Origin of the sequence: Nostoc foliaceum FACHB-393 (genome assembly GCF_014698505.1) — a bacterium.
Lineage (GTDB): Bacteria > Cyanobacteriota > Cyanobacteriia > Cyanobacteriales > Nostocaceae > Nostoc > Nostoc foliaceum_A.
Genome location: NZ_JACJTD010000001.1, coordinates 57,672 through 115,342 on the forward strand (window position 1 = coordinate 57,672; position 57,671 = coordinate 115,342).

Here is a 57,671-nt window from a genome sequence, read left to right on the forward strand (position 1 = left end):
ATTTTGCTTCTCGTTGGCGTTCTGCCCAAAAGCTGATATCCCAGTGTTTTAAATCCTCAGCTTCTGCTGCTCCCTGTGTTGCTGCAAAAGCTTTGAGTTCTTCCAAGTCTTTGACAGCAGCATCATAACTAGCGCGGCGTAGTTCTTCTAATAGGGCGTTGACTGCCTCAACGTTGGGAGCCATTTTACTAGCGAGGCTCAATTGGGCAAAACTTTTAAAGCCTAGTATATCTGCGAGTTCTTGGCGCAACTTCAAAATGCGCTCAATTAAGGGGTTGTTATCCAAATCGCCACCAGAAGCGCGGGTGATATGAGCTTTGTAGAGCTTTTCACGCAAATCTCGACGGGTGCTGTGTTGCATGAAAGGGCCATAGCTGGGGAAGTCCAAAGTAATCCGCCAGGGGCCATTTTCTGGCGTGGCATTGCTTTCGCCAGCTGCACGAGCACCTTGGGCTGCTAAACTCAGTAAGCTTGGTGGTAAACCGTCAATTTCCGCTTGTGTTGTTAGGGTTAAGCTAAAGGCTTTAGTGGCATCAAGTACATGGTTAGAGAATTTGGTAGAAAGTTCTGCTAACTCCATTTGTATAGCGTTGAAACGTTCTCTTGACTCCCCTTCTAAGCCAACACCAGAAAGTTCTGCATCTCGAATGGCGGCTTCTACAATGCGCTGTTGGGCTAATTCTAAAGTTGCCCAACCATCACTGGTACGGAGTGCCTTAAAAGCATTGTAGATGGGTTGGCTTTGACCGAGCTTATTGATAAATTGTACTACTAGTGGCTGTACGATTTCATGAGCTTCGCGCAGTTCTGGGCTATTTTTAACACCCATTAAATGATTTACCACCCCCCAACTCCAGGTAAGCCGTTCTGTCAGCTTTTCTAAGGGTTCTACTAAACCACTCCAAGTAGGCTCTACACTAGCCTCTAAGGTGGTAAGCTGCTGATCAAGTTCTGCCAACAACTGATTAAAGGCTGGTACTACTCGTTCTGGTTTAATCTCTGCAAAGGGAGGTAAACTAGTGCCTTGGAGTAAGGGATTGTCGGAAATAATGGTACTTGCACTCATGGTTTTGTATGAACTGCGAACGAATAAAAATCAATAATGATTTTTATTTATATATCTTCTAATGTAGCGATCGCTGTGCTCAATAATCTTGCCATTCTGACAAAAAGGTAAAAAAAGCAAGAATTACTCAGAAAATTATCCTGATACAGCTATTTTGTTTGGCTTGTGAACAATATCTGGCGGCGTGACAGTTCCAGAAATATCAGCGAAAGTCATCGTATACATTTGCGATCGCCTATGGTGGGTGCTTCACACCATCACAGAGTGCAATTACTTACTTGAACCTGACTAAAGGCGATCGCTAAAAGACATCATCATGTACTATGTCAAACAGGTAGCTCGTCCGCCAGCATGGGGGTTACCCTGAAAGCGCAGTTTAATCTCAAGAAGCCCGCGCTTTCAAGGCGTGAGAGTGTCCAATTAACTTAGCGTGATCGAGCGTCCTTGCCGAACCGAAAAAGTAGGCTGTATATTTATGATTTTATTTGGCAACTCATCTTTTTACTCGTAAAATCGAAGACAAGATCAAGGTCAGTAGAAAAGAGTCCCTAAATTAATGAATACGTTAATCAGTCAGGATGGAAGAGCTATCACTAAATTTCAGATGGTAGACCGGATAAATGATATCGTTTGGCAAGCTCACCAAGGTAGCGTTGCTGCGATTATTCAGCTATTGAATGAAAAGCTAGCCAAGTCTGGTGTCAGAACTAGAGCCATTTTTTCTGATGGTGTCTTACAACTTCTGTGTGAGGCGGCTAGGGTAGAGCAACTTGAGCAATCTCCCCTCGTAGAACAAATCCAGCAAATTCTTGATTCCATCGCCCCGCGTCACATTCGCCGAGTCAATATCAACAGTCGGATTGTTCGGGAACAACAATTACTTTGGTTAAAAGAAATAGATAGCGATCGCGAAAATCAATTGCTTTGGTCACAGGAAATTACATTAATTCAGCCTAATATTGTCAAGCAACTCATTAAAGATTTCACAGAAGCTCAAGCTGAACTAGGAAAACCAAGTTTTCCTAAAACTCCAGTTTCTCGTCCTTTAGTACTTATTAATCAAGAAAAACACAAAAATAAGCCTAAAACCAAGATATTAGCAGCGGCTGGTTTATGTTCACTGTTGTTGCTTAGTTGGGTTGTTTATGCCCAGTTAGGTAATAAAGTGAAAAACCTAATGCAACTAGAAACTTCTAAATCTTTAACTACAGAAAATACTAAAGAGAAGAAAGCCCAAACACCATCCCATGCTCCTAACAATAGCCTTTCTGAAGCATCTGATGACCCATTTGCAATATCTGTGAGAATTGCCAACCAAGCTTCTGCATCTGGTAAAACAGCCACAACCTCAACTCAGTGGTTAGAGATCGCCGCTAAGTGGCAACGGGCTTCAGATTTAATGGGCACGGTGCCACAAAACCACAGCCGTTATCAGGAAGCTAAGATTCGTACTCAACTATATAAGAAATACAGTGAGGCGGCACAAAATGAAGCCGATAAGAGTAAATCTTAGATTTTTATTATTGGAAAAAAATCGACCTTATTAACAATAAGACCGATTTAATCAAGCGGATAAATTTGTAGGGCCAATCTAAAATCCAAAATATATATGTCCCCTAATTCAGGAGTTCTCCTGTTTCTTGCAGGGAGTGCAAGCGGCGGTAAATGCCCTCATGACGCAAGAGTTCATCGTGGCTACCCACTTCTACAATCTTTCCTTGCTCCAGAACCACAATTTTATCGGCTTCTCGCACTGTGCTTAAACGATGGGCAATCACGATGGTTGTACAAGTGCCCTGAATCGATCGCATTGCTAACTGAATTGAACGTTCAGATTCATAATCTAAACTAGAGGTGGCTTCGTCAAAAATCAGCACGTCTGGTTCCACTAGCAACGCCCTAGCAATTCCTAACCGTTGTCTTTGTCCTCCAGATAACCTGACACCTCGTTCCCCGACGACGGTATAATAACCTTTTGGTAAATGCTGCACGACTTCATCAACTCTGGCAATTCTACAGGCTTCCTGAACCTGCTCCAAACTAGCATTCGGTCTGCCGTAGGTCAGGTTATCTAATATGGTACCGTTGAAAACGTCTACTTCTTGGTGAACGATCGCTAATCGCCGTCTATACTTACCCACATTCAAAGTCCGAATATCTTGACCATCAATGAGAATTTGACCTTCTTGAGGTTCAAAATATCGCAACAGCAATTTCACTAAAGTAGACTTACCAGAACCGGAACGCCCCACTAATGCCACTGTTTGGTATGGCTCAATCAACAAGTTAATATCTTGCAAAACTTGACGCTTGGCATCATATCCAAAACTCAGGTGCGACAACTCAACTTTTCCAGTAAATTTATAAGGTGATTCTGTCTGGTTGTTCTCTTCTAAAAGACTAGCTGAATCAGATGCCGTAGGCTCTTGCAGAAATTCGTGAAACCGCAGCATGGAAGAATAACGACGGGCAAAAACTTCTGCCAAGCTACTAATAGGTTCTAATTCGGCATATGCCATGCTAGAAAGAGTTAAGGTCATGACAAAGTGACCGAGAGAAATTCTCCCATTTACTGTTGCTGCTAGAGTCAAACCCAGAATTGTAAACACACAAAACTGAATTACAGTTCTTTGCCAAGTACCCAGTATCGTATAACCTTTGTGGATGCGATAATCAAGTACTGTTAGTTCACGATCTAAACGTTGCTTTTGCCGTTTCAGTTCCCTTCCTTCTGTAGCAAATGCTTTCACCGTTTTGATATTAGTGATCAATTCGGAAGTGCGGCTTTCGGTGTCTTCTCCATATTTATCCAGACGACTTTCATACCCAATTAGCTTTTGTAAATTCTTCAAGCTGAAGCTGAGAATAATTACAAAGGAAATTAGATATAAAATTGCAATCCGCCACTCAATGAACAAGATAAACACAAAAATCCCCAATACACGAGCCAGTTTAGGAATCAACTGTCCGGCGATTTCGGGATACACCCAAGTGTGGTTAGCAACACCTCTAGCTACTCTTCCAGCAATCCGTCCAGGGTTATTTTCATCATAAAATTCTAGTGGGAGAGTGAGAACTTTAGCGATCGCTGTTTCGTTGTTATCTCGACGCGATCTGAAAGCTATATCCCAATGAAACCAATTGGTTAACCAGGGTTGTGTTGGTGCTTTCACTACGGTGACAACGAATATTAAACCCAGTAACACGCCTAAAGATAGAGCTTTATTAACTGGGTAATTGGTGATGTCAGAAAAAGTTGCGATCGCACTTTGAAGTGGTTTATCCAAAGGTTGATCAGACAAAACGTTTAAAATCTGCCCGATCGCGTAAGGTACAACTAAATCAATAACTTCGTAAATGCTAGATGCTGTAATACTGAAAACACTCAGCTTCCAGTAAGAGCGAAAGTAATTGACAATATCTCGAAATTTTGCCATGATGCACACCGTCCAAGAGCGCGATCGTAAACTTGGAATTTATATACTACAGTTGTATTACAAAGTAGTCAAGAGCTATAGATTTAAATCACTCCTTTGGAGTAGTAGGTATTTGTGTGGGGACAAATTCTAGGCGATAGCGATAGAGAGCAACTGGTCGAGAACCAGCTTTAAAGTAATCTGGATCTTGTGGTGAAAGATAGACAGCAGTAACTTGATCTGCCTCAATTGCCGGATTGGCTGTTGGAAGTTTATGATAAGCAGTGGTAGATTCTACAGAGTTTAAATAGGGGCGTGAACCGCCTTTGAATATTTGTTGAAATAGTTCTGTAGTGATGAATATGTTATCAGAGGTAGTTTCTGTACCCCGTGCAGTCACAATGGAAACTAGTTGGCGACTGCTACGCAAAAATGTAATCTGACGATTAGGTGAATCTGGATCTACTTTGACTAATAATACTGCTTCATCCCCTAAATAAGCCCTTGCCAAATTCAAGCTATTAAACGCTCTATCTGCTACTAAAATTGAGGGTTTGTTATCTATCTTAGGTAATATATTTAACCCAGAAACATGTGGTTGCTCTTTCACAAATCTTACTACAAAACTCACAGGCTGATTTAATTGTCGGCGATTACCTTCAAAACCTGGAGTTACAATTTCTGGTGCTAAAGGCGCAACTAAATCTACCAATGTACTTGTAACTTGCCAAGAACCAGCCATCCATTCAGGGTAAATCAAATCACCCGAAGCGGGTTGCACTGAAGTTAATTTTTCCCATTGGGGAAAATTTGCTAACCGTTCAGACAACTCTCCTGCAAGAGCTTCACCATCCCACAGGAAGAATAAAAGCAGCAAGCAAAAACTCCAAATTCCCTTCATTGTAAGCATTAGTAGTTTTATATTTAACGTTTATTATTTATCGATAAAAAATTAAGTAAGTTTGTGTAAAAAATTAAAAGTTTGTAGTAATCGCTTACCAACAGATAATCATAGAGTTTTATTTTTATTTGTATAGTTCACTTTAGTTGCACCATTTTAAATCTATGGGATAATGATACACTTAATTTATTGCGTATTATCCTGCTAGCTATTCACTTATAGAATATCGTTTATTCATTAATTTACCATCACAACAAATCAATGTAGTTAAAGTTACTTAACCCTACAATCCTAAATTATGGTGACAGCATGACATTGGCACTAGGCATGATTGAAGTTTATGGCATTCCCACAGCAGTGGAAGTGGGAGATGCGATGTGTAAAGCTGCCCGTGTCACTCTTGTTGGTTATGAAAATACTGATTTGGGAAGAATTACCGTGTTAATTCGGGGGGTTATAGGGGAGGTGAATGTGGCGGTGACAGCAGGACTAAAAGCGGTGCTAACAGTTAACGGTGGCGAGGTGCTTTCTTCTCATATTATTCCTCGCCCCCACGAAAATTTAGAATATGTTTTACCGATTCATCGCAGCGTTAATATGGAGCAGTTCAGTGCAGATATCCGATTTCCTCCACCCTTATCAGTTTAGCTGTATTAAATTTCTGCTGGTAAAGGTTGCCAAAGATCCCCATACTTTTCTCGTAGAAACTGCCAAGCTTCCACCTGCCCTGGTTCATATTCTCCCGGTTTACCCCATTGCAAAAATAAGCTTAAAGCAGGCTCCTGTTTATCATCTAAAAACCGAATAGCATAGGTTGTAAAGTTACCCCTCTTCGCTTCACCAGTTTCAAATTTCACCTGAGTAATTTTGTCCATATTCAAGTGAAACTCAAAGCCTTCGGTGTGCATATTCGCATACCTACCTTTGGGCAATTCTGCATAAAATAACTTTTCTACTTTGCCTCGTGCTTCTAATACAGCAGCGCTGCTAGTCACAATTAAACGCAAAGTTCCCAAAGTCTCGCAAGCTGCTAAAAATTCTTTCAAAGTAGTACTCATAAATTGTTATCCTTGTTAGTTTTTTGACTAATGACTAATCGCTATTTTTCGTATTGTTCATAAGCAGCGACAATGCGCTGAACTAGAGGATGGCGTACAACATCTTTTTGGGAAAATTCACAAAAGGCAATGCCTTCAACGTGTTTTAAAATTTGTAAAGCCACTCCTAAACCTGATTGTTGGTAAAGCGGCAAATCCGTTTGTGTCATGTCGCCTGTAATCACCATCCGAGAACGGAAGCCCAAACGAGTCAAAACCATTTTCATCTGAGCTGGTGTAGTATTTTGAGCTTCATCCACAATTACAAAGGCGTTATTGAGGGTACGTCCCCGCATATAGGCGAGTGGTGCGACTTCAATCACACCGCGTTCCATTAAACTGGGTACTTTTTCTGGATCGATGAATTCATAAATAGCATCATAAAGTGGGCGAAGATAGGGGTTAACTTTCTGCTGTAAGTCTCCTGGCAAAAAACCGAGTTTTTCACCGGCTTCGACCGCAGGGCGAGTTAAAATTAGCTTTTCAAACTGGTTGGCAAGGAGTGCTTGCACGGCGACAACAACAGCGAGATAAGTCTTGCCGGTACCAGCTGGCCCAATGCCAAAAGTCAGGTCACGCCTACGGAGTGCGTCGATATATTGACGCTGGCGGAAGGTTTTGGCACGGACTTCTTCGCCCCGGCGACTTTTAGCAAGGACATCTCGTTGTAAATCTTGCAGTTCTCCTTGCCGATCGCTATCTATGGCTTGACGAGCTGTTAAAATATCGGCACTGGAAATAGTATTGCCTTTAATCCAGAGGTCTTCAAGCGATCGCACTAATCTAGAAGCCAGATCAATTTGCCCTTCAGTCCCAGAAATTAGTAATTCCTGCCCACGTAGCACTAAGGTGGCTCCTGTTTGCCGAGATAGGATTTTGAGATTTTCTTCTCCATCTCCCGCAAGAGCGATCGCACTGGGAATATTGGGCAGCTGAATTGTTAAGGCACCTGCCATAGTATTTCTTAATTGGTGAGGATCTGTTTTTGACAAAGGTTAATATTTTCTCGCCAAGGGCGAAATTACGCTTTTATTACTTACATTTTGAAAAAATATTTGCAACAAAAGAATCGGTTGTAGGGGCGTACAGCGGTACGCCCCTATCGGTGAAGAGTCCAAAAAAAGATCCAAAAATCCTTTTGCTACTTTCCATCTTTACAAAAATTCTGAGCGGAGGTGACTACAACCGCTCAGACTTGCTCTCTACTTTTAACCTAGCGGAGACGGGGTTTAACAATGGGTTTAGGCCCATCATTTCCACGCGGTTCTCTCCTAGTCGGCGGTGGCGATCGTTCTTCTGTCTCTTCATCAAAAGACATACCTTCGCGGCCCGGAGTGGTGCTCCCGTAGATATCCAGGTATATTGATTGTCCAGCTGCGGCTGCGGCTGCGGCAATTACTGTACGAATCGCCTGAATATTGCGTCCCCCTCGACCAAAAACTTTCCCTTTATCTGTGCTTTCAAAAGCGATACGAACCCAAACCCGGTTAAGGGCCTGAGAAATTTCACAATCGACGCTTAAAGTCTCTGGAGATTCCAAAAACGGCTGCACCAAAAACCGAACCAGCCCAACATAGTTGGGACTAGCTGTTGGGAATTTTGTTCCGAAATTATGATGCGGCTGTTGCACTGACCTGTTCAAAAACATTAGCTTTTACTAGAATGCGACGGACGGTGTCAGTGGGTTGAGCGCCTTGTTGTAGTCGCTTGACGATACCGGGAACGTCTAATCGCACTTCATCGGTTCTGGGGTTATAAAATCCCAACTCTTCTAGGGGACGGCCATCGCGGCGAGCGAGGTTGTTAATGGCGACAATGCGGTAACTTGCTTCCCGCTTTTTACCGAATCGCTTCAAGCGCAGTTTGATCATGGTTGAAGAATCATTCTCCTAATTGGTAAGTATGCCGAAATGCTAATTTTAGCACTCGTCTAGCATTTGGTGCTATTAGTCATTAGCAATGCCCCATGCCCCATGCCCAAAAACTAAAGATTGCCAAAGCCTTTTTTCTTTTTATCTTTAGGTTTTTTCTTTTTCGTGGCTGGGGCACCACCATCGTAACCCCGCCATCCGGGGGCTGGGGGACGATTGCCTGCGCCTGCGAAGGCGTTGCCCATACCGCCACCGCCAAACATTCCCGGCATTCCAGGGAAGCCACCTTGACCCATTTGCTGCATGAGCGATCGCATTTTTTGGAAATCACCCACCAGTTTAGTCACATCTGACTCTCTATAGCCGGAGCCAGCAGCAATCCGCCGTCGCCGACTGGGAGAACTGGCTAATAAATCGGGGTCATGGCGTTCTTGGCGAGTCATGGAGTTAATCATCGCCTCACAGCGTTTTAGCTGGGTTTCTCCCTGCTTCAGCTGATCATCTGAGAGCTTGTTCATCCCTGGAATCATCTTGATGAATCCTCCCAGAGAACCCATATTCTTCAGCATCCGCAACTGCTTGAGAAAGTCAGTAAAGTCAAACTTCGCTGACAGGATTTTCTCCTGCATTTTCTCAGCATCGGCTAAATCAAACTCTTCTTGGGCTTTTTCTACCAGGGTCAGCACATCGCCCATACCGAGAATCCGCGATGCCATGCGATCGGGATAAAACGGTTGCAGTGCCTCGACTTTCTCACCCACGCCCACAAATTTAATCGGCGCTCCCGAAATCTTTCGCACTGACAGCGCTGCACCGCCACGGCTATCACCATCCAACTTGGTGAGAATCGCCCCAGTAATTCCTATCTGCTCATGGAAGGTGCGGGTAAGATTAGCTGCCTCTTGACCGGTCATCGCGTCCACCACCAACAAAGTTTCATGGGGTTGGACAGTTGCTTTGATGCGGGCTAACTCCGCCATCATATCTTCGTCAATTTGCAGACGACCGGCAGTATCAATAATTACTGTGTTTACACCTTCTGCCCTAGCGCGTTCTACACCTTGCCTTGCAATTTCTACGGGATCTGCATCGCTTCCTAGTTCAAATACTGGTACGTCAATTTGCTTACCCAACGTCAGTAACTGGTCGATCGCTGCTGGGCGATATACGTCTGTCGCCACCAACAAACAGCTACGCTCTAATTTTCTCAGATGTAAGGCTAACTTAGCTGTAGCTGTGGTTTTACCAGTACCTTGCAACCCAGCCATCAACACAATAGTAGGCTGTTCTTGGGCTTCTGCTATGGGAACATTTTCTTCTCCCATCACCTGCACCAGTTCATCGTGAACAATTTTGATGAACTGTTGGTCAGGTCGCACGCCGGTAATCACCTCGGCTCCCTGTGCCTTGGCTTCGACTTCGCTAATAAAATCTTTGACTACCTGGAGATTGACATCTGCCTCCAACAAGGCGCGGCGCACTTCGCGCAAAGCATCTTGAATGTTGGATTGAGAAATTTTGTCCTGTCCCCGCAGTTTTTTCCAGGCGGCTTCTAAACGGTCAGATAAAGCATCAAACATAATGTAATTACAGGTAGTTCGCCAATTGGAAATTTTGAACCGCTGATGAATGCGATTCCGAATTTCCGCTAAAATTTAAACGTGCTATTTACCAGCTTAGTATTTTTCACCGCGACTGTAGCAACCAAATACCTACCTTTATTGAATTGGCAAATTGTCCTTTGGTTGTAAATTTTGATTTTTTCAAAGGGAAAAATGCCAGCACTACAGATGATGAGGAAAGTTATCTGGGTCACTGAAAAGTTAAAACCATTATGTAATACTACCGTGATCAAAGCAGTACTGAGGGCTGAGTGATAATTTTTCAGGTGAGTTCGCAAAAATCATCACTTTGCCTCTTTGTTTATACTTGGTCTAACACATTAACTTTAGATACTGATTTTCTAGCTGTGACCTGACGAATTGGCAACTCAACCACAAACTCTGTACCTTTGCCAAGTTCAGATTGGCAGTATATCTTGCCGTTGTGTTTTTCTGTAACTATCTGATAGCTGATAGACAATCCCAGTCCTGTACCTTTACCGACAACCTTGGTAGTAAAAAATGGATCGAACAGTCGAGAAAGGACTTTTTCATCCATGCCAAGTCCGTTGTCGGCTATGCGAATTACAATCCAATCTTTATTGAGCAGGGAGGTAGAAATTCGGATTTTGCTGGGGTTTTTTGCGATTGCTTCGGAAGATTGTTGCGTGGTTCGTTCTTCTAGGGCATCAATGGCATTGGACAGCAAATTCATAAATACCTGATTCAACTGACCGGGATAGCATTCTATTAGAGGTAATGTATTGTAATCTTTGCTCACATCAATGGTGAAGCTATCGGCTGAGGGCTTCAAACGGTTTTGCAAAATCATCAATGTACTGTCGATGCCTTCGTGAATATTTGCTGGTTTGAAGTCAGCTTCATCTAGGCGCGAGAAGTTCCGCAAAGAGGTGACAATTTCGCAAATGCGCTCAGTGCCGACCTGCATGGACTGGAATAATTTAGGTAAGTCCTCAAATAAATACTCTATTTCAGCTTTATTGAAAAACTCTTGGATCTCTGGTACGGCATTGGGATAATGATGCCAAAAAAGCTCCACATAGCGAAGTAATTCTTGCGTGTATTGGTGGGCATGTTCCAAGTTGCCGTGGATGAAATTAATGGGATTATTAATTTCATGGGCAACTCCCGCCACTAGTTGACCCAAACTAGCCATTTTTTCAGCGTGGATAATTTGCATCTGGGCTTTACGCAGCTCATTTAGTGTCTGGGCGAGTTGATTCGCTTCTTCACGAGTTTGACCCAGCAAACTGGATTGTTGAAACAAGTTGGCTTGATGCAGCGCTACGCTGAGTTGAGCTGCCACTTGGGTGACAAATTCCAATTCAGCCTCTTCCCAATTACGTGTATGGGTGCATTGGTGAATGCAGAACAAGCCCCATAGTTCATCGCCTTCCATCAACGGCACAATAATCTGTGCTTTGACTTGAAATTGCTCAATCACATCAAGATGAGGTACTTTGGAGCCAACGCTGTTGACATCAGATATCACTTGCACTTGCCCTTGGCGATATTGCGGTGCGTATTGATCACCGAAGCAATAATCTTGCACCTTTACGGCGAGGGCAGAATCAAACTTGGGTAACACATCCTCAGCAATGAATTCACCGCTGCAAAAACCGACATTAGGATCAAAGCGGAAGATGCCGACTCGATCTGTACTTAGCGATCGCCGCACTTCCTGTACTGTGGTTTTAAGGATCGTCTCCAAATCCAACGATTCCCGAATTTTGACAACCAAATCAAATAAAATTCGGCGCTGTTCAGCCGATTTGTGCAGTTCATCAGCGCGAGTTTGAATTTGAGTCACCATTTGCGAACTTTGCAGCGCTACTCCAAGTTGGCTGGCAACCTGTCCCAAAAACTCCACTTCCACACTATCCCACTGGCGCGGTGCAGAATGTTGATAGGCAGCCAGCAATCCCCACAGATTCCGTCCTACAAAAATTGGGGTTAACGCATAGGCGCGAATCTTGAATTGCTCCAAAATATCTAAGTGACAACGTGAGTGTCCGGCTTGGTAGATGTCATTTACAGCAAAATTTTCGTTGTTGCGGTAGCGTCCGCCTTTGGTTTCTTGGAGGTGGGTATCTTCCCAAACGAGATTTTTGCCAAAGGGATTGATGCTGTCCCACTGGGCCTCAACCATGCCGAAATGACTGACGAATTCACCACTCCAGTCTGGATTAAAGCGATAAACTCCGACTCGCTCAACTCGCAGCAGTTTACACACTTCCTGGCAAGTGGTTTTTAGGATTAATTCAATATCTAGGGAGGAGCGAATTTTTCCGACAACTTCAGTTAATCCCCGTTGCCGAGCGATCGCATCTTGTAGGGCGATCGCGTGTTGTTTTGACTGAGTTAAATTCTCGGCTTGCTGAATTGCAACCCCTAATTGTGCCCCCACCTGTCCAAGGAACTCAACTTCGTAATTTGCCCATTGCCGCGGCCCAGAGTGTTGATAAGCCGATATCAGTCCCCACAGTTTTGGCCCGATGAAGATGGGCGCTAACATATACGCCCGAATCTTGAATTGCTCTAGAATGTCAATGTGACAACGCGAGTGACCGACCTGATAAATGTCGTTGACGGTAAAACTTTCGTTATTGCGGTAGCGCCCGCCTTTTGTCTCTTGGAGGTGGGTATCTTCCCAAACGAGATTTCTGCCAAATGGATTGATTCGCTCCCACTGCGCCTCTACCATACCGAATTGGCTCACAAATTCACCGCTCCAGTCTTCATTGAAGCGATAAACCGCCGCCCGCTCTAGCTTCAGAAGTTTGCAAAGTTCCTGACAGGCGGTATTTAAAATAATTTCGGTGTTCACAGACGAGCGAATATTCCCTACCACTTCCGTCAAGGCGCGTTGCCGCGCGATCGCATCTTGCAGTTCTGCTGTGCGTTGTTTGGTTTGTTCTAGGTTTTCTGCCTGCTGCATTGCCACACCGAGATGGCTGGCAGCTTGCACTAAGAATTCGACTTCGTTACGATGCCATTGTCTAGGAGCGGAGTGTTGATATGCTGCAAGCATCCCCCATAGTTTTGCACCAATGAAAATAGGTGCGATCGCATAGGCCCGAATTTGAAACTGTTCTAATACCTCAAGATGACACCGAGAATGTCCGGCATCGTAAATATCAGCCACGGCAAATGGCTCATTTTTGCGATATCGCCCTCCCTGAGTTTCTTGCAAATGTGAATCTTCCCACACTAAGCCCTGCCCAAAGGCGGTCAGTCTATCCCAAGGAGGTTCTGCAAAGCCAAAATGATTGATGAAACTACCGCTCCAATCTGGATTGAAGCGATAAATTGCAACTCGCTCAATCTTCAATTGCCGACAAATATCTTGACAAGAAGTCGAGCATAGAGATTCTAGGTTTACAGATGAGCGAATCTTAGCCAGAATTCTCCCCAAGATTTTTTGGTACTGAACCGTTAGCTGTAGCTGTTTATGGCAATCTTGCAGGTCTAATAGGTTCGACTCATAACCGTTTATCGTCATAAAGTATAGAGAAAATGAAATACCTCCTTTTAGTATTCCCTTGTTGATTTTTTAGATCACAGAATGAAACTAGATTGCCAATATTAAGTAAGTCGGTGCAATAAAACCAAACTATGTAAATAAAAGTAAATAAAGCTCAAACTCTTTCTCTCCCTGCTCCCTGCCCCCTGCCTTATTGCAACAATAATTATTTACGCCGACTTACTTATCGGGTCATATCATTTAAAAACTCCTGTAATTGCCCTTTTATGGTTGAGTTGCTGTTGGTTTTGAACGCTGTTGTTGGTAAAAGCGGACAACTTTTTGCACATACTCAGCAGTGAAGCCTTTGTCACAACCTGTATAGCTACCAGTCATCCACCAACAAGCTGCGCCGCGCACAGATGCAATTTCATTATTGTTGGTGGCGCTCAACTGATTGGTTAACTCACGGCGGGTAATACAAGAGACAACTTGACGAGCGATCGCAGGGCTGTTTTCAAACTGTGTCGGTGTCAGTTCTCGTTTAAGACAAGTTTTTGTCCAGCCTTTGAGGGTTTCTGGTTTAACTTGCCATTCGCTGTAATATCCATCGTTGGGATTTTTTGTCTGCGGTGCAGCCTGTCGCAACGCCTCTACCATCGCTGCAACTTGGGTATCAGAAACCGGCTGCTGTGCTTGAGCTAATAATGGCAAGAGTCCGAAGCTAACAATAACTCCGTTGAGTAATAATCCTATGGGGTTTTTGATCATGAATTTGGAATTATTTTTAGATATCACGAGGTGAAATACTATGTCTTCACGATACTAATCAGCAGGGCTTAAAGTAGTGGATATTTTTTAACAACCCACTAAATCTTCTATAGCACTGGCACTATTCGGTAATGCGGCTGTTAAAACTTCGCTACCTTCTGCGGTAACTAAAACATCATCTTCGATGCGGATTCCGCGCACATCAGCAAATTCAGATAAACGCTGCCAATTCACTACATTCTGATATTTTGAGCGAACATTTGCATCATTTAAAATTGCTGGTACTTGATAAAAGCCAGGTTCAATTGTGACTAACATTCCTGGACGCAGAGGACGATTTAAACGGAGGTAGCCTAAGCCAAAGCGATCGCTCCTTTCACGTCCCTCTTCATACCCTGCTAAATCACCCAAATCTTCCATATCATGGACATCTAAACCCAGTAGATGACCGATACCATGAGGGAAAAACAGCGCATGGGCATCCATTTCTACTAAATCTTCAGGATTTCCTTGTAAAATGCCTAACTCTACTAAACCTTCAGCTATCACCGTGGCAGCTAGCAAATGAATATCCCCATACTCTGCACCAGGGTGTATTTTGGCAATGCAAACATCATGGGCTGCCAGCACAACATTATATATATCTCTTTGGGTAGATGAAAACTTACCAGAAACTGGCCAAGTGCGAGTGACATCACCTGCCCAACCCATCTCAGTTTCAGCACCAACATCGGCAAGTAATAAGTCGCCTGTTTGTAGGGGATGGTGATACTCTTCGTTATGCAGAACTTCACCGTGAACGGTGACAATACTGTTGTAGGAAGTGGTCATATTGTGGGCAATAATTACCCCTTCCATTGCTGCACGAACTTCTGCTTCCAGCTTGGCTTTAGGTGTTGCTGCCATACCAGCTTTGTGCGCTTCAACAGTGACAGCCGCAGCTTTTCGCAACTGGGTTAATGCAGCTTCATCATGAGTGAGGCGGAGAGAAACGATCGCTTTAGCTAACTCCAAGTCAATTCCTTGGGGAGGACTTTGTGGTAAAACCCATCTACTTAATAGCTGCGTCTGCTGCGTCCAAGTAGCTGCATCTTGTACAGCAAGTGTGGCGGCATCTTCTATCCAAGACTCTAATTCTGCCATTGGTCGAGCCACATCCGCCCCAATCTTCTGAGCTATTTCCTCACGGGTTGGCATTTCTCCATGCCAAAGGGCGCTGCTAGGTGATGGATCATCGATAAATAGTTCTAGCTTGCCGGCTTCTAGACGAATTGCCGCCTTTGATAATGGCAGTCCGGCAAAATAGAGGAAATGACTGCTAGCGCGAAACGGAAAGGGATTTGCTGCAAAGTTGCGTGGAGTGTTGCTACCTGACCACAAAATTACTGGAAAATCAATGAGATTGGCTAGTTGTTGCCGACGGTGGCGTAAAGTATCGATGAGGGAAGTAGAAGTTTGTTGAATCAGCATAAATGGAAACTCAAAGAGAAGGATAAAGGTTATAGCTTTGCCTTTATTTAGTCGTTATCGTCTTTATCGTCATCGTCATCATCATCCTTGCGATCATTATTCTTGCGATCGCTATCTTTGTCGTCGTCATCTTCGTCGTTCTGGTTAGGTTGTACGACTGGTTTTTGTTGCTCAGTTGGAGCAAATGGCTGCGGTACTTCAACAGCACAACTAACTAATCCTCCAGAAATTAGCGCCAAGTTGACAGCAGCAAAGATGCTTCTAAAGATTTTTATCGTCATGTTTCCGTTTTGCTTTGACATTTATCCTAGTTTTTGGAAATTCTATTCCTAATTTATCAGGTACTGTAGGCGCGTTTAGATGTAACACAGCTATACGCCTCTAGAGCATCGATTCAGTAATCAAAAACCAACCCCCCAGCCCCCTTCCCTAGCAGGGAAGGGGGAGCCAAATTCCCCTCTCTGCTATGCCTAACGGCAGGCTGACGCCAACGGAGAGGGGTTGGGGGAGAGGTTCTTCCAGGATTACTGAATTGGTGTTCTAGGAATGATCCGCAGTCTTAGAAGAATTGCAACGGTCGGCATAAATCTTTAACGCACTGCTGATAAATATATTGCTGTCTAACTTTCAAGGTGACTCTAATGGGACAAACCATTACCCAGGTGGATGCTTTTACCAATACACCTTTTACAGGTAATCCTGCTGCTGTTTGTGTTTTGCCTACTCCCCAAGACGAACGCTGGATGCAGAATGTGGCGCAGGAAATGAATTTATCTGAGACGGCTTTTCTAGTTAGACAGGATGATGGCTTCAATCTGCGCTGGTTTACGCCCACGGTAGAAGTACCGCTTTGTGGTCATGCAACTTTAGCTAGTGCCCATGTGCTTTGGTCAGAGGGGCATTTGCCACGGAATGAAGTTGCGCGTTTTTACACCAAAAGCGGAGTGCTAATTGCTAACTTGCAAGGTGAGTGGATTGAGTTAGATTTTCCTGTGAATCATTCACAAGAAACTGTCGCCCCGCGAGAACTTAAGGCTGCTTTGGGTGTACCGTACAAATCTGTTTTCTTGAATTCCTTTGGCTATTTAGTGGAATTGGCATCTGAAGATTTGGTACGGCAAATTCAGCCAAATTTCCAAATACTGAAAACGTTGCCTATTTCTGAGATCATTGTCACCAGCCTCACTAACCCTGATTCTCAATATGATTTCGTTTCTCGCTTATTTGCACCGGGTTTAGGAATTGATGAAGACCCTGTAACTGGGGCGACTCATTGCTGTCTTGCTCCCTTCTGGCGCGATCGCTTGCACAAAAATGAGTTATTGGCTTATCAGGCATCCAGTCGTGGTGGCGTGGTGAAGGTGTATTATGACGGAGGCGATCGCGTCTTTCTCAGCGGACAAGCGGTAACTGTTATGCGAGGTGAGTTAATTACCGGATAAACTTAATATTACAAATCAATGGCATCTGGCAAAAACTCACCCGCATTGTCAGCCGACACAATGGCATTGCAAGAGGTTGGATGGCATAGAAATACAAATAAACTGCAAGAGCGTATTTCTGCATAGAAGCAACTGTCACAATATTTAAAGAAGCCTATATTTAATTTCAAAAATGTCTGCTAAAAATACAAATAATCGGAGTCGTATCCAATCTCGTGACTGGCCAATTGAGCAATTGCCTGGACTGAGCCACGAGGAACAATCTCAACTGCAAAATTGTGGAATTCCTAGCACAGTAGCGCTAATTAAACAAGGGAAAACTCTAGAGGCAAGACTAGCATTAGCAAATAAACTACAAATCCATCTTCAGTATGTAAATAAATGGATGGCTTTAGCTGACTTGGCGCGTATTCCCAGTGTAGGCATACAATATTGTGGTTTATTGCTCCATGCGGGTATTGGCTCTGTGGCGCAGTTGGCTCAAACTCCCACTCACAGATTGCACCAACAAATTATGCGTTTGCAAGTAGCAACAATGCAGCGACGAGATTTGTGTCCAGCTATTGAGCTAGTACAACAGTGGAGTCAGCAAGCGCAAGCAATCATTAGTTAGGAGTTAAAACTCATAATTCATCATTCATAACTCCTAACTCATAATTCTTTACTCTTTGGCTAAAACACCATTAAGGAAGATATCAGCGAGTCCTTCTGCCATTTCCTGCATTTGTTGGGGAGAAGCGTCAGGTTCTATGAGAGTGTTGTTAGAAAAACCTGCGATCGCAAACATTCCCAAGAAAACTTTGGCAACTAGCTTGGCATCCATTTTGCGATAAATGCCTTTATCCATAGCTGTTTGAAAGAATGCTTCGCCCACATCAGTCATTTTGGTAATGACTTCTAACTGGATGCGATCGCGCAAGTCAGGATGAAACTGCACCTCCATAAAACAAACGCGCATTAAATCGGCATTTTTTTGGAAGTTCCACATCCGGCGACGCATCACCTGAGCTACGGCTTTATAGCTGCCCATCTCACTTAATTCTGTCAACAAATCTGTGAGAATCTCTACCCATCCACTCGTGGCTACTTCCACCAAAATTGCCTTTTTATTGGGAAAATGACGAAAGAGAGTGCCTTCAGCTACACCTGCTGCTTGTGCCAAGTCGCGGGTGGTAGTGCCGTCAAATCCTTGAGAGGCAAACAAGCGTTGTGCTGCCTGTAAAATCCGGGTGCGTGTCTGAGCCTCTGAGGGTGGGGAAGAATTAAAAACTCGCATAACAGTTATGGTGAGATTTGCGGAACAGGATTTGTAGCATTATTGTCTAACGTCAAGAACAAAAAGCCTAACATGCTTAATACAACATTAACGCCCTTTTGCTAAGTATCCTGTTTTTTAGGTAGTGTAACTTTATCTTAATTTGCGCTTATGAACCAGATGAGTCGGTCAATTTTGGATTTTAGATTGGGGATTTTGCATTGGTCAGATAAAGTATCTCAGGGCTTACGCACTCAAAACCTGAAACCTCAATCCCCCCTAACCCCCCTTTTTAAGGGTGGGATCTCAAAAGCCCCCTTTTTAAGGGGGTTGGGGGATCTCTTATCCGTAAGTTCTATATCTGTCATATTGCGGCGGTTGTTTGTCGCTTTGTTGGCTTTGATCATTTTCTGGTGGGGATTGCTGCCAGAAATTGCTCTGGCTCAAACTCAGACGTTACCTTTTCCCCAAAGAGTTCTGCAACCTACAAAAACTCAAACTCCACCAGTTCAAAGTTCGATCCAACCTTATCTGGATCGAGTCATCAAGGAGTTAACGGAATTCCGCCTCGACAATGGTCTAAAATTCATTGTCTTGGAACGACATCAAGCGCCTGTAGTTTCTTTTCTTACCTATGCAAATGTCGGTGGAGTGGATGAGCCAGATGGCAAAACTGGTGTAGCTCACTTTCTGGAACATTTGGCGTTTAAAGGGACGACGCGTATTGGTACAGAAGACTACAAAAAAGAAAAACCTCTATTAGAAACCTTAGAACGGTTGGATGGCCAAATTAAAACAGCAAAAGCCGATGGCAAAAAAGATGAGGTTGCTCGGTTAGAAGCTGAGTTTAAGCAAGTGGAATTGCAAGCAGCCAAGCTTGTCAAGCAAAACGAATTGGGGCAAATTGTCGAACAAGCGGGAGGCGTGGGTTTAAATGCCAATACTTCAACTGAAGCTACCCGTTATTTGTACAGCTTTCCTGCCAATAAGCTGGAACTTTGGATGTCGCTGGAGTCGGAACGGTTTCTCGATCCTGTAATTCGTCGTGAGTTTTATAAAGAGAAAGATGTAATTTTAGAAGAGCGACGGATGCGGGTAGATAATTCACCTATTGGACAGATGGTGGAAAAGTTTATCGATACTGCTTACAAAGCCCATCCATATAGGCGGCCGGTGATTGGTTATGACCAAGATATCCGTAATCTGACCCCAGAAGATGTCCAAAAGTTTTTTGATACTCACTACGTACCAAGTAATTTGACCATTGCCATTGTCGGAGATGTTAACCCGGCTGAGGTGAAAAAACTGGCGCAAACTTATTTTGGCCGCTTTCAAGCAAAAACCAAAGCTGTTGAACAAATCCCGGTGGAACCGCCACAAAAACAAACGCGGGAAGTTACTTTACAGCTACCTTCTCAGCCCTGGTATTTAGAAGGTTATCATCGTCCGGCAATTACCCATCCAGATAATGCAGTTTATGAAATCATTGGCAGTTTATTAAGTGATGGGCGCACGTCGCGGTTGTATAAATCTTTGGTAGAAAAGCAGCGTTTGGCGCTAAATGCCCAAGGTTTTAGCGGATTTCCTGGAGATAAGTATCCAAACCTGATGTTGTTCTATGCTCTCACGGCTCCTGGTCATACAGTTGATGAGTTGGCGGTGGCTTTGCGTCAAGAAATTGACAAATTAAAAACTGAGCCTGTAGCGGTGGCTGATTTGGAACGGGTGAAAACCCAAGCACGGGCGGGTTTGTTACGTACCCTCGATTCAAATATGGGGATGGCTCAACAATTGTTGGAATATGAAGTGAAAACTGGCTCTTGGCGGAATTTGTTTAAGCAGTTGGATGATATTTCGGCGGTGACGACGGCTGATATTGTGCGCGTGGCAAAGGAGACATTTACACCGAAAAATCGCACGATTGGTAAGTTGTTGTCGAAAGAAGCTTAAGAGAAACGTAGACGCAAAGGTAGAGAGAAATGCAGAGGTACAAGGTGAAGGGTAAAAGGCGGATGGTGTTCAAAATGCAAAATGGGAAAGGGCTGATTTATGCTTTGGTTGCTGTTTTTGCATGTTTACTTTTAACTTGTAATTTTTCTCTGGCGGCGACGGCACAAGCAAAGCATTATACAGAGTTACAGTTGCCACCGCTACCTGAGATCAAGTTACCCAAGTATGAGCGGTTTGTTCTCCAAAACGGCTTGGTTGTCTATTTAATGGAGGATCACGAGTTACCGTTGGTGAATGGGACAGCGTTTGTGCGGACAGGAAATCGCTTGGAACCACTGGAAAAAGTCGGCTTGGCTGGTTTTACAGGGGCGGTGATGCGAACTGGGGGAACTAAGAAGCATTCGGCTGATGAACTCAACGAGATGTTGGAACAACGCGCGGCATCTGTGGAAGTTAGTATTGCTGAAGCTTCTGGTAGTGCTAGCTTTGACGCACTCAGTGAAGATTTAGAAACGGTGTTTGGGCTGTTTGCTGAGGTGTTGCGATCGCCAGTATTTGCTCAAGAAAAGCTAGACTTGGCTAAGACACAGGCTAAGGGTGGCATTGCCCGTCGCAATGATGATCCAGATGGGATTGCAAGTCGAGAATTTAAGAAATTGATCTATGGGAAAGATAGCCCCTATGCTCGCACCATAGAGTATGCAACGGTGGATCAGGTTGAGCGTGAGGATTTGCTCAAGTTTTATCAGCAATACTTTCACCCCAATAATATGATTTTGGGGATTGTGGGGGATTTTGACTCTAAGAAAATGCGATCGCTTATTCAAGCTAAGTTTGGTGACTGGAAGCGCAACCCAGGTATTGCTAAACCCAAATTACCAAATGTTTCGCCAGCTAATACAGGTGGAGTCTTTTTTGTCAATCAGCCACAACTAACGCAAAGTAGTGTGCTTCTGGGACATTTAGGCGGACGGTTCGACAATCCCGATTATGCAGCGCTGGATGTATTGAATGGGGTGTTGAATGGATTTGGTGGACGCTTATTTAATGAATTGCGATCGCGTCAAGGTTTAGCTTACTCTGTCTATGGCCACTGGAGTCCCCGTTTTGACTATCCTGGCATGTTTATTGCTGGTGGGCAAACGCGATCGGATGCTACCGTGCAGTTTGTCAAAGCCTTACAAGATGAAATCAAGCGCATCCAAACTCAAAGAGTGACTGCAAAAGAACTCGCTTTTGCAAAAGAGTCTACACTCAACTCTTTTGTATTCAACTTTCAAGACCCCAGCCAAACCTTATCACGGTTGATGCGATACGAATATTATGGCTATCCTGCTGATTTCCTCTTTCGCTATCAAAAAGCCGTCGCCGCCACCACCGCCGCTGATGTGCAACGGGTAGCACGAGAATACCTGAAGCCAGAAAAGCTTGTGACTCTAGTGGTGGGCAATCAAACCGCCATTCAACCACCATTAACGCAGCTAGCAGCACAGGTGACACCAATAGATGTAACCATTCCTGGTTCGCAGCCACAGGCGAAGAATTAATCACAAATTGCAATCTAAATGAGTAGAGACGCGATCAATCGTGTCTCTACTCATTTAGAAAGACAAGCAATATCAGAATATTATAAAATCATTTCTTTTACAGACGAAACTCCTTTAGTTATGTCTTGAAAATTAAGCCTAAAAATTTAAATCTTTAAAATTAGATTGCAAAATAAAAGTGATGGAGTCTGGATTTGTAGCTTAATCTTATCTAAGGCTAAATCAAGTAATATCACTAGATTTTGTGAGGTACATCAATAGTCATGATAATAATATCCGACCTGCATTCTAGTAGTGGCGAAAGTCTGCTTACTGAAGTAACTGCTTGGGAAATGAGAACTATAGAGGGTGGAAGAAGAAGAAGAAGATCAAGAACAGAGGAAGTAGATACTTCTAATATACTTTCAACAGAAAATATGGAAGAGACTGTTACTGCTTGGTTAACTAGGCTAGATCAACAGATAGTGGATTTACGACTTCAGCTTAGTGGTGCACAATCATAACAATTTGATAGTCATTAGGATCGTGCGCTCTTAGATTAATTAAGAGCGCACGATTTTTATTCAGATATTTTTCCAACTGATTGAACAGATAACTCCAAATATAGCGGTTCTCGTTTACGTGAGGTACACCCGTAGGGGCACGGCACTGCCGTGTCCCTACACCTGGCTTTATTAGCTTCAACTCGAATAGGTTGCTAAATATAGCAGTCGTAAATCATTCGTCAAAAGTTAGATTCTCCAATTCTCAATAATTCGGGAATCTGGACAGTGATAATTTTCATAGATTACATAAATACATAATTATGAAAAACCAAAAACACCTTATTGTTAAGAAAGCGTATAAATAAACCTAATGCTACCCTTTATAAAACATTTTTTGAATAAAAATAGAGCCATAAAGAAAGACTTAACCCATTTATTTATGTCTTACGAATCAGGTTTACAAGCTTGATTTTTCTAAAAATTACGAATAAAAATGGAATCAGCAGTTAAGCAATACACAGCTTAATAGCCGCTAAATCTGCTCAACTGTGACACTTATTTCAGGAGAAAATTATGGCGAGTATCGCTCTTTCGCAACTAAATACCACTGGTTCTGAACTGTTCCAAGATTCTGAAAGCTTCCTCAACGACCTGAACAATGTTGATTCCATCACTATTTATGGTGGTGGTGATTATGGTGATGTTTCTGATGTTTCCGAGGGCATAGAGCCACTTTTAGGTTACGGCATTAAGGGACAAGAGTTCGGATTGTTAGCCTTTGGAGCTAGCTTGACTGCACACATCGTCAAGTCATATAGCGACACTGATACTTTCTTGTAATTGACTACTGAGCCTAGATTGCTCTGTAGAACTTTTGGAATTAGCGATTAAGCAATACACAGCTTAATCGCTGCCAAATCTGCTCAACTGTGATAATTATTTTAGGAGAAAATTATGGCGAGTATCGCTCTTTCGCAACTAAATACCACTGGTTCTGAACTGTTCCAAGATTCTGAAAGCTTCCTCAACGACCTGAACAATGTAGATTCCATCACTATTTATGGTGGTGGTGATTATGGTGATGTTTCCGATGTTGCTGATGGACTAGAGCCAGTTTTAGGTTATGCCATTAAGGGACAAGAGTTCGGATTGTTAGCCTTTGGAGCTAGCTTGACTGCACACATCCTCAAGTCATATAGCGACACTGATACTTTCTTGTAATTTACTACTGAGCTAGATTGCTCTGTGGAACTTTTGAAATTAGCGATTAAGCAATACACAGCTTAATCGCTGCCAAATCTGCTCAACTGTGATAATTATTTCAGGAGAAAATTATGGCGAGTATCGCTCTTTCGCAACTAAATACCACTGGTTCTGAACTGTTCCAAGATTCTGAAAGCTTCCTCAACGACCTGAACAATGTTGATTCCATCACTATTTATGGTGGTGGTGATTATGGTGATGTTTCTGATGTTTCCGAGGGCATAGAGCCACTATTAGCTTACGGCATTAAGGGACAAGAGTTCGGATTGTTAGCCTTTGGAGCTAGCTTGACTGCACACATCATCAAGTCATTCAGCGACACTGATACTTTCTTGTAATTTACTACTGAGCTACATTGCTCTGTGGAACTTTTGGAATTAGCGATTAAGCAATACACAGCTTAATCGCGACCAAATCTGCTCAAATGTGATAATTATTTTAGGAGAAAATTATGGCAAGTATCGCTCTTTCGCAACTAAATACCACTGGTTCTGAACTGTTCCAAGATTCTGAAAGCTTCCTCAACGACCTGAACAATGTAGACTCCATTACTATTTATGGTGGTAATGCTGATGTTTCCAGTGTTTCCGATGGACTAGAGCCACTATTAGCTTACGGCATTAAGGGACAAGAGTTCGGATTGTTAGCCTTTGGAGCTAGCTTGACTGCACACATCGTTAAGTCATTCAGCGACACTGATACTTTCTTGTAATTTACTACTGAGCTACATTGCTCTGTGGAACTTTTAGAATTAGCGATTAAGCAATACACAGCTTAATCGCTGCCAAATCTGCTCAACTGTGATAATTATTTTAGGAGAAAATTATGGCAAGTATCGCTCTTTCGCAACTAAATACCACTGGTTCTGAACTGTTCCAAGATTCTGAAAGCTTCCTCAACGACCTGAACAATGTAGACTCCATTACTATTTATGGTGGTAATGCTGATGTTTCCAGTGTTTCCGATGGACTAGAGCCACTATTAGCTTACGGCATTAAGGGACAAGAGTTCGGATTGTTAGCCTTTGGAGCTAGCTTGACTGCACACATCGTTAAGTCATTCAGCGACACTGATACTTTCTTGTAATTTACTACTGAGCTACATCGCTCTGTGGAACTTTTAGAATTAGCGATTAAGCAATACACAGCTTAATCGCTGCCAAATCTGCTCAACTGTGATAATTATTTTAGGAGAAAATTATGTCAAGTATCGCTCTTTCGCAACTAAATACCACTGGTTCTGAACTGTTTCAAGATTCTGAAAGCTTCCTCAACGACCTGAACAATGTTGATTCCATCACTATTTATGGTGGTGGTGATTATGGTGATGTTTCTGATGTTTCCGAGGGCATAGAGCCACTATTAGCTTACGGCATTAAGGGACAAGAGTTCGGATTGTTAGCCTTTGGAGCTAGCTTGACTGCACACATCATCAAGTCATTCAGCGACACTGATACTTTCTTGTAATTTACTACTGAGCTACATCGCTCTGTGGAACTTTTGGGATTAGCGATTAAGCAATATACAGCTTAATCGCTGCCAAATAAATTTGCTCAACAGTAACAATTATTTTAGGAGAAAATTATGGCGAGTATCGCTCTTTCACAACTAAATACCACTGGTTCTGAACTGTTCCAAGATTCTGAAAGCTTCCTCAACGACCTGAACAATGTAGATTCCATTACTATTTATGGTGGTGGTAGTGAAGTTTCCAATGTTGCTGACGGACTAGAGCCACTTTTAGCTTACGGCATTAAGGGACAAGAGTTCGGATTGTTAGCCTTTGGAGCTAGTTTGACTGCACACATCATCAAGTCATTCAGCGAATCTGATACTTTCTTGTAATTTACTACTGAGCTACATTGCTCTTTGGGACTTTTTTAATTAGCGATTAAGCTATGTATGTATTGCTTAATCGCTACCAAATCTTTTCAACTGTGACAATTATTTTAGGACAACATTTCAAGAATCAGCTTTCTTGATTACCAAAAACCAGGATAGCCGATTAGATTAAGCAATTTACAGCTTCATCAAGCTCAATTAGAGCAGTTGATCAATTTTATTAGTTTTTTTCCTGACTACCGAGCGAGATGATTAAGTAATTAATACTTAACTTGGCTCACCTTGACTAATTGATCAATGTCTTCTGGGAATCGAAATCCATGTCAAGAATCACCATTTCTGATCTGCATACATCTAATTCAGAAAGTTTTTTCATAAGCGTGAGCAACGTAGATTATATATCTATATATGCTGGTGCAGATGACGCTCTTTCTCAAATTCTTAACTATGGTGTGAAAAATCTTCAGTTTGCGCTGTTGGCATTTACTATCTATGGAGTTACAGAGTTAGCAAAATCATTCAATAGTACATCCAGTTAAAAGTTTAAACATCTCTAGACTTGTTTTAACATTCTCTTGATTATTTATTCATACAACCGAAGATAATAGTAGGACTTGTATGATTATTGTAGACATAATTAGGTGGGCATAATAGTTTTTAATCTATTACCAATGTCTTCTAAATGTGTGTACAAAATTTTTTAGTTGTTAATCTTGACCCCGATGTGAAGCTATGGCATCATTTCTATTGAGTTCTCAAAATGCTTTTGATTACCTAATTCTTCATGGATTATGTACTCAAGATGAAAAATCTTTAAGCAAAATCGAGCTAAAACCTGCTAAAAACTTTAACTTATTAATCAGCTTGCCAGATGAGCGGAAACTCTTAATTAAGCAAGAGCCTTATAAAAGAGAGGGAAATACTGCTGGTGAGTTTTTGAAAGAATGGCGAGTTCACAATTTTTTGCGAACCTTCCCAGAACTAAGCGATATTCGTTCATATTTTTCGGAGGCAGTACATTTTGATGCCAAGAATTCCATCATTGTTTTCAATTATCTAACTAACTATCGGGATTTGATGGATTTTTATATCGAAAAGAATTTGAAATTCTTTCCTATAGAAATTGCCAACGTAGTTGGAACCACCTTGGCATCAGTCCATCGTCTATCTATTAACCGTCAAAACTATCAGGAGTTTTTTCAAAATGAGAATACATTCAACCAAGGAACTCCTAACCTGAATCTTGGAATGGATAGAGTTACCCCGGCAGTTTTTGGCAAGTTGCCCACCGATGGACTGAAATTTTTGTCTCTTTATCAACGTTATGATAGTTTAGGAGAGGCGATCGCAGAGTTGAGTAATGCTTTCACCCCGTGTTGTTTAACCCATAATGATCTGAAACTGAACAATATTCTCCTATCTCTGAGTTGGGAAGAAGCTGCTTTTGATCAATCGTCTTCAGATGAGAGTATTATTCGATTGATTGATTGGGAACGCGGCGCTTGGGGAGATCCTGCTAGTGATTTAGGAACACTGATAGCCAGCTACTTACAACTTTGGCTACATAGCATGATGACTAGTAAAACAATGGCTATTCAAGAGTCTTTACGCCTAGCAACAACTCCTCTACATCTGCTCCAACCTTCTATTAGAGAGTTAATAACTGCTTATCTTACTGCTTTCCCTGAAATTTTAGAACATCGTCCTGATTTCTTACAGAGGGTTATGCAGTTTTGCGGTTTTGCTTTGATTAAAGCTATTCAAGCCAAACTCCAGCACGAAAAAACCTTTGGTAATAAAGGTATTTGCATACTCCAGGTTGCTAAGAGTTTATTATGCCGTCCAGAAGCATCGATATCAACAATTTTTGGTGTAGATGCATCAGCCCTCTCTCCGATTAACTTATCTCCCGCTTCAAAATAAATTCAAAGTCAACAAGGGGACGCAAACATTTTTGTTTGTCTGTCCCTATCTCTCCACATCATTGACAGGCAAGGTTTTATGCAACTATTAGATTCGCTGGCAAATCAACTGTCAGATATTCCAGAGTCATTGCAGATATCACTACAAGATATCGTTCATAAGGTTGAAATCCAGTCCCACCATTGTATTAAACATCCAGACTTTGACCCGGTGGAAGTACCAGAATCAATAGTCTCTCACTTTCAGCAATTATCTTTAGATTTCCAAAATAAGTTTTTGAGTCATCAACTACGTAGTTTTCTTTACGCTCTCTACTACAACGGCTCATCGAAAAGTCTTTTGTCATCCAACGCTGAAGCAACGAATTTGGCTTTGAACCAAAATCTCGAAAACAATACATTATACGGCGTAGATATAGCTTTTTATGATCGCTTACATGAAAATAACAGAGGTGTAGGCTACTGGAATCATGATTGGCTGGTTGTCAAAGAAGACACAGATGGTAGTTTGGTGGTGCATAAGAATGGTTTGAGGCTACACATTGAACCTGATAGCTTACAACAAGCTGCTAATATCGGTGACTCGGTAGCAATCAGAATGCCTAATAATCTGGTACAAAACGGATTTTATATGGCAGTTGCTAATGCAGCTATGGCTCGAAATTATCAAACTCTGGTGCGTGTGTACTTCAACTTGACCCCAGAAGGTTCAGTTGCAGTCATGAACGATTTGACTACCCAACTCAATGCTATATCTATTGCTTTCTCATTTAAAGCATTGTACAACCCTTCCGATTATGGGCGTTACGACTCAGCAGTGCTTTATTTTGACAAAAAGGACTATGAACTTGTTCGTCCAGTCTTAGAGAGGGTATATAGAGAAAATCAATTGCATTTTCAGGAGCAAGTACCTTTATTTACCAAGTTTATAGCACCAGGGTTAGCGATCGCTGAAGAACCAGACCGCAAGTTTGGTGACCAAGAAAGTTTTGGTACACACCGCTGCCAAATTGTCGCTAATGGTTTGGTTGAGGCTTGGCAACTAGGGAATAATACGCCAGCAGATAGGATGTCAGCAATTTTGCGACATTTCTCATTATGGGAAATTGAATTGAAACGTCCTTATCTCAATGCCAACTCGGATGATATCTACACTTCCTTGAATCTCTGAACTGCTGGACGTGATACTCCTGATTCCTGATTGAAGATCATATTTTCGCTGACGAGGTAATTATATGACTCAAGAATTTTCCGAGTCTAATGAACAATTAGATCACAATTTTAACTTTACTAATGAAGAATTAGAACAGATAGTCAAAGCTGTTTCTGCTGGAAAGTATTCCTGGGCTTGTGTTTTAATCCTACGTTTTGGTGGCTACAATCCTCTCAAATACATACCCTCGCGCACCTACATTCGATTAATCAAAAATAACTGCCGATTTCGCAAAGCAAACTGTCATCAAACCGATTCTGGGAATTTAGGACTTTTGAAACTAGAGTCAGCCTGGATTCAAGGGCGTAGTGATAAACGTCGTTAAAACTAAATATTAAAAAATAGCATCAGTCTCATAAAATTTCGCATGCTAGTTGCTCATAGGGGAAACCTTCATGAGCAACTGGCGTTATTATCTCAATTAACCAGGACTTAGCAAAAACCCTCTACAACTCTTATTACTTGGCGCACTTGGCGGTTCGTTTTTTCATGATTTTGCGTAAGTCCTGAACAAGACTTGGGGCGTAACAAGGGGCTTAAACCCCTTGTTTATTCAAGATAGGCAAACTTCCGCCACAACTTACTGTTAAGCATTTTTAGAAGCAGAATTAAGCCTGTATTAACACATCTTTGGATACTTGAGGACTAACATCCTTTGTGAATTTTGTCACTATTTCCATAGTGGCAATTTGTGCCTTTAACCAATTAGCAAACAAGTCTTCGATAATTTTCAACTGTCGCTGTTCGTCTAATTGAGGTTTAATGATTTCCTCAACGGCAATTATGTGCACTCCTTTTGGAGTAGTTATTGGCTTGAGAATTTGTGGGGGATTAGCAGCAAAGATGGCTGCTGCGATCTCCGGTCTAAAATCGGTGCGGAGACGTATTCCTTGATATCCTCCAGCCCGGCGCATTTCAGTATTTTGAATGTATTGGCGGGCGATTTCTTGAAAACTAATTTCACCTTCTTGCAGTGCATAAAACAGTTCGAGAGCTAAATCTTCATCATCCAATATAACTTCATAAGTTACTGCTCCAACGTAATCTAGTTGGTGTGCATAAAAAAATGGTTCAACTTTGTCTGCAAATAAATGATTGGCTAATTTGGCAGACAGTAACTTAGTTTCGGCTATTGCTTCAAAGTCGTCTAAAGAAAGATGATATTTTTCTAACCATTCCCAGGTATCTTCTGCTTTGATAAGTCGGTTGGCTAAACGCAGGCTATCTGCGGCCTGTTGCAGTTCTTCTAAACCAATTTGAATACCTGCCTTTTTCGCTTCATATTCAACAATTTTTCGAGTTGCGATCGCCTCCAATATGCTAGGGATTTGGCAAGCAAGCTTTATGTGGTCAAGAATATCCTCAGGAGAAACAGTCAATACATTTGACATAATCTAATTCCTCCAATTGCTAACCTAAATTAATAGGACGTTATTAGTGCTATTCAGACAATATTAATTATATCTATAATGGCTTTTAGATTTAATTATTTATTATTGCCTTTGGTTAATAGTAACTAAATATTTTATCTTGTGCAACAATAAAATAATTTTGAAGTGATAAATGATTTCTATTATTTGATAAAAGTAGAGTAATTGAAAAAACTAATATCTAAAAGTAAACAATCAAAATACAATGTTGATACTACTGCAAGCTAGTCATTCTTTATACAAATTAAATTGCAAGGCTCAGATCCCCGATTTCTTAGAGAAGTCGGGGATCTCGTTATTCACGAATGATTAAGTAAGGCTATAGTTGATTTACTTTAAGGACAATAATTTGTGCGATCGCATAGACGATCAACGACAGAGGATAACTCTAAAATTTCCTTGCCATATGTGGCTTACAGCCCTTTTCATTTATTTAAACCACAACCCCTTGTAGGGACGCACATCTATCTGTGCGCCCCTACCTATGGTGTAATTACTAAAGCTCCAAACCACCTTCTTGCAACTTCTTAAACGGATCTAGGATAAAGTCAATCACCCGGCGTTGACGGATAATCACCTCTGCGCTTGCTGTTTGACCTGGTGTTAGAGGAATACGTTTGTTAGCAGTTTGGATATAGGGCTGAACTAGGGAGATTTCCAACTCATAGGTTTCGATGCTACCTTGATTAGTCGTTTGAACTTTCGAGTTAGGTGAAATCCAAGTGACGCGCCCTTCTACTACCCCATAATCTTGGAAGGGATAGGCATCAAATTTGATTTTAACTGGCATTCCCACCTTTAAAAAACCACTTTCTTGGTTGGGCATTTGCGCTTTTAGAATCAAGGAAGCATTTTCGGGCGCAATTTGGGCAATCATTTGTCCTGGTTCTACTACTGAGCCTGGTTTTTGGATAGGCAACTCAAAAATTGTGCCATCAATAGGCGATCGCACTATTCGTTGTTGCATCTGTAGCTGTAAGGATGTGATTTGGCTTCCGGTTTGAGCAATTTCGGATTGCAGGCTAGTAATTTGTGTTTGTAAGTCTTTAAGCTGTTCCTGATTTTTTAGCACCGCCAGTCTACCTGCTTGCACTACACTGCGGTAGCTGCTTTGCTGCTCTTGCAGGCGAAGTTTTGCCTGCTGAATATCTGAGGTAGCTTGACTCATTAGCGACTGATAACGATTCAGTTCTTCTTTTAAGCGCAACTGGGCTTGTGTAATATCAGATTTTGCTTGTTCCTGCAAACGTTGGCTTTCTTCTGCGATCTTTTCTAGTTCCACAACTTTGGTTTGGGGAATCGCGCCTTGTCGCAAAAGCTGGCGATAACGTGCAACTTCTGTTAAATCTCGGCTTAAACGACTCTTGGCTAACTTTTGAGCAATCTGGGTAGAACTGATATTCTGGCTAGCCTGTTCCACTAGAGCCAGTTTTTCCAGTCGTTGTAAGTTATAAGTACTCTGTTTTGCATCAAAGTTTTGCTGCGCCTGACTAACTTGGGAAATTTTTTCTAATTCTTGGGATTTATTTTGTTGTTCTTGAATGTTAATCGTCAGGAGAATTTGGTTTTTTAGGAGATCCAGTTGCGATCGCCGATTTAATAAACCTTCTAGTTTTGTCTGCACCTGCTGCAATTCCGTTCGCAGCACATCAGACTCCAATTCAAGCAAAACCTGTCCTGCTTTTACAGTTGTGCCTTCTTTGACGTTGACAGCAGTAACGCTACCAGTAACTGGACTATCCAATTGTTGGGTTGCTCCTTCAGGTTCCATTCGCCCTCTAGCACTTCCTGTTTCATCAACTTTAGAAAGCATTGCCCAAGGTAAAATGATCCCAGCAAAGCCTATCAGTAAATACAACATGGAGCGCGTCCAGATCCTTGGTAAGGCATCTAGCAGTTCCTCGGTGCCATAAAACCAATCGTTTGCTTCAGATGTTTTTTGTGTCTGAGGATGAAGAATGGCACTTGCGTCTTCAACCAGGTGAAATTCAGCCTGCTTTGGTATAGCAAAGGCGGATGATGAATTATTAGATGGGTTTGGCATAATAATTGGGGATTAGGCATGGGGGATTGATAGATTTGAGTTTCTGAGCTTCATTAATGAGTCTTTGAACTCCATTAATGAGCCTTTGAGGTGGATAAACGAGTATCAAAGGTGGATGAATGAGTATCAAAGGTAGATGAACGAGTATCAAAGGTGGATGAATGAGTCTCTAATTCTCCTTGTCCTCCTTGTCCCTCCATTCCTCATCCCCCAGCCCCTTTTAACCTGTTTGCGCTAGTTGTTGCTGGTTGAGATAGAAATAATGACCTTTTTTGGCGATTAATTGATCGTGAGTACCGCTTTCGACCAAAATGCCCCGATCTAAAACTAAAATCAAGTCAGCATGACGCACGGTGGAGAGACGATGAGCAATGATTAAACTTGTGCGTCCTTGGAGAATCTTTTTGAGGTTGTTCTGAATAATCCGCTCAGATTCAGCATCTAAGTGACTGGTTGCTTCATCGAATACCAAGAAGCAGGGATTTCCTAACAAAGCACGAGCGATCGCTAGGCGTTGGCGTTGTCCACCGGATAACATACCCCCACCTTCACCAATTTGGGTTTCGTAGCCCATTGGCATTTGTTTAATAAACTCATCTGCTCCTGCTAGACGCGCCGCTTCAATAATTTCTTCTGGGGAAACTTCTGGATGAGCAATGCTGATATTGTCTCGAATCGTACCGCCAAACAAAAATGTATCTTGATCTACAACACCAATTTGTGAGCGGAGCGATCGCAGAGAAATATTGGTCATATCTTGACCATCAATCAACACTTTGCCATCCGTCGGCAGATAAAGTCCTAAAATCAATTTGGAGAGAGTAGTTTTCCCAGAACCGCTACGCCCAACAACCGCTATAGTTTGCTCAGGTTTGATTTCAAAACTGAGATTTTCTAAGACGTTAATATCGCTTTCTGGGTGATAACGAAAAGTCACATTCTCAAATATAATATGACCACGTAAACTACCTAAGGACTGGCGGGGTTGATATTGTAAATCTTCTTCTGGTTCAGCTTCTAAGACATCATTAATCCGCTCCGTGGAAATAATCACCTCTTGCAATTGATTCCACAGGACAACGAGCCGTTGGAAAGGTCGAATGACATTTCCTAACAACATATTGAATGCAATTAATTGTCCAATGGTCAGTTGGTTTTGAATTACCTGCCATGCACCAAACCAAAGTAATCCTGTGGTTACCAGTGTTTCGATACTAGAACTGAAAATTTGGAGTTGGTTACTAATTATCTGGCCGCTAAAGGTCTTTTTAATGACATTATTCAACAGTTCTTCCCAATGCCAACGGACTGTTTGCTCAATAGCCATAGAGCGAACTGAGCGAATACCTGTAAGGGATTGGATCAGATAACTATTTTCTGTAGCTGAAGCATTAAAAACTTCGCGGCTAATGCGACGCAAGAACGGTGTAGCTATCAGTGCTAATAGTACAAAAGGCGGCACGATCGCTAAACTAAATAATGCCATTTGCCAGCTATACCAAAACATCAATCCCACATAGACAAACACTGTCATTAAATCCAAACCAATTGATAGTGCTTCTCCAGTTAGAAAGCGCTGAATCTTTTGATTTTCTTGGACGCGAGACACAATATCGCCAACGTAGCGCGACTCAAAAAAGGCTAAAGGCAAGCGGAAGGTATGTTTAATAAAACCGACAAGCAGTGTTACTGCCAGGCGATTCGCCGTGTGATCTAGTAGATATTGCCGCAATCCATTAAGAGCAACGCGGAAAAAGCCAAAAATTAGCAACCCTAAACCAACGGCGTTTAAAGTTAGGGTGCTACCTTGCACAATTACTCGGTCTAACAACAGCTGAGTAAATAAAGGTGTAATTAGTCCAAATAACTGAATCAACACCGAAGCCATAAAGACTTCTAGCAGTACTTGTGAGTGAGGTTTGACTAAATCAAAAAACTGCCAAAATGGTGTAACTGCTTCCTGGGTTGCTTTAAGTACGTCTGTGGGTTGTAGTAACAACGCATAACCAGTCCAACCGGCTTTAAATTCGCTAGGGCTAAGGGTGCGTTGACCGATTGCCGGGTCGCCAATAATCACACGTTTTTTATTGACTTCATAGAGGACAACGTAGTGCTTACCTTCCCAATGAGCGATCGCAGGTAGAGGTTGTTGTGCTAATTTATCAAAGCTAGCTTTCACCGGACGGGTTGCAAAGCCGATACTTTCTGCGGCGGCTGTTAAACCCCGCATTGATGCCCCGCTACGGCTGATGTTGGTTAAATCCCGTATGCGGTTGACATTAAAGCGCTTACCCCAATAGCGACTAATCATCACTAAACAAGATGCCCCACAGTCAGAGGCGCTTTGTTGTTCAAAGAACGGATACCGTTTAGTTAAGCGTCCCAACCAATGCCCCGCCCTCAATCTTGGGCTAGGAAAGTACGCCCGTTGTCTTTTTTGCTTTTGTTTTGGCTCGACGCTGGAGATTGGAGATTGGGAATTGGGAATTGGGTTTTGGGAAACACTGTCCCTTATCTCCTGTCCCCTGTCCTCTATCCCTAGCCCGGCTTGATGCTCTTGGAAGTCTATTAAATCTGCTAATTGCGGCCAATGTTGTAATGCTGTTTGCCAATTAGCATTGCTCAAACTGTAAGCGATCGCTGGTTGTGCTACCTGCCAACTTCCTTGTTTTGGATTCACGTAGATGTTTCCAGGTGTCAATCTTCGCCCGTTAGAATGTAGCAGTTCTCCCCGATGTAGTAACCAAAGCTTGATATCTTTGCTGACGTTACCACTCAAGGAACCACTTTCCAGATTGTGCCGCTCAAATAGGGATAAGGCTTTGAACATCTCCTCAACAGAGCCATTATGCCCAATTAAGGAGTTGTGGCAGCATAACAGCAGCAAATCCCAAACTTCTGCGCGTCTTAAAAGGCGATCGCGGATGCTAAACGATATGCGAATTAGCTCTTGTAAAGTCTCTCGGTTGATATAGCAAAGCTTTAAGTTTACCGAAGCTCTAGCAACATAAGGACGGAGTTCCTTTTCTGGAAATAGAGTCAGATCGCCAAATGATGCTCCAGACAAGAGGGTGGTGATTAAGTTGTTAGAGCTATCCAGCAGTCTGACTTTACCACTCAGGACAATATAAATTCCTGGTTCGGCTGTAGTTGCTTGCCAAAACTGCTTTGCTACTTGTGGTTCAACAATTTCCAGCCCTCTGAGACATGTGTCAAGTTCTTCCTTTGACAGCGACTTACCCAAGGTTTGGGTGATTTGTTCAGCTAAATATTGCTGGGAAAACGCTGATGGCATTTTCTGACCTCCAAAACAGTATTAGTTATTGGTCTGAATTAGATTAAATGACCAATGCAAACTCGGTTCGGAGTTAGATTGCAAGTCGCAGATTGTAATGCCAGCATCCTTATTCTGGTCAGTTTCTGGTGGGCAAGAGTTTTTGCGCTTAGTAGAAAGTCCCATTTTTTTTAGCAGGCGATTAACATGGCGATCGGTAATTGCAATGCCAAATTCATTTGCTAAATGTTTGCTCAACCATTGGGCCGTCCAGTAGCTAAATGCATAGCCATATTCACGGGGACTATTACTTACCAATTCTTTCAAACGTTGAATATATTGATCGTTAACAGTCTTGGGTCTACCTATTGGTCGCTCATTCCATTTGTGCGCTAGGCCCGCCTCTGCTATGCCAATCCAGTACCGCGCCATTTCCTGCGAACAACCTAATATTTCACAGATTTGACTTTGAGATTTACTCATATCCGCCAGCAACATAATTTCAATCCGCCGACGATATTCTGGCTGTAAATTAGCTTGCAAATTTTTCAACAGTGCCTTCCTCTGAAAAGGCGTTAAAAATTTGCTTTCGTGCATGTCGTAGCATTCAAAAGCTTTCTCTTGACTGAAGTATTCTGACATAATTTTTATCAGTTGCCGCCAACTGTCAAATGTGATCAAATTTGTCTTTCGCATCTGTTGTTAAAATCCTGATTTATCAGGATACACAAATGCAAAATTAATGAGTTCTAGAACGTTGATTAAAGATTGACGTAGTGTGCAAATAAGGCTAAGAATTTTCCCCTAATATTCTGATAATTTAGGAGGGATATTACTGCGCTGACTCAGATTTTAATAAATCGGAAATCGGCGTTAATGGTTTTCACTTGGAATAAAAATACTTAAAACCAGTAAACTGCTCACTGGCTAGCCGCTAGAATTTGACAGACTTTCCTGAAGCCCGGTGCAATAATGGTATTGGTTAAGACCATTCGCCCCTAGTTGATGGTAATAGGCAAACACTTTCGAGCCTTCGGGTAGCCCTTATATTGATGATTTTACTGAATTCTACAATACGGTTTCAGAGATTAACCTACTAATGTTTAGGTAGGTTTAATGTTCATTATCAACAAGAGGTTGAATCTTGTTCCGTTAATTGGAATCTAAAAAGAGTCAAGGTCAGGTATGAGTGCAAATCTACTTCTTAGACTATCCTAAAACTAACTACTTTCTCATCAGCAGATAGTCATAAACTTTAAACTATCTAGAATAAAAATTCAACCCAAAAGTGACAGCTACTCAATCTTTTTCGTAATCCACTATTCTTTATTTAAGAATAATCTTACATCTAGTCAATAGTTTTTAGAAAAAATAATAAATATTTATCAAACCTTGATAAATAGTTTACTAAAATTTTACAAATCATTTGATTTGGAAAAATAATAGGTTACTAATTAAAATTTTTGTTTTAATAATAATTGCTAATTTTAAATTACTTGTTGAGCCAAACCACAGAATACCTAACTTATTATTTGCTAACAAACACAGTATTTTCATAAATTCATAGAAAGTCTACATCTGCCCATAGTAGGAAAACTACATACATTACTATCTGCCATATTCGCTATGTGGATATCTATCTATAGTATGAAAATAATCTAGTTTAGCGTAAAACTATTTATAGATGCGTTTGCAACGGATTGATTCTAGCTAAAGACAGGTTTTACTAAAATTAAACCAATAAAATTAGTTCCTAATTTTTAAAATATCTAAAGACTATGGACACTTGGTATTTTGGGCGAAGACCCTTAGAAGAAGTCAGATAAACTTTACTTGATAGCGAATTCAATATATATATAAATCCTATATATAGGAATCATATTTGATTTCTGAAAAAATCTAAGTATTTGTAGGGTGTGTTAGGCGTAAGCCGTAACGCACCAAAGCCTTAAGAATGGTGCGTTACGCTGTCGCTAACGCACCCTACGTATCTTTTCAAAAATCAAATACTAGTCCTATATAAATCCTATTTTATTTGTGAGAATTGCAATACTCACGAATGATTCAACGCTTTAGACTTTATTAGTGTTGTTGATGCGATCGCAGATAATGGTTCGGGGATATCTGAATTTGATTATTTTTTACCACCAAGTCCAAAGAACAGGTGGATGCAGAGACAATTTCCCCTTGTCTCCCCATCCCTTCAAGGGGTGGGATGAGTTAAATAATTTCGTTCATTATCGGGAAATGACTCAGGACAAGTTGTAGTAACTAGTAGAAACTAAATCAGGAACCAAAACCTCTGGTGACTCCAGAGGTTTTTTCTTCACTCTAAGGTTTTCTATGTAGGAGTTCTGAAAAATAAAAGACTGATAAGCATCTGTATTCAAAGACACCCATTTTTAACCGTGGTGTAATCAATACATATTTCTCTCTTGCCACCAACAGTACTCAAAATATACAAAGCCTACTACTCAATATTTAAGCTCATCCCACCCCTAAAAAGGGATGGAATAACACGTGCATACTGATGACGGTTAGTCATCAGTCAACAGTTAACGGCGGTGGGGCGGCTATCCCGGACACCTCAAAAAGCAAGTGGGCTTCCCGCCGCCTTGGTGATAAGCGTTAGGGGCGTACAGCTAGCTAGCTGTACGCCCCTACGAATTACCTGTATTCCACCTGACAAAAGTCTCAGATTATAAAATCTACATTACTTAGTAATGATTCAGATTAATGCCAGCTTCTTTTGCCATTGCTTCTAACCCATTAATTTGTAGGGTTTTGATTGCTTTGGTAGATAGCTTTAACTTCACCCAGCGATTTCCGCCTTCCCACCAAACACGCTTGCTTTGCAGATTAGCGTGCTGAAGGCGTTTAGTACGGCGGTGAGAGTGGGAAACAGCAAAGGCATTATTTGCCTTCTTACCAGTTAGTTCACAGCGACGAGACATAGCAACTATCTCCAGATCCTTATTTTAATACAGCCTTTCCATTCTATGTCTTAGGCAACAGAAGTGGAGTAGGGAGTGGTGGCAGAAATAACTCCCAACTCCCAACTCTCAACTCCCAACTCCCAACTCCCAACTCCTAACTCCTAACTCCTAACTCCTAACTCCTAACTCAGCACTATTTACTAGCTTGTTCCGTCAGCTTAGTGAGTACCTCATTCGATCGCTCGACGAAGGATTTCATCCCCTCAGCGTCAAATCCTTTCTGAGACATCAACGCTAAATCATAGACGTGTTGGCAAATCAAGTTAACTAACTGATCATTAGGCGATTGACCGTCACCTTGAATAATACTACCTTGGTTAAGATTGGCCAGATTTTGAATTAGCGGGTGAGCAGTATTCACCAGCAAAATGTGATCATCGGGAAACTCTGCTGTCCCCTGCTGCATCATGGCATTCATTTCTCGCAGGCGGCGCAGAATCTCTGGTAAAAGCACCATCGCAGGTGGTGTACCTTGAGGATCGTCTGATTTCAACGCTTCGGTACGGATGTTGAGTTTGGGTTTGTTGAGAGATTTCTCAAATAACTCTTTAATAGTCTCACTGCGGGTTTTGTTCGTCTTAGGATCGACAATTTCCTTATCTTTATCTTGTTCCAGCAGAGTATTATCTAAATCTGAGTCTACTCGCGTAAACTTAACATCCTGATATTCTCGCTCTAGGAAGTTGATAAAGTGAGTGTCGATGAAGGAGTCCATAAACAGGACTTCTAAGCCTTGATTTTTGTGTAGTTCTATGTATGTAGCTTGGGTTGTTTCATCGGTGCTGTAGAAAACTCGGTTTTCGTTACGTTCTTTGTTGCGTTCTAGATATTCTTTCAGCGTAGTATAGGGAGCGCTGGGGGTTGAGTTTTCAGCGCTGGGTGAAGGAGTGACATCTTGCCAAGCATCCCCGTCTGAAGACTGGACTTCAACCACTGGAGTTTCAGCAGCAACTTTTTCTGTCAGCTTGGCGGTAGTGCGGAAGACGATGATATCTTCGATTTGTTTTTTGAATTTCTCGTCGTTGAGAACGCCGAATTTAACAAAGGTGCCGAGGTCTTTCCAAGCACTAATGTATTGTTCACGATTATCGCGGAAAAGTTCTTTGAGGCGATCGCCTACTTTTTTGGCAATGTAATCACCAATTCGCTTCACGGTGCGATCGCCTTGCAAGGCACTGCGCGATACGTTTAGGGGAATATCGGTGCTATCAATCACACCCCGCATCGGCATCAGAAATTGCGGGATTATTTCTTCGCAGTTGTCGCTAACAAAAACTTGATTGCAAAATAGCTTGATCTGCCCTTTGGTAACATCTACATCCGGCCTCATCTTGGGGAAATACAGAATCCCGTTGATGATAAAGGGATAGTCTGTATTTAAATGTACCCACAACAGAGGTTCTTCTTGAAAAGGATACAGGTAGCGGTAAAACTCTAAATAATCTTCTTGACTCAGGTTATTCGGAGACTCTCGCCACGGTGCTTTTTGCTTATTTAATACTTCGCCTTCTAGTTTTATTGGTACTGGCAAGAAATCGCAGTAAGTCTTGACAAGATTCTTAATCCGTGCTGACTCTAGAAATTCCTCCTCCTCTCCTTGTAGGCTGAGAGTAATAGTAGTACCGCGAGTTGTCTTGGGCGATTCTTCTAGAGTAAAAGCTGGGGAACCATCGCAAGTCCAGTGAACCGCCTGCGCTCCTTCTTGATATGAAAGGGTATCAATTTCTACCTTTTGCGCCACCATGAAGGAAGAGTAGAAACCTAGACCGAAGTGACCAATAATCGGTTGATCTGATTTGCCTTCATATTTATGAATAAATTCTTCAGCACTAGAGAAGGCAACCTGATTGATATATTTCTTAACTTCATCTGCGGTCATCCCGATACCGTTATCGGAGATGGAGAGAGTCTTCTTATCTTTGTCAATGGCAATTTCAATTTCCGGTTCGCCGATGTCTCCAGCATAGTCTCCGGCGCGGGATACCATTTTCAGCTTTTGGATAGCGTCTACAGCATTGGATACCAGTTCCCGCAAGAAGATTTGGTGATCTGAGTAAAGCGACTTCTTGATGATCGGGAAAATATTCTCAGTATGAATACTGATAGTGCCTTGTTCTAGCATAATTGGTAATTTTCGATGTTAGTATCTGAAATGATGATAGTGGCTAATACAGCCTAGCCCTCTGTTTTCAAGGATAAACCCGGAGAACACAGGAGAGCATGATACCAATTAGGATTTTAAAAGCATAGCTTAGGCGATCGCTCCTTTTTTGAGCGTTGTTTGCCCCCATTTTATGATTCGGATTTCCCTACTCCCGATTTTGACCGCAGCTTTATTAGCCTAGTTGAGACACTAGCCTAAGTAATACTACCAGTTTTTTCTAACACTAAAAAATAGTGGTACGGGTAAGTAGGATCGATGAATTCTTGCTTAACAGTTAACCCAGCGTTGGCAACGGAGTTTAAAATCCGCTTTTTGGGATATCCTTTTAAACCCATTTCCCAGTAGTGTTCGTCACATATTGGCTTTGTACTCCAGAATTTTGGCACATTGAGTAATAAATGCCTTGGTCTGCCTGAAAAAGAGGTTTTGATCTGAAATGACAAGTATTGAGTGCAATAAGGAATCGAAATCACCAAAAATTTCTTGGTTGCTTGGGCAAGTTTTTTCAGTGCTTCTTCTGACTGTTCGTAAGGGAAGTGTTCCAGCACTTGAAACAGGACGATTGCATCAAATTTATCTTTTGGCAATGAAAAATCTGTTGTCAAATCCAAAATCATTTCTGGCTTGAGGTTGGGGTCAACATCAGCGGTGAAGACATTGTATCCATTATTTTTCAGAAGGTCTGTTAATAGGGAATTAAAAATCCCAATTTCCAGAACGTTTTTCACCCCATGACCCAGCGAAAAAATTAGACGCAACTGGTGATGATAACTGATGAGCCGATTTTTTGATAAATATTCCGAATTTCTAATATCTAACGAAGTGATGAGTTGCATAAACAGTGCCTACCTAACCTGATGGAATGACTAATTTGGTGGGTATACAACTACAGGATTCCCGCAAAACTAGTGAAAATAACAGCACCTCGAGCCGATGGCTGAAACAATACTGATGCTATATTTTACTCTTTACTGATTTAGAGCTTACGCATAAGAGATCCGCAACTCCCTTAAAAAAGGGGGGATTTCAAAAGCCACCTTTTTAAGGCTACGGTTTACACATAAGCCTTTTAGAGTTGTTCTATAGCATTTAGATCCTCCTAAATCCCCCTTAAAAAGGGGGACTTTGACTCCGGTTCCACCCTTTTTAAGGGGGGTTAGGGGGGATCTAGGCTCCAGGTTTTAAATGCGTAAATCCTGTAATTTATTCTTTTGCTAGACACCTCAATTCTCTATAATCTCCATTATTATGAGCATCATTGCAATATTTTTTACCTATGGTTAATAGTTCTGACTTACTCGCAAAACTCTACAATGCCTTTAACCCCTTTGAACCCTTACCCGCAGGCGATCCAAAATATGTAGATTGTCAGGATGTGCGCGGAGATGCGGATATTGAGCAAGAATTGGGAAATCGGATGCGATTAGCAGATACAAATACTTGTCAATTGTATTCTGGGCATCGGGGTGCGGGGAAGTCTACAGAATTACTCAGGTTAAAGAAATATTTAGAAAATCGGGAATTTTATGTTGTGTATTTTGCAGCTGATGAAGAAGATATCGATTCTGAAGATGCCCAATATACAGATATTCTCCTCGCCTGTACCCGCCGTTTGCTCAAAGATTTAAAAGAAATTGCTAGTCCTCGTCCGATACTCGACTGGTTGAAAGGTCGTTGGGAAGATTTGAAAGATTTGGCGCAGACTCCCATAGAATTTGAGAGTCTGGGAGTAGAAGCACAGCTAACTCAATTCGCCAAATTGACCGCAAATTTAAGGGCTGTTCCTGAATTACGTCAGAAGATTCGCCAAAAAATTGATCCTTACACCGTCACATTAATTCAGGTGTTAAATGAGTTTCTGGTGGATGCAAAACAGCACTTACCTAATGGCTACAAGAAACTGGCGGTAATTGTCGATAACTTAGACCGGATGGTATTAGTTAAAGATGGAGAACGCACCAACTATGAAGAAGTCTTTTTAGACCGTAGCGAACAACTCCAAGCTTTAGATTGCCATTTGATTTACACTGTCCCCATTTCAATGGTCTATTCTACAAGGGCAACAGACCTCAGAGATATCTACGGCGACCCCCAAATTTTGCCGATGATTATGGTAAACACTCTCAAGGGCGAAGTTTACCAGCCAGGACTCAAGAAAGTGAAAGAAGTAATTAACAAGCGAGTCCGGCAAATTGCCCCCGAACTATCACTAGAAACGGAAATTTTCGACAGTCCCCAAACCTTAGACAGACTTTGTTTAATGAGTGGAGGTCATGTGAGAAATTTGCTATTGTTAACTCAAGATGCCTTTGGACGCACTGAAGAATTACCTGTTTCAGAAAAGGCTGTGCGACGAGCAATTACTCAAGCCAGAGATACTTATCGCCGCGCAGTGGAAAATCATCAATGGTGTCTGTTAGCGGAAGTATCTTGTTCTAAACGTATTATTAATGATGACTTGTATCGGAGTTTGATGTATAATCGCTGTCTTTTAGAATACCGCTATTTGGATGATGATGGAGAGATGCAGCGCTGGTATGATATTCATCCATTGATTCAAGGAATTCCAGAATTTAAAGAAGCTGTAGCGAAAATTGCATGAACCCAAATTTAAGTGATTGGGATGATGATTTACCCCCAGAACCAGAAGAAGCTTATCAGGACTTGCTTCGCGCACTGAAGCGAAAATCAGGATTTGGTTTGTTTTTTGTCCAATGTACACCTGTGGAAGCAGACCATTTGATTATCAAACTTCCCCAGGAAATTCCGCAGAAGAAGATTGCTGTTTTGCGCTTTGTTGAGTCGATTGATAATTTATATCAGCCAGTAGCAGAGTTTGTTAAGGACAAGCAAATTGATATTTTATTAATTAAAGGTCTGGAATATTCTTTATACAAGTATGAAAAAAGAAGTTTTGGAGAGATTACTGAAGGTCAATTTAGCAATTTAACCAGTGTACCGCATATTTTAAATCACTTAAACCAACAGCGAGAACGCTTTAGAGATGATTTCCCATTTTGCTTTGTTTTTCTTTTGCGTTCATTTTCAATCAACTATTTAATTCATCGCGCCCCAGATTTTTTTGATTGGCGTTCTGGGATGTTTGAAGTACCTACAACGCCAGAAGTGGTAGATGAAGAATCAACTCGTCTACTAGATGAAGCAGACTATGAAGAATATTTGAAACTTCGCCCCGAACAAAAAATTGAGAAAGTTTTGGAAATTCAAGACTTGCTGACCGAAAAAAATCAACCGGAGAGTCGTAAAGCAAGTTTGCTTTTTGAACTTGGAAGGTTGTTAAGTACTGCGAAGGAATATGAAGCAGCTCTTATATCTTATAATCAAGCACTCAAATTTAAACCTAATTATCATCAAGCTTGGAACAGTAAAGGTAATGCACTAAGAAATTTAGGACACAATGAAGAAGCGATCGCATCCTACGACCAAGCACTGGAATTTAAACCTAATTACCATCAAGCTTGGAACAGTAAAGGTAATGCACTAAGAAATTTAGGACGCAATGAAGAAGCGATCGTATCCTACGACCAAGCACTGGAATTTAAACCAGATGACCAACAAGCTTGGAACAGCCGAGGTATTGCACTAAGAAATTTAGGACGCAATGAAGAAGCAATCGCATCCTGCGACCAAGCACTGAAATTTCAACCTGATTATCACTATGCCTGGAGCAGTAAAGGTAATGCACTACACAAATTAGGACGCAATGAAGAAGCGATTGCATCTTATAACCAAGCACTGAAATTTCAACCTGATGAACCCTATATTTGGTACATTAAAGGTAATGCACTAGAGAATTTAGGACGCAATGAAGAAGCGATCGCATCCTATGACCAAGCATTGAAATTTCAACCTGATTATCACTATGCTTGGAACAGTAAAGGTAATGCACTACGCAAATTAGGACGCAATGAAGAAGCGATTGCATCTTATAACCAAGCACTGAAATTTCAACCTGATGAACACTATATTTGGTACATTAAAGGTAATGCACTAGAGAATTTAGGACGCAATGAAGAAGCGATTGCATCTTATAACCAAGCACTGAAATTTCAACCTGATTATCACTATGCTTGGAACAGTAAAGGTAATGCACTACGCAAGTTAGGACGCAATGAAGAAGCGATCGCATCCTATGACCAAGCATTGCAATTTCAACCTGATTATCACTATGCTTGGAACAATAAAGGTAATGCGCTAATAAATTTGGGACGCAATGAAGAAGCGATCGCATCCTATGACCAAGCATTGCAATTTCAACCTGATTATCACTATGCTTGGAACAATAAAGGTAATGCGCTAATAAATTTGGGACGCAATGAAGAAGCGATCGCATCCTATGACCAAGCATTGCAATTTCAACCTGATTATCACTATGCTTGGAACAATAAAGGTAATGCGCTAATAAATTTGGGACGCAATGAAGAAGCGATCGCATCCTATGACCAAGCATTGCAATTTCAACCTGATTATCATTATGCTTGGAACAGTAAAGGTAATGCACTACGCAAATTAGGACGCAATGAAGAAGCAATTACATCCTACGACCAAGCATTGAAATTTCAACCTCATTATCACCAAGCTTGGAACGATAGGGGCATTGCACTCAAAAATTTAGGACGCAATGAGGAAGCAATTGCATCCTATGACCATGCACTAAAATTTCAACCTTATTATCACGAAGCTTGGTACAATAAGGGTCGCTTACTATTTAATTTGGAACAATACTACGAAGCAATAAAAAATTATGAAAAATGCTTGGAAATTCAACCAGATTATTACTATGCTTGGGAGTATAGAGGCTATTCTTTATATCACTTAGGTTTTTACTCTAAAGCCCTATCTAGTTTTGATAAAGTGCTGGAAATAAAACCCAATAACTACCAATGCTGGAACAACCGAGGCTATTTATTGCTTAAAAAATACTCTTCTGAAGGAATGATTCCTGTTTATGAAAAAGCGTTAGAAATTGGTTTTATTTCCCAAGATTTTCTTAATAAAAAAAATACTTTACTACCTGAATTAGAATATTGCGAAGAAGCTTTTAACAATTTTGATAAAGTTCTTGAACTTAAACCCGATTTTGAAATCACCTGGACAAATCGAGGTTTTGCGCTTTATTACTTAGGTCGATATGAAGAGGCTATAGGAAGTTGCAACAAAGCCCTTGAGTTTAAATATGATGACTACGTTGCATGGTCTAATAAAGGCTTTGTACTAATGAAGTTAGGGCACTATGAAGAAGCTATTATCAGTTTTGATAAAGTTATAGAGATTAAACTTGATAATCATACTGCTTGGTACAACAAGGGTTGCTGTTATGCTTCACAGAACAATGTCGAATTAGCGATTGAAAATCTACAGCAGGCTATCAACCTAAATCCTGACGAATATCGTGAGATGGCGAAAAGTGACTCAAATTTTGATGGTATTCGGGAGGATGAGCGCTTTCATGCTTTAATTCAAAAAAAAATATAGAAATAGTTTTAAGCCTCTGAAATTCATAGAAATTACCATACATTACTAAATATAAAGTTAACCTCTTTCCAGGAACATAAATCAAATGTCAGAAAACGCCCAAGAGCAAAAACAGCTATCTCTCAAAGAAATTGCTAGACTATCTTTGGCAGAACGTCACAAAATACTAAAACCTTTTATCGCCGCCATAGCCGAAGATTTTTTGAATGACTCGGAATTAACAGAATTCTCAGTTTTGGATGGTGAAGACTGGGAAACTGAGAATGAAAACATAATTCATGCGGAAGAAATTGAAAGCATCCGTAACCATGATGGCTTTTTGAATGGCTATATATTAAAAGATGAAGGACTTTATGATGACTATGCAAATCAGAAGGAAAATGCTTAAAAGATGTATGAAATTTGTATATTAAATCTCAGTTTTAAGCTAATACGGTTCAAAGCGCTACTTGTACAAAATCGTGGGTTTTGAGACGCGATAAATCGCCGTCTCTACAAGTGTTTTGGTCTTATCTGAACTGTATTGAGTTTTAAGCAGGTTAAATTAATAGCGATCGCACATAAATTACTAAATATAAACTCATGGCGATCGCCTTCTGAAACTATGTAGCAATCTGTGGTATTGACACCTTCACCAGCACTTTTTTGCTAAAAGACAGACCATTTTCATTTTTGTCAATGATAATCGTATCTCCAGAGATAAAAGTGTTCTCCAATAACTTGGTGGCGAGGGGGTTTTCTACTTCTCGCTGAATTGCGCGTTTGAGCGGACGCGCACCATAAACTGGGTCATAGCCTGATTCGACAAGGTGATCGCAAGCTGCTTGGGATATCTCAAAGAAGATTTTTTGCTCGCGCAGGAGATTTTCTACTCGCTTGAGTTGAATACGGATGATATGCCGCATTTCCGTGCGACTGAGGGCATGGAAAAGAATAATATCATCAACGCGGTTGAGAAATTCGGGGCGGAAATGCGATCGCAAAGCATCCATTACCCGCTTCCGCATCGTTTCATACTTGGAATCATCACCAGATACATCCAAAATATGTTCGCTCCCAATGTTACTGGTCATAACAATAACGCTGTTGCGAAAATCTACCGTCCTTCCCTGAGAGTCAGTAATTCTCCCATCATCCAAAACCTGCAACAAAATATTGAACACATCGGGGTGCGCCTTTTCCACTTCATCCAACAGCACCACTGAGTAAGGACGGCGGCGAACTGCCTCGGAAAGTTGACCGCCTTCTTCATAGCCTACGTATCCTGGAGGCGCTCCCACTAACCGAGAAACTGAGTGTTTTTCCATATACTCAGACATATCTAAGCGCACCAAGGCATCATCAGAATCAAACAGAAACTGAGCTAAAGCGCGCGCGAGTTCGGTTTTACCCACACCTGTGGGGCCCATGAACAAAAATGAACCAATGGGACGCGAGGGGTCTTTCATCCCCGCACGGGCGCGGCGAATCGCTGCTGCTACCGCTTCTACAGCCTCTTCTTGCCCAATAACTCGTTGATGTAGATGACTTTCTAGTTGCAGCAATTTTTGCCGTTCCGATTCCAACAAGCGATTGACAGGAATTCCTGTCCATTTAGCGACGATTTCGGCAATATCAGCTTCAGTGACTTGTTCTCGCAACAACGTGGAACCTTGGTTTTGAATTTCTAACAGGCTAGCTTCTTTGGCTTCGCGCTCGTGCTGTACTCCTTCCAATTTGCCATACTTCAGTTGGGCAGCTTTATTTAGGTCATAAGCACGTTCTGCCTGTTCAATTTGCACTCGCAGCGCATCTTCTTCTTTCTTTAAGGCGCTTATAGCCTCCAATATCTGCTTTTCACCTTGCCATTGCTCGTTAAATATTTGCTGTTTTTCCGTTAAATTGGCGATTTCTTGCTCAATGCGCTCCAAACGTTCTTTCGTTTGGGGAGTACCCTTTTCTTCGCCAGCTAATGACAGCTTTTCCATTTCTAACTGCATGAGGCGGCGATCAATGGTTTCCAATTCAGCTGGTTTGGAGGTAATCTCCATTTTCAACTGTGCTGCTGCTTCATCCACCAAATCAATGGCTTTATCTGGTAAGAAGCGATCGCTAATATAACGTGCTGACAGTGTTGCTGCTGCTACTAAAGCCGAGTCAGAAATTTTGACATTGTGATGCACTTCATAGCGTTCTTTCAACCCCCGCAGAATGGAAATAGTATTTTCCACAGTTGGCTGATCGACAAATACTTGCTGAAAACGGCGTTCTAGCGCAGCATCTTTCTCAATGTGTTTGCGGAACTCGTCGAGGGTAGTAGCGCCAATACAACGCAGTTCTCCCCGCGCCAGCATTGGTTTAAGTAGATTTCCGGCATCCATTGCCCCTTGTTGATTGGAACCTGTGCCGACTACAGTATGCAGTTCGTCAATAAATAGGACGATTTGACCGTTAGATTCAGTAACTTCCCGGAGAACGGATTTGAGACGGTCTTCAAATTCACCCCGGTATTTTGCCCCAGCAATCAAACTCCCCATATCTAAAGAGATGAGCTGGCGGTTTTTCAGAGATTCGGGAACGTCACCATTTACCATTCGCTGTGCCAAAGCTTCTGCGATCGCAGTTTTACCTACCCCAGGTTCACCAATCAACACAGGGTTATTTTTGCTACGACGAGACAATACTTGAATTACCCGCCGAATTTCGTCATCCCGCCCAATCACTGGGTCGAGTTTTCCAGATTTTGCTTGTTCTGTCAAATCTCGGCCAAATTTTTGTAACGCCTCATAACGGGATTCTGGACTTTGATCAGTCACCTTTTGGCTACCGCGAATGGTTTTGATAGTAGCTTCTAATTTAGCTGCATCCGCACTAAAGCCTTTGAGTATCTTTCGTCCAACGCGATCGTCTTCAGCAAAGGCCAAAAGTATGTGTTCTACAGAAATGTAGGAATCTTTCATTCTGACTCTAGCTTCCTCGGCTCGGTCTAGTAAAACATCTAAACTACGGCTAAGGTAGAGCTGATCACTTTTACCAACTTTGGGCTGACGTTGGGTAAAGGCTTCTAGCTGCTGTTGGAAACGGATTGGATCGACCTCAGATCGAGCCAGGACACGTATTGCTAGACTAGTGGGTTCTTCTAACAGGGCAATAATTAAATGTTCAACATCTAGTTGCTGTTGTTGATAGGCACGGACTATATCCTGAGATTTAACAATTGCTTCCCAGGCTTTATCAGTAAATTTATTCGGATCTGTAGGTTGCATCTTTATAATTTTGGAATTTTGATTTTTAGTTTAGGGCTTGGGCATTGGTAATGGGGGATTGGGAACTGGGGATTGGAAAAACTCTTCCCTAGTCTCCAATCCCTAATTATCCAAACATTCTCAGCGTATATCCGCGTGTATCTCCAGTGGCAATTTAGGAATGGTAATTTGGTGATAGTTTAATCTACTACCTATTTCCTAATTTAAAACGAAAACACTGTTATGAACGGACTTTGCCAGATGATGTTATTGGAGCGATGCCTACAACGGCTACGCCTACGCTCTTAGGAATACGGTTACACTAATAAGATTTACGCAGAGGATATCCCCTAACCCGCCTAAAAAGCGGAGGCAAAAAGCGAAAAGTCTCGCGCGTCTTGCTCTTAAGCAAAACTTGCTGCTTAGATCCTCGACTTCTTCAAGAAGTCGGGGATCTAAATCCAGCTTAAGTAAGTGAAATTCCACCCTGACGATAATTTATTTTTTTGGAAATCCCTTATAAGAATTACTGACTCACAAGTTGCTCTTGTGATTCCTGTTTGGCTGCTGAACCTTGAGATCCTAATTGAATCAGTTCAATTTTATACCCATCTGGATCTTCCACAAAAGCAATTACTGTCGAACCATGTTTCATCGGCCCTGGTTCACGCACGACTTTACCGCCCTGATTGCGGATTTCTTCACAGGTAGCGTAAATATCATCAACCCCAAGGGCAATGTGACCGTAAGCATTACCCAATTCGTACTTTTCCACACCCCAGTTGTAAGTGAGTTCGATCACTGCGTTGTCGCTTTCGTCACCATAGCCCACAAAAGCCAGGGTAAATTCTCCCCCTGGATAATCTTTTCGGCGCAGTAATTTCATACCCAAAAGTTCACAGTAAAATTTCAACGACTCTTCCAGATTTCCTACCCGTAGCATTGTATGTAGTAATCGCATATTGACCTTTTCTGTGTAATTGATTTAGTGTTATTCTCTGCCTGCCAACATTTTACCTAGCTGAAAGTCTTCAGGTAGAAATGCCATTAGGGAAAAAATTAAATAAACATTCCCTTACCCGTTTTTGGTCTTGTTCCCTATCCATACAATGGAAATCTTCTTTAATCTCAGCCAATAAAGTCTCTTAACAGCATAAGCTAGCGATTGGGTTAGGCAACTGGACTGGGTGCGTAACACACTCGAATAAAGGATAAAGTACAGATGAGTAAATTTTTAGACACTGCAATTGTTGCGATCGCAGCCCGCGAAATTCTTGATTCACGCGGTAGACCAACAATTGAAGCCGAAGTGCATTTAGCCAACGGTGTTGTAGGACTGGCGCAGGTTCCCAGTGGTGCATCTACTGGCACTTTTGAGGCCCACGAACTGCGTGATGGCGATAAAAGCCGTTATGGGGGCAAAGGCGTACTCAAAGCAGTACAAAACGTCAAAGAAGCACTTGCACCAAAATTACTAGGCTTGGATGCCCTCAACCAAGAACTCCTAGACCGCACGATGATCGCCATAGATGGTTCTCCTAACAAATCCAATTTGGGAGCTAATGCGATTTTGGGAGTTTCCCTCGCAGCTGCTAAAGCTGGTGCTGAATCTTTAGATATTCCTCTATATCGCTATTTGGGTGGCCCTTTAGCGAATTTGCTCCCAGTGCCGTTGATGAATGTGATTAACGGTGGCGCACACGCATCAAACAACGTGGATTTTCAAGAGTTTATGATTGTCCCAATTGGCGCAACTTCCTTCCGGGAAGCGTTGCGCTGGGGTGCAGAAGTGTTTGCTACCCTCAGCCAAGTATTAGATGAGAAGGGTTTGCTGACTGGCGTGGGCGATGAAGGCGGTTTTGCCCCTAACCTAGAATCTAATCAGGTGGCTTTAGAATTGCTGGTTGCTGCTATTAAGAAAGCTGGCTACAAACCAGGGGAAGAAGTAGCTTTGGCATTGGATGTGGCGGCTAGCGAATTTTACAAGAATGGTCAGTATGTTTACGATGGTAAACCTCACGCCCCAGCAGAGTTTATTGATTATTTAGGACAACTAGTTGATCAATACCCAATTGTGTCAATTGAAGATGGTTTACACGAAGAAGATTGGCAAAGTTGGCAATTGCTCACCCAGAAATTAGGTTCGCGGGTGCAATTGGTAGGGGATGACTTGTTTGTGACTAACGCCACTCGCTTGCAAAGAGGCATCCAGGAGAAAGCTGCTAATGCCATTTTGATTAAACTCAATCAAATTGGTTCTCTCACCGAAACCTTGGAAACAATTGATTTGGCAACTCGTAACAGTATCCGTTCAGTAATTAGCCATCGTTCTGGTGAAACAGAAGACACAACGATCGCTGATTTAGCCGTAGCAACCCGTGCCGGTCAAATTAAAACAGGTTCCCTGTGTCGCAGCGAACGCGTAGCAAAATATAATCGCCTGCTGCGAATTGAAGATGAACTAGGCGATCGCGCCGTTTATGCTGGTGCTGTCGGGTTAGGGCCTAAATAGAGTTAGGAGTTAAGAGTTAGGAGTTAAGAGTTAGGAGTTTTTAATTCATAACTAATCACTCCTAACTCCTAACTGATTTAGGGATAAAACCCCAGCTTGGGCAACCCCAAGGTTTCATCCCAGCCCATCATCAGGTTCAGACACTGAATCGCTTGACCCGCCTGTCCTTTAATTAAATTGTCAATTGCTGACATGACAATCACGCGACCTGTGCGTGGGTCAACTTCTACACCGATGTAACAAAGATTGCTGCCGTTAGCCCATTTGGTTTGGGGGTAAACGCCGCTACCGCAGACTTTTACCCAAGGAGAGTTGCGGTAGAAGGCTGAGAAAATTGTGATTAAATCATCTCGCACTAGACCAGGATCGCGCATTGTGGCATATACCGTTGCCAAAATACCGCGCACCATTGGGATAAGGTGGGGTGTAAATTGGATCATGAGTTCGTGACCAGCTAAGTCACTGCAAATTTGCTCAATTTCTGGGGTATGACGGTGACGGCCGATATTGAAAGCTGCTATGGAGTTGTCTGCTTCAGCTAGTAATAAGTTTGTTTGAGGTTGTCGTCCACTGCTAGATGTGCCAGACTTGGCATCGATAATAGCTGTTTCTGGGACGATTAAGCCTTGCTTTAAGAGTGGCGAAAGTGCAAGGAGACTAGCAGTGGGATATGAACCAGGACAACCAATGAGTTCAGCTTCGGCAATGCGATCGCGATAAAGTTCTGGTAATCCATAAACTGCTGTAGCTGCAATTGTGCGATCGCTTCTCTCTGTACCATACCAATTTGTATAAGTTGTCAAATCACTGAACCGATAGTCTGCACTCAAATCTAGTACTTTACATCCTTTTTCCAACAGTTTGGGCGCGATTTGGCAAGCCAGACCATTTGGTAAAGACAAGAAAACTACTTCACAGCGATAAGCAATTATTTCTGGTTCTACCGCCTCTATTGGCAGGTTAGTTGCATGAGCCAGATGCGGGTAGAGATCCCCAAAAGATTTGCCGATACTGCTCTCACCGCCTAAATAAACCAGTTCGACTTCTGGATGATCCATCAGTAGTCGTACTAACTGTACTCCGCCATAGCCCGACGCGCCAACAATCCCAACGGGTACGCGTCTAAATTTGCCCATGATCTGAAATCCTTATCCCATGAATGGTGAATTCGTTATCAGCTATCAACAATATCAGCGACTAGACGCACAGCGTACAAAACGCCTGAAACCCCTCTAGTTTTTCGGACAACAGGGAAGAGGATGCGGAAAAATAAATCTCCATGTCACCGCGTCCTGTTCATCTTTTACTATCACTGCACTTTATCCCCACTTTTAATGGCAGAAATTTTTGCCACGTTATCAAATCATTGCTAGTCTACTTCTCTGCCTTATAAAGGAGCTACAATCTAAAAGAAGAAATTGTTAAAAAAATTTACGTTGGTAGCTGGAAATCTTTCTGTGTCACAGCCTAATACTACCCAAGCTTTTAAATTTGATTCGATTGATGCCGCTTTAGCAGACCTAAAATCTGGTCGCGTCATTGTAGTGGTAGATGATGAAAATAGAGAAAATGAAGGCGATTTAATCTGTGCTGCCCAATTTGCCACACCCGACATGATTAATTTCATGGCGGTGGAAGCTAGAGGGCTGATTTGTTTGGCAATGACAGGCGATCGCTTAGACGAGCTAGACTTACCTTTGATGGTAAGCAACATTACAGATACTAACCAAACTGCCTTCACTGTCAGTATTGATGCCGGGCCAGAATTGGGCGTGACCACTGGCATCTCAGCAGAAGACCGCGCCCGCACTATCCAGGTTACTCTCAATCCAGCCACAAAACCTACCGATTTACGTCGTCCTGGACATATTTTTCCCATTCGGGCTAAGGCTGGAGGCGTACTCAAACGCGCAGGACATACGGAAGCAGCTGTGGACTTAGCTCGACTAGCAGGGCTATACCCAGCAGGGGTAATTTGTGAAATTCAAAACTCCGATGGTTCAATGGCGCGGTTGCAGCAGTTAATTGAATATGCTAAACGTCACAATTTAAAAATTATTAGTATTGCGGATTTAATCAGTTATCGCCTCCAGCACGATCGCCTAGTATATCGAGAAGTTGTAACCAAACTGCCTAGTGAATTCGGTCAGTTTGAAATTTACGCATACCGCCATACCTTGGACAACACAGAACACGTTGCGATTGTCAAGGGTGATCCAGCTAACTTCAAAGATGAGCCAGTAATGGTGCGGATGCACTCAGAATGCTTAACTGGTGACGCTCTGGGTTCCTTACGGTGCGATTGTCGGATGCAGCTTGTAGCTGCACTGAAAATGATTGAGTCTGCTGGTCAAGGTGTAGTTGTATACCTGCGCCAAGAAGGACGGGGAATCGGCTTGATTAACAAGCTGAAAGCCTACTCATTGCAGGATATGGGGCTGGATACAGTGGAAGCCAATGAGCGTTTAGGATTTCCGGCTGACTTGCGAGATTACGGCATGGGGGCACAAATGCTCATGGATTTGGGCATTAAAAAGATACGTTTGATTACTAATAATCCCCGTAAAATTGCTGGAGTCAAGGGTTATGGGTTGGAAGTAGTTGATCGCTTGCCGTTATTGATTGAGGCAACCGACTACAATTCCTATTACCTAGCGACAAAGGCGAAAAAGCTTGGTCACATGCTGTTACAGACTTATCTGGTGACAGTAGCAATCCATTGGCAAGATGACCCGGAAGCTGTGACCGAACGTTATGAACGCTTAGAAAAACTGCGACACTTAGCGAAAAGTAATGATTTATTGTTGCAGGAAGAAGCGCGTCCGTTAGCGATCGCTATATTTAATGAGCCATCTTTGACAGTACACTTGGGTTTTGATCAGCCAAAAGTTGCTAGCTCTAATTGGTATCAACAAAGTGGTCATCCTTATATACAGGCTATTAGTCAAATTTTGGACAACCTAGCAACTTTGCCTTACATCCAGAAAATAGAATTTCTGATTTCTTCTGGTTGCGATCCCTTGAGTAATTTACAAGTCCAACTGGATCGGCAGACATTCTCGGATCGTACACTGCCTTCATCAATTAGCGATCGCCTTGAGACGCAGCAAATTTATAGCTTTAGCAAATAGCTTGGATGATTTTCTTCTAAGATACAGGGGTGTGTTATCGCGTAGCATAACGCACCACTTTTTATTTATTTACTCTATAGATTGGTCTAACCTGACGATAAGTATTAAGTAAGCTCAGAAATTTATTACCATCAAAATTTATCGGGTCAACTTTTTTACCAGAACGATCTACTAGATGGTGCGTAGTGATGCGATCGTCTGGGACTTGACTTTGAGCAACTAACCAAGCAAGAGAATTATATTGTGCCTCTGTGTAGCCGCTATGGGATTGTTTGCTGCTAGCGTCATAACCATCTGGCGGTGTTTCCAAAGAAACATGATAAGCAAAATTATTCACAGACGGGGGCAAATTTGGATTAGTCTTCACAGTTTCCACTCCATCAGGACTATCAAATACTGAGTTAGCTGCACCAAAAGCCCGCTTTTCTGGCGGTACTAGATAAACCACCGTTCCGTCTAACTTGATTAAGGCGTGGTAACTTGCTTGCACACTTTCATCATCATGGGCTACTTGAAAGAAATTAATGGCGCTGGAAGCAGAATAACCAGTTTCATGGAGGACGATAATTGGTTGGTTGTTGAGAGGAACGCCGTTAACATCTTGGGCGTACCGTTCTCCATAGTTCGTTGGGTTAACTAAGACAACTTCATAATTAGGCCTGTACTGTGCAAAAGCTTGAGTGGTTATATACCTTGCTATAGGCTTTTTAGCCTTGACTGGGGACTTAATAACATCTTGAGATTTCTTTTCTGGCTCTTTCGCTGATTGTAATTGTGCTTGGGGATATTGACTCCAGGCTGTAACCTGTGGATTTGATGTACGGGATGTTGTCGGATTATTTTGTAATTTTGTCGCTCGTCCAATTAGCAACACTACAATTAAAGCGATGAACATCAGCGAGATTAGTAGCACCCTAGTCGCCCAGTCTTTAAACCTCATTTTTCTAATACCCGTAAAACGGTAGATATTAACTTATAGCTAAACTCGCTTGTCCTTGGTAGAGGCGCGCTTTTGTACGCCCCTATCGCTTATGGTATCCAAACTAGAATCGCTACAACACCTTAATTCTAGTTAAATATACGTTTTGAATCCCTGAAATAGTGCTATTACAAGCCATTTAATTTCAATACTGTGGGTATCAAAGTCTTTATCGCCTAGCGCTCTTAATAAGGATGTTTTGCCCACACCCCTGGTGTGCGTAGGCGTAACCCTCCGCAGGCACCGCCCGAATCGACACATACATACGACTTATGCAGACTATACAAAACTTTGGCGTTCTTCTCTACGAGACGCTGCGCGATGGCGGTTCGATAAATTAAGCTTTTTAGCAATTTTTGCGTAAGTCCTGATACAAAAAACCTAAATTTCATAAACTGTAACTTGGGCTAAGTATCTTAACGGAATTTGATCTCAGGGATGAAAATTAAGTGTTGTTACGGCAGATATAGTAATTTTTAATAGCTAGCATAAGAACAAGACACTGATACAGGACAAAGCTGAGTAATCAGTTAACTTCTTTATGCTTTACCGTCTAGCGTTAACCTCTAGCCTAGTGCTGGCAAGTGCATTAAGCGTGCAGGCATTCGCTCTAGATCAAGCTGTGCTAGCTCAAAATGCAGATGTTCCGTTCAGTGGAACAGTACCAGTTGAAGCTAGCTTTAGTTCTCCTGCCTCTGGCACTGCTGAACCAACTATTGCTAGCGATTCTGGCGGAATTCCGACAAAGTTTGAATCAGAAAGTCCTGCCACTATCGGCGTACAAAGCAGCACATCTGCCACTATCTCTGTTTCTCCCCCCAGGCTTGTATCTGGCCCTAGTGCCGATCCATCTGGCACAACGCACATTGGGTTTTTAAAATTTGGTTCGACCAATGTTCGCAGTGATGTTGGTAGTGGAAGCGCAACTTTGCCGGCAGGTAACACCAATCTAGAGGTGGGTTTATTGGTAGAGCGACCGGTAGCATTTACGCCGGGAATTTATACCTACGTTGTTACCTTAACGATCGCACCATAACTGTTTTCTCCAACTTTTATCTATTTTAAAAGGATTTAAAAATGATTCGTCGTTCTTTATTAACCGCTGCTTTGATAATTGTTGGTTCTGCTGCTCTTGCACCCAAAACAATGGCACAAACCGCTGATGTTCCGTTTACGGGAAATGTCGCTGGTGTCTGCAACTTCGATCAAATTACCCCTGGTAAATTGGGACTCAACCAGCAGACTAACCCAACTGCACTAGCGGCAATGTTTCCTGGAGGACAATTTGGTAAGGTTTTTGTTAGCTGTAACCAAGGTGCCAGAGTGAGTATATCTCAACCACAGCAAACCGGAGGTCCTGGGTTTACACCTATGTTCTCTGTCGGGGAGATCAATTCACCTTTTGGTAATACGAGTTCTCAAGGTGGTGGTTCTCTGCCGCTGCCTCCTGGTGGCGGTTTGCCTTTGGATATAAACATGATAGTAGATAAGGGCAGTCCCCTTGTTCCTGGAAACTACAGCTATGTAACAACGTTGACTATCGTGCCATAGTCTAAAATTTTTCCAGTTTCCCTTCAGATTGATTGAGAAAAATAGTTGCTGAATATCTTGTCGCTAGAGACTAAATCTTTAAGTGGCAAGATATTTTTCTTGTTACCCATAGATAAAATAAGTCTGCTTTTGGGAACTATAAATCAGGAATTAAATTTACAATTCTGCCATAGTTATAAATATGTTCAATAATAATTGGCGCTCTCTAGCTGCTGTTAGTGCTGGCTTATTCGCCCTAATTTTGTTTCCTGTTGCTGCTAAAGCACAAATGAGCG

The 57,671-nt window shown here is 42.1% G+C and carries 50 protein-coding genes (2 of these 50 cut by a window edge); 25 read left to right on the forward strand and 25 right to left on the reverse strand.

Annotated features, from left to right (window positions below):
- Positions 1-1,066, reverse strand: partial view of a M3 family metallopeptidase gene (locus H6G92_RS00230; protein ID WP_190889603.1) — the 5' portion only. The gene continues 1,046 nt to the left of window position 1, outside the view; 1,066 of the gene's 2,112 nt are visible here — the first part of the coding sequence; it begins with the start codon at positions 1,064-1,066; its stop codon lies beyond the left edge, outside the window.
- A gap of 604 nt (positions 1,067-1,670) precedes the next feature.
- Between H6G92_RS00230 and H6G92_RS00235 the strand changes: the two genes are divergently transcribed.
- A complete protein-coding gene (locus tag H6G92_RS00235) occupies positions 1,671-2,579 on the forward strand; it encodes a hypothetical protein (protein ID WP_190890092.1) in 909 nt (302 codons plus the stop codon).
- A 103-nt stretch (positions 2,580-2,682) separates the two neighbouring features.
- On the opposite strand, the gene H6G92_RS00240 is transcribed toward H6G92_RS00235, so the two are convergent.
- Positions 2,683-4,503, reverse strand: coding sequence for an ABC transporter ATP-binding protein (locus H6G92_RS00240; protein ID WP_190889605.1), 1,821 nt, complete (start codon positions 4,501-4,503; stop codon positions 2,683-2,685).
- 88 nt (positions 4,504-4,591) lie between these two features.
- Complete coding sequence (locus H6G92_RS00245) at positions 4,592-5,392, reverse strand: DUF6816 family protein (protein ID WP_190889608.1); 801 nt, start codon at positions 5,390-5,392, stop codon at positions 4,592-4,594.
- Positions 5,393-5,692: 300 nt separating this feature from the next.
- On the opposite strand from H6G92_RS00245, the gene H6G92_RS00250 reads away from it, so the two are divergent.
- Complete coding sequence (locus tag H6G92_RS00250) at positions 5,693-6,031, forward strand: carbon dioxide-concentrating mechanism protein CcmK (protein ID WP_190889610.1); 339 nt, start codon at positions 5,693-5,695, stop codon at positions 6,029-6,031.
- A gap of 5 nt (positions 6,032-6,036) precedes the next feature.
- Here the strand turns inward: H6G92_RS00250 and H6G92_RS00255 are convergent, their stop codons facing one another.
- The 9 genes from H6G92_RS00255 to H6G92_RS00295 form a co-directional block, all read right to left on the reverse strand.
- Entirely contained in the window at positions 6,037-6,441 is a 405-nt protein-coding gene (locus tag H6G92_RS00255) for a ChuX/HutX family heme-like substrate-binding protein (protein WP_190889613.1), read from the reverse strand.
- A gap of 41 nt (positions 6,442-6,482) precedes the next feature.
- Complete coding sequence (locus tag H6G92_RS00260) at positions 6,483-7,436, reverse strand: PhoH family protein (protein WP_190889615.1); 954 nt, start codon at positions 7,434-7,436, stop codon at positions 6,483-6,485.
- 257 nt (positions 7,437-7,693) lie between these two features.
- On the reverse strand, positions 7,694-8,128 hold the full coding sequence (locus H6G92_RS00265) for a KH domain-containing protein (protein WP_190889616.1): 435 nt from the start codon (positions 8,126-8,128) through the stop codon (positions 7,694-7,696).
- Positions 8,091-8,351, reverse strand: a complete 261-nt coding sequence (gene rpsP, locus H6G92_RS00270) for a 30S ribosomal protein S16 (protein WP_012409382.1) — start codon at positions 8,349-8,351, stop codon at positions 8,091-8,093. Before rpsP ends, H6G92_RS00265 begins: the two co-directional genes overlap by 38 nt.
- A gap of 113 nt (positions 8,352-8,464) precedes the next feature.
- Entirely contained in the window at positions 8,465-9,931 is a 1,467-nt protein-coding gene (ffh, locus tag H6G92_RS00275) for a signal recognition particle protein (RefSeq protein WP_190889617.1), read from the reverse strand.
- Positions 9,932-10,274: 343 nt separating this feature from the next.
- Positions 10,275-13,475 carry a GAF domain-containing sensor histidine kinase gene (locus H6G92_RS00280; protein ID WP_190889618.1) on the reverse strand — a complete coding sequence of 1,067 codons (3,201 nt, stop codon included), beginning with the start codon at positions 13,473-13,475 and terminating at the stop codon, positions 10,275-10,277.
- Positions 13,476-13,721: 246 nt separating this feature from the next.
- Positions 13,722-14,207, reverse strand: coding sequence for a hypothetical protein (locus H6G92_RS00285; RefSeq protein WP_190889619.1), 486 nt, complete (start codon positions 14,205-14,207; stop codon positions 13,722-13,724).
- An 87-nt stretch (positions 14,208-14,294) separates the two neighbouring features.
- Entirely contained in the window at positions 14,295-15,677 is a 1,383-nt protein-coding gene (locus tag H6G92_RS00290) for an aminopeptidase P family protein (RefSeq protein WP_190889620.1), read from the reverse strand.
- Between the two features lie 47 nt (positions 15,678-15,724).
- Entirely contained in the window at positions 15,725-15,979 is a 255-nt protein-coding gene (locus H6G92_RS00295) for a hypothetical protein (protein ID WP_206758367.1), read from the reverse strand.
- 339 nt (positions 15,980-16,318) lie between these two features.
- Here H6G92_RS00295 and H6G92_RS00300 point away from each other — a divergent pair, with 339 nt between their 5' ends.
- Together H6G92_RS00300 and H6G92_RS00305 are read left to right on the forward strand one after the other, a co-directional pair.
- On the forward strand, positions 16,319-17,119 hold the full coding sequence (locus H6G92_RS00300; protein WP_190889625.1) for a PhzF family phenazine biosynthesis protein: 801 nt from the start codon (positions 16,319-16,321) through the stop codon (positions 17,117-17,119).
- A 172-nt stretch (positions 17,120-17,291) separates the two neighbouring features.
- Entirely contained in the window at positions 17,292-17,732 is a 441-nt protein-coding gene (locus tag H6G92_RS00305) for a DUF4332 domain-containing protein (protein ID WP_190889628.1), read from the forward strand.
- A 48-nt stretch (positions 17,733-17,780) separates the two neighbouring features.
- Here the strand turns inward: H6G92_RS00305 and H6G92_RS00310 are convergent, their stop codons facing one another.
- Complete coding sequence (locus tag H6G92_RS00310; protein WP_190889630.1) at positions 17,781-18,395, reverse strand: TetR/AcrR family transcriptional regulator; 615 nt, start codon at positions 18,393-18,395, stop codon at positions 17,781-17,783.
- A 159-nt stretch (positions 18,396-18,554) separates the two neighbouring features.
- Here H6G92_RS00310 and H6G92_RS00315 point away from each other — a divergent pair, with 159 nt between their 5' ends.
- The 13 genes from H6G92_RS00315 (at position 18,555) to H6G92_RS00375 (ending at position 28,920) form a co-directional block, all read left to right on the forward strand.
- Positions 18,555-20,324 carry a M16 family metallopeptidase gene (locus H6G92_RS00315; RefSeq protein WP_390625436.1) on the forward strand — a complete coding sequence of 590 codons (1,770 nt, stop codon included), beginning with the start codon at positions 18,555-18,557 and terminating at the stop codon, positions 20,322-20,324.
- A 29-nt stretch (positions 20,325-20,353) separates the two neighbouring features.
- Positions 20,354-21,871, forward strand: coding sequence for a M16 family metallopeptidase (locus tag H6G92_RS00320; RefSeq protein WP_242059018.1), 1,518 nt, complete (start codon positions 20,354-20,356; stop codon positions 21,869-21,871).
- A 1,058-nt stretch (positions 21,872-22,929) separates the two neighbouring features.
- Positions 22,930-23,196 (forward strand): hypothetical protein, encoded by a 267-nt coding sequence (locus H6G92_RS00325; protein ID WP_190889632.1) that lies wholly within the window; start codon positions 22,930-22,932, stop codon positions 23,194-23,196.
- 114 nt (positions 23,197-23,310) lie between these two features.
- The gene (locus H6G92_RS00330) at positions 23,311-23,577 is read left to right on the forward strand and encodes a hypothetical protein (protein WP_190889634.1); all 267 of its coding nucleotides are present in this window, start codon (positions 23,311-23,313) and stop codon (positions 23,575-23,577) included.
- A 113-nt stretch (positions 23,578-23,690) separates the two neighbouring features.
- Positions 23,691-23,957, forward strand: a complete 267-nt coding sequence (locus H6G92_RS00335; protein WP_190889636.1) for a hypothetical protein — start codon at positions 23,691-23,693, stop codon at positions 23,955-23,957.
- Between the two features lie 113 nt (positions 23,958-24,070).
- Positions 24,071-24,331 (forward strand): hypothetical protein, encoded by a 261-nt coding sequence (locus H6G92_RS00340; RefSeq protein ID WP_190889638.1) that lies wholly within the window; start codon positions 24,071-24,073, stop codon positions 24,329-24,331.
- Positions 24,332-24,444: 113 nt separating this feature from the next.
- Positions 24,445-24,705: a hypothetical protein gene (locus H6G92_RS00345; RefSeq protein WP_190889638.1), complete on the forward strand. Its 261-nt coding sequence runs from the start codon at positions 24,445-24,447 to the stop codon at positions 24,703-24,705.
- Between the two features lie 113 nt (positions 24,706-24,818).
- Complete coding sequence (locus tag H6G92_RS00350) at positions 24,819-25,085, forward strand: hypothetical protein (protein ID WP_190889640.1); 267 nt, start codon at positions 24,819-24,821, stop codon at positions 25,083-25,085.
- Between the two features lie 117 nt (positions 25,086-25,202).
- On the forward strand, positions 25,203-25,463 hold the full coding sequence (locus H6G92_RS00355; RefSeq protein ID WP_190889642.1) for a hypothetical protein: 261 nt from the start codon (positions 25,203-25,205) through the stop codon (positions 25,461-25,463).
- A gap of 377 nt (positions 25,464-25,840) precedes the next feature.
- On the forward strand, positions 25,841-25,999 hold the full coding sequence (locus H6G92_RS00360; RefSeq protein ID WP_242059019.1) for a hypothetical protein: 159 nt from the start codon (positions 25,841-25,843) through the stop codon (positions 25,997-25,999).
- 193 nt (positions 26,000-26,192) lie between these two features.
- Positions 26,193-27,383, forward strand: coding sequence for a phosphotransferase family protein (locus H6G92_RS00365; protein WP_190889646.1), 1,191 nt, complete (start codon positions 26,193-26,195; stop codon positions 27,381-27,383).
- 78 nt (positions 27,384-27,461) lie between these two features.
- Positions 27,462-28,553, forward strand: coding sequence for a T3SS effector HopA1 family protein (locus tag H6G92_RS00370; protein WP_190889648.1), 1,092 nt, complete (start codon positions 27,462-27,464; stop codon positions 28,551-28,553).
- A 64-nt stretch (positions 28,554-28,617) separates the two neighbouring features.
- Positions 28,618-28,920 carry a HetP family heterocyst commitment protein gene (locus H6G92_RS00375; protein WP_190889650.1) on the forward strand — a complete coding sequence of 101 codons (303 nt, stop codon included), beginning with the start codon at positions 28,618-28,620 and terminating at the stop codon, positions 28,918-28,920.
- Between the two features lie 283 nt (positions 28,921-29,203).
- Here H6G92_RS00375 and H6G92_RS00380 read toward each other — a convergent pair whose 3' ends face one another.
- The 8 genes from H6G92_RS00380 to H6G92_RS00410 all read right to left on the reverse strand — a co-directional run bounded on the left by H6G92_RS00380 (position 29,204) and on the right by H6G92_RS00410 (position 41,339).
- Positions 29,204-29,986, reverse strand: a complete 783-nt coding sequence (locus tag H6G92_RS00380) for a peptidylprolyl isomerase (protein ID WP_190889652.1) — start codon at positions 29,984-29,986, stop codon at positions 29,204-29,206.
- Positions 29,987-30,521: 535 nt separating this feature from the next.
- Positions 30,522-32,069: an HlyD family efflux transporter periplasmic adaptor subunit gene (locus tag H6G92_RS00385; RefSeq protein ID WP_190889655.1), complete on the reverse strand. Its 1,548-nt coding sequence runs from the start codon at positions 32,067-32,069 to the stop codon at positions 30,522-30,524.
- A gap of 74 nt (positions 32,070-32,143) precedes the next feature.
- Positions 32,144-32,269 (reverse strand): hypothetical protein, encoded by a 126-nt coding sequence (locus H6G92_RS40160; protein ID WP_277926714.1) that lies wholly within the window; start codon positions 32,267-32,269, stop codon positions 32,144-32,146.
- Between the two features lie 20 nt (positions 32,270-32,289).
- Entirely contained in the window at positions 32,290-35,364 is a 3,075-nt protein-coding gene (locus H6G92_RS00390) for a peptidase domain-containing ABC transporter (RefSeq protein ID WP_190889657.1), read from the reverse strand.
- A 21-nt stretch (positions 35,365-35,385) separates the two neighbouring features.
- Complete coding sequence (locus H6G92_RS00395) at positions 35,386-35,985, reverse strand: helix-turn-helix domain-containing protein (protein WP_190890099.1); 600 nt, start codon at positions 35,983-35,985, stop codon at positions 35,386-35,388.
- Positions 35,986-38,060: 2,075 nt separating this feature from the next.
- Positions 38,061-38,297 carry a 50S ribosomal protein L28 gene (gene rpmB, locus H6G92_RS00400; protein WP_100900070.1) on the reverse strand — a complete coding sequence of 79 codons (237 nt, stop codon included), beginning with the start codon at positions 38,295-38,297 and terminating at the stop codon, positions 38,061-38,063.
- A gap of 175 nt (positions 38,298-38,472) precedes the next feature.
- The gene (htpG, locus tag H6G92_RS00405) at positions 38,473-40,461 is read right to left on the reverse strand and encodes a molecular chaperone HtpG (RefSeq protein WP_190889660.1); all 1,989 of its coding nucleotides are present in this window, start codon (positions 40,459-40,461) and stop codon (positions 38,473-38,475) included.
- A 236-nt stretch (positions 40,462-40,697) separates the two neighbouring features.
- A complete protein-coding gene (locus H6G92_RS00410; RefSeq protein ID WP_190889662.1) occupies positions 40,698-41,339 on the reverse strand; it encodes a class I SAM-dependent methyltransferase in 642 nt (213 codons plus the stop codon).
- A gap of 440 nt (positions 41,340-41,779) precedes the next feature.
- Between H6G92_RS00410 and H6G92_RS00415 the strand changes: the two genes are divergently transcribed.
- The 3 genes from H6G92_RS00415 to H6G92_RS00425 all read left to right on the forward strand — a co-directional run bounded on the left by H6G92_RS00415 (position 41,780) and on the right by H6G92_RS00425 (position 46,387).
- On the forward strand, positions 41,780-43,105 hold the full coding sequence (locus H6G92_RS00415) for an AAA family ATPase (protein WP_190889665.1): 1,326 nt from the start codon (positions 41,780-41,782) through the stop codon (positions 43,103-43,105).
- Entirely contained in the window at positions 43,102-45,999 is a 2,898-nt protein-coding gene (locus tag H6G92_RS00420) for a tetratricopeptide repeat protein (RefSeq protein ID WP_190889667.1), read from the forward strand. Before H6G92_RS00415 ends, H6G92_RS00420 begins: the two co-directional genes overlap by 4 nt.
- Positions 46,000-46,084: 85 nt before the next feature.
- Positions 46,085-46,387 (forward strand): hypothetical protein, encoded by a 303-nt coding sequence (locus H6G92_RS00425; protein WP_190890130.1) that lies wholly within the window; start codon positions 46,085-46,087, stop codon positions 46,385-46,387.
- A gap of 214 nt (positions 46,388-46,601) precedes the next feature.
- On the opposite strand, the gene clpB is transcribed toward H6G92_RS00425, so the two are convergent.
- Together clpB and gloA are read right to left on the reverse strand one after the other, a co-directional pair.
- Positions 46,602-49,244 carry an ATP-dependent chaperone ClpB gene (clpB, locus tag H6G92_RS00430; protein WP_190889669.1) on the reverse strand — a complete coding sequence of 881 codons (2,643 nt, stop codon included), beginning with the start codon at positions 49,242-49,244 and terminating at the stop codon, positions 46,602-46,604.
- 505 nt (positions 49,245-49,749) lie between these two features.
- Positions 49,750-50,184 carry a lactoylglutathione lyase gene (gene gloA / locus H6G92_RS00435; RefSeq protein WP_190889672.1) on the reverse strand — a complete coding sequence of 145 codons (435 nt, stop codon included), beginning with the start codon at positions 50,182-50,184 and terminating at the stop codon, positions 49,750-49,752.
- Positions 50,185-50,445: 261 nt separating this feature from the next.
- On the opposite strand from gloA, the gene eno reads away from it, so the two are divergent.
- Positions 50,446-51,735 (forward strand): phosphopyruvate hydratase, encoded by a 1,290-nt coding sequence (eno, locus tag H6G92_RS00440; protein WP_190889674.1) that lies wholly within the window; start codon positions 50,446-50,448, stop codon positions 51,733-51,735.
- Between the two features lie 77 nt (positions 51,736-51,812).
- On the opposite strand, the gene argC is transcribed toward eno, so the two are convergent.
- The gene (gene argC, locus H6G92_RS00445) at positions 51,813-52,871 is read right to left on the reverse strand and encodes an N-acetyl-gamma-glutamyl-phosphate reductase (protein ID WP_190889677.1); all 1,059 of its coding nucleotides are present in this window, start codon (positions 52,869-52,871) and stop codon (positions 51,813-51,815) included.
- 321 nt (positions 52,872-53,192) lie between these two features.
- On the opposite strand from argC, the gene ribBA reads away from it, so the two are divergent.
- Positions 53,193-54,866: a bifunctional 3,4-dihydroxy-2-butanone-4-phosphate synthase/GTP cyclohydrolase II gene (gene ribBA / locus H6G92_RS00450; RefSeq protein ID WP_190889679.1), complete on the forward strand. Its 1,674-nt coding sequence runs from the start codon at positions 53,193-53,195 to the stop codon at positions 54,864-54,866.
- A 61-nt stretch (positions 54,867-54,927) separates the two neighbouring features.
- On the opposite strand, the gene H6G92_RS00455 is transcribed toward ribBA, so the two are convergent.
- On the reverse strand, positions 54,928-55,806 hold the full coding sequence (locus H6G92_RS00455; protein ID WP_190889682.1) for an N-acetylmuramoyl-L-alanine amidase: 879 nt from the start codon (positions 55,804-55,806) through the stop codon (positions 54,928-54,930).
- Positions 55,807-56,386: 580 nt separating this feature from the next.
- Between H6G92_RS00455 and H6G92_RS00460 the strand changes: the two genes are divergently transcribed.
- The 3 genes from H6G92_RS00460 to H6G92_RS00470 form a co-directional block, all read left to right on the forward strand.
- Positions 56,387-56,881, forward strand: a complete 495-nt coding sequence (locus tag H6G92_RS00460) for a hypothetical protein (protein WP_190889685.1) — start codon at positions 56,387-56,389, stop codon at positions 56,879-56,881.
- Between the two features lie 41 nt (positions 56,882-56,922).
- Positions 56,923-57,396 carry a hypothetical protein gene (locus H6G92_RS00465; RefSeq protein WP_190889687.1) on the forward strand — a complete coding sequence of 158 codons (474 nt, stop codon included), beginning with the start codon at positions 56,923-56,925 and terminating at the stop codon, positions 57,394-57,396.
- Between the two features lie 181 nt (positions 57,397-57,577).
- On the forward strand, positions 57,578-57,671 hold the 5' end (the start) of the coding sequence (locus tag H6G92_RS00470) for a P pilus assembly protein, chaperone PapD (protein WP_190889689.1). Its footprint extends 734 nt past the window's final position; only the first 94 of its 828 coding nucleotides appear in the window; its start codon is at positions 57,578-57,580; its stop codon lies off the right edge, out of view.

What these genes read in the sequence shown, in the direction of transcription:
- H6G92_RS00235 (WP_190890092.1), top strand. Translation starts at nt 1,671, where the DNA reads ATGGTAGACCGGATAAATGATATCGTTTGGCAAGCTCACCAAGGTAGC.
- H6G92_RS00240 (WP_190889605.1), bottom strand. Translation starts at nt 4,503, where the DNA reads ATGGCAAAATTTCGAGATATTGTCAATTACTTTCGCTCTTACTGGAAG.
- H6G92_RS00245 (WP_190889608.1), bottom strand. Translation starts at nt 5,392, where the DNA reads ATGCTTACAATGAAGGGAATTTGGAGTTTTTGCTTGCTGCTTTTATTC.
- H6G92_RS00250 (WP_190889610.1), top strand. Translation starts at nt 5,693, where the DNA reads ATGACATTGGCACTAGGCATGATTGAAGTTTATGGCATTCCCACAGCA.
- H6G92_RS00255 (WP_190889613.1), bottom strand. Translation starts at nt 6,441, where the DNA reads ATGAGTACTACTTTGAAAGAATTTTTAGCAGCTTGCGAGACTTTGGGA.
- H6G92_RS00260 (WP_190889615.1), bottom strand. Translation starts at nt 7,436, where the DNA reads ATGGCAGGTGCCTTAACAATTCAGCTGCCCAATATTCCCAGTGCGATC.
- H6G92_RS00265 (WP_190889616.1), bottom strand. Translation starts at nt 8,128, where the DNA reads ATGTTTTTGAACAGGTCAGTGCAACAGCCGCATCATAATTTCGGAACA.
- rpsP (WP_012409382.1), bottom strand. Translation starts at nt 8,351, where the DNA reads ATGATCAAACTGCGCTTGAAGCGATTCGGTAAAAAGCGGGAAGCAAGT.
- ffh (WP_190889617.1), bottom strand. Translation starts at nt 9,931, where the DNA reads ATGTTTGATGCTTTATCTGACCGTTTAGAAGCCGCCTGGAAAAAACTG.
- H6G92_RS00280 (WP_190889618.1), bottom strand. Translation starts at nt 13,475, where the DNA reads ATGACGATAAACGGTTATGAGTCGAACCTATTAGACCTGCAAGATTGC.
- H6G92_RS00285 (WP_190889619.1), bottom strand. Translation starts at nt 14,207, where the DNA reads ATGATCAAAAACCCCATAGGATTATTACTCAACGGAGTTATTGTTAGC.
- H6G92_RS00290 (WP_190889620.1), bottom strand. Translation starts at nt 15,677, where the DNA reads ATGCTGATTCAACAAACTTCTACTTCCCTCATCGATACTTTACGCCAC.
- H6G92_RS00295 (WP_206758367.1), bottom strand. Translation starts at nt 15,979, where the DNA reads ATGTCAAAGCAAAACGGAAACATGACGATAAAAATCTTTAGAAGCATC.
- H6G92_RS00300 (WP_190889625.1), top strand. Translation starts at nt 16,319, where the DNA reads ATGGGACAAACCATTACCCAGGTGGATGCTTTTACCAATACACCTTTT.
- H6G92_RS00305 (WP_190889628.1), top strand. Translation starts at nt 17,292, where the DNA reads ATGTCTGCTAAAAATACAAATAATCGGAGTCGTATCCAATCTCGTGAC.
- H6G92_RS00310 (WP_190889630.1), bottom strand. Translation starts at nt 18,395, where the DNA reads ATGCGAGTTTTTAATTCTTCCCCACCCTCAGAGGCTCAGACACGCACC.
- H6G92_RS00315 (WP_390625436.1), top strand. Translation starts at nt 18,555, where the DNA reads ATGAGTCGGTCAATTTTGGATTTTAGATTGGGGATTTTGCATTGGTCA.
- H6G92_RS00320 (WP_242059018.1), top strand. Translation starts at nt 20,354, where the DNA reads ATGCAGAGGTACAAGGTGAAGGGTAAAAGGCGGATGGTGTTCAAAATG.
- H6G92_RS00325 (WP_190889632.1), top strand. Translation starts at nt 22,930, where the DNA reads ATGGCGAGTATCGCTCTTTCGCAACTAAATACCACTGGTTCTGAACTG.
- H6G92_RS00330 (WP_190889634.1), top strand. Translation starts at nt 23,311, where the DNA reads ATGGCGAGTATCGCTCTTTCGCAACTAAATACCACTGGTTCTGAACTG.
- H6G92_RS00335 (WP_190889636.1), top strand. Translation starts at nt 23,691, where the DNA reads ATGGCGAGTATCGCTCTTTCGCAACTAAATACCACTGGTTCTGAACTG.
- H6G92_RS00340 (WP_190889638.1), top strand. Translation starts at nt 24,071, where the DNA reads ATGGCAAGTATCGCTCTTTCGCAACTAAATACCACTGGTTCTGAACTG.
- H6G92_RS00345 (WP_190889638.1), top strand. Translation starts at nt 24,445, where the DNA reads ATGGCAAGTATCGCTCTTTCGCAACTAAATACCACTGGTTCTGAACTG.
- H6G92_RS00350 (WP_190889640.1), top strand. Translation starts at nt 24,819, where the DNA reads ATGTCAAGTATCGCTCTTTCGCAACTAAATACCACTGGTTCTGAACTG.
- H6G92_RS00355 (WP_190889642.1), top strand. Translation starts at nt 25,203, where the DNA reads ATGGCGAGTATCGCTCTTTCACAACTAAATACCACTGGTTCTGAACTG.
- H6G92_RS00365 (WP_190889646.1), top strand. Translation starts at nt 26,193, where the DNA reads ATGGCATCATTTCTATTGAGTTCTCAAAATGCTTTTGATTACCTAATT.
- H6G92_RS00370 (WP_190889648.1), top strand. Translation starts at nt 27,462, where the DNA reads ATGCAACTATTAGATTCGCTGGCAAATCAACTGTCAGATATTCCAGAG.
- H6G92_RS00375 (WP_190889650.1), top strand. Translation starts at nt 28,618, where the DNA reads ATGACTCAAGAATTTTCCGAGTCTAATGAACAATTAGATCACAATTTT.
- H6G92_RS00380 (WP_190889652.1), bottom strand. Translation starts at nt 29,986, where the DNA reads ATGTCAAATGTATTGACTGTTTCTCCTGAGGATATTCTTGACCACATA.
- H6G92_RS00385 (WP_190889655.1), bottom strand. Translation starts at nt 32,069, where the DNA reads ATGCCAAACCCATCTAATAATTCATCATCCGCCTTTGCTATACCAAAG.
- H6G92_RS40160 (WP_277926714.1), bottom strand. Translation starts at nt 32,269, where the DNA reads ATGGAGGGACAAGGAGGACAAGGAGAATTAGAGACTCATTCATCCACC.
- H6G92_RS00390 (WP_190889657.1), bottom strand. Translation starts at nt 35,364, where the DNA reads ATGCCATCAGCGTTTTCCCAGCAATATTTAGCTGAACAAATCACCCAA.
- H6G92_RS00395 (WP_190890099.1), bottom strand. Translation starts at nt 35,985, where the DNA reads ATGTCAGAATACTTCAGTCAAGAGAAAGCTTTTGAATGCTACGACATG.
- rpmB (WP_100900070.1), bottom strand. Translation starts at nt 38,297, where the DNA reads ATGTCTCGTCGCTGTGAACTAACTGGTAAGAAGGCAAATAATGCCTTT.
- htpG (WP_190889660.1), bottom strand. Translation starts at nt 40,461, where the DNA reads ATGCTAGAACAAGGCACTATCAGTATTCATACTGAGAATATTTTCCCG.
- H6G92_RS00410 (WP_190889662.1), bottom strand. Translation starts at nt 41,339, where the DNA reads ATGCAACTCATCACTTCGTTAGATATTAGAAATTCGGAATATTTATCA.
- H6G92_RS00415 (WP_190889665.1), top strand. Translation starts at nt 41,780, where the DNA reads ATGGTTAATAGTTCTGACTTACTCGCAAAACTCTACAATGCCTTTAAC.
- H6G92_RS00420 (WP_190889667.1), top strand. Translation starts at nt 43,102, where the DNA reads ATGAACCCAAATTTAAGTGATTGGGATGATGATTTACCCCCAGAACCA.
- H6G92_RS00425 (WP_190890130.1), top strand. Translation starts at nt 46,085, where the DNA reads ATGTCAGAAAACGCCCAAGAGCAAAAACAGCTATCTCTCAAAGAAATT.
- clpB (WP_190889669.1), bottom strand. Translation starts at nt 49,244, where the DNA reads ATGCAACCTACAGATCCGAATAAATTTACTGATAAAGCCTGGGAAGCA.
- gloA (WP_190889672.1), bottom strand. Translation starts at nt 50,184, where the DNA reads ATGCGATTACTACATACAATGCTACGGGTAGGAAATCTGGAAGAGTCG.
- eno (WP_190889674.1), top strand. Translation starts at nt 50,446, where the DNA reads ATGAGTAAATTTTTAGACACTGCAATTGTTGCGATCGCAGCCCGCGAA.
- argC (WP_190889677.1), bottom strand. Translation starts at nt 52,871, where the DNA reads ATGGGCAAATTTAGACGCGTACCCGTTGGGATTGTTGGCGCGTCGGGC.
- H6G92_RS00455 (WP_190889682.1), bottom strand. Translation starts at nt 55,806, where the DNA reads ATGAGGTTTAAAGACTGGGCGACTAGGGTGCTACTAATCTCGCTGATG.
- H6G92_RS00460 (WP_190889685.1), top strand. Translation starts at nt 56,387, where the DNA reads ATGCTTTACCGTCTAGCGTTAACCTCTAGCCTAGTGCTGGCAAGTGCA.
- H6G92_RS00465 (WP_190889687.1), top strand. Translation starts at nt 56,923, where the DNA reads ATGATTCGTCGTTCTTTATTAACCGCTGCTTTGATAATTGTTGGTTCT.